50 protein-coding genes and 1 pseudogene (1 of these 51 running past the window's edge) are annotated in these 57,671 nt (G+C 49.6%); 25 read left to right on the top strand and 26 right to left on the bottom strand.

What is annotated here, in order from left to right; genetic code table 11:
- From HMPREF2700_RS01180 to HMPREF2700_RS01165, 4 genes are all read right to left on the bottom strand, one after another.
- Positions 1-187 carry the start of a MotA/TolQ/ExbB proton channel family protein gene (locus HMPREF2700_RS01180; RefSeq protein WP_070589372.1) on the bottom strand. Its footprint begins 473 nt before the window's first position, so only the first 187 of its 660 coding nucleotides appear in the window; its start codon is at positions 185-187; the stop codon falls past the left edge of the window.
- Positions 188-289: 102 nt separating this feature from the next.
- Positions 290-1,219, bottom strand: a complete 930-nt coding sequence (locus HMPREF2700_RS01175) for an energy transducer TonB (RefSeq protein ID WP_070588025.1) — start codon at positions 1,217-1,219, stop codon at positions 290-292.
- 353 nt (positions 1,220-1,572) lie between these two features.
- The gene (locus HMPREF2700_RS01170; RefSeq protein ID WP_070589369.1) at positions 1,573-2,469 is read right to left on the bottom strand and encodes a tyrosine recombinase XerC; all 897 of its coding nucleotides are present in this window, start codon (positions 2,467-2,469) and stop codon (positions 1,573-1,575) included.
- Between the two features lies 1 nt (position 2,470).
- Complete coding sequence (locus tag HMPREF2700_RS01165; RefSeq protein WP_070589367.1) at positions 2,471-2,899, bottom strand: acyl-CoA thioesterase; 429 nt, start codon at positions 2,897-2,899, stop codon at positions 2,471-2,473.
- 150 nt (positions 2,900-3,049) lie between these two features.
- Between HMPREF2700_RS01165 and fba the strand changes: the two genes are divergently transcribed.
- Positions 3,050-4,114, top strand: coding sequence for a class II fructose-bisphosphate aldolase (fba, locus tag HMPREF2700_RS01160; RefSeq protein WP_070589365.1), 1,065 nt, complete (start codon positions 3,050-3,052; stop codon positions 4,112-4,114).
- A gap of 128 nt (positions 4,115-4,242) precedes the next feature.
- The gene (locus HMPREF2700_RS01155; protein WP_070589363.1) at positions 4,243-5,172 is read left to right on the top strand and encodes a glycosyltransferase family 2 protein; all 930 of its coding nucleotides are present in this window, start codon (positions 4,243-4,245) and stop codon (positions 5,170-5,172) included.
- Between the two features lie 66 nt (positions 5,173-5,238).
- Here HMPREF2700_RS01155 and HMPREF2700_RS01150 read toward each other — a convergent pair whose 3' ends face one another.
- Positions 5,239-6,915 (bottom strand): formate--tetrahydrofolate ligase, encoded by a 1,677-nt coding sequence (locus tag HMPREF2700_RS01150; RefSeq protein ID WP_070589361.1) that lies wholly within the window; start codon positions 6,913-6,915, stop codon positions 5,239-5,241.
- A gap of 179 nt (positions 6,916-7,094) precedes the next feature.
- On the opposite strand from HMPREF2700_RS01150, the gene HMPREF2700_RS01145 reads away from it, so the two are divergent.
- From HMPREF2700_RS01145 to HMPREF2700_RS11275, 3 genes and pseudogenes are all read left to right on the top strand, one after another.
- Positions 7,095-7,526 (top strand): EamA family transporter, encoded by a 432-nt coding sequence (locus tag HMPREF2700_RS01145; RefSeq protein ID WP_003680126.1) that lies wholly within the window; start codon positions 7,095-7,097, stop codon positions 7,524-7,526.
- Between the two features lie 155 nt (positions 7,527-7,681).
- The gene (locus HMPREF2700_RS01140) at positions 7,682-8,587 is read left to right on the top strand and encodes a hypothetical protein (protein ID WP_070589359.1); all 906 of its coding nucleotides are present in this window, start codon (positions 7,682-7,684) and stop codon (positions 8,585-8,587) included.
- A 20-nt stretch (positions 8,588-8,607) separates the two neighbouring features.
- Positions 8,608-8,724 (top strand): annotated as a pseudogene (locus HMPREF2700_RS11275) (EamA family transporter); the annotation flags it as partial.
- A 70-nt stretch (positions 8,725-8,794) separates the two neighbouring features.
- Here the strand turns inward: HMPREF2700_RS11275 and HMPREF2700_RS01135 are convergent.
- Positions 8,795-9,937 (bottom strand): extracellular solute-binding protein, encoded by a 1,143-nt coding sequence (locus tag HMPREF2700_RS01135; protein ID WP_070589357.1) that lies wholly within the window; start codon positions 9,935-9,937, stop codon positions 8,795-8,797.
- A 308-nt stretch (positions 9,938-10,245) separates the two neighbouring features.
- Here HMPREF2700_RS01135 and rpsT point away from each other — a divergent pair, with 308 nt between their 5' ends.
- The 6 genes from rpsT (at position 10,246) to lpxH (ending at position 17,033) form a co-directional block, all read left to right on the top strand.
- Positions 10,246-10,509, top strand: coding sequence for a 30S ribosomal protein S20 (gene rpsT / locus HMPREF2700_RS01130; protein ID WP_002212556.1), 264 nt, complete (start codon positions 10,246-10,248; stop codon positions 10,507-10,509).
- 168 nt (positions 10,510-10,677) lie between these two features.
- The gene (locus HMPREF2700_RS01125) at positions 10,678-11,820 is read left to right on the top strand and encodes a phospholipase A (RefSeq protein ID WP_070589355.1); all 1,143 of its coding nucleotides are present in this window, start codon (positions 10,678-10,680) and stop codon (positions 11,818-11,820) included.
- 151 nt (positions 11,821-11,971) lie between these two features.
- Positions 11,972-12,673: a DUF502 domain-containing protein gene (locus tag HMPREF2700_RS01120; protein WP_070589426.1), complete on the top strand. Its 702-nt coding sequence runs from the start codon at positions 11,972-11,974 to the stop codon at positions 12,671-12,673.
- Between the two features lie 64 nt (positions 12,674-12,737).
- Positions 12,738-14,546, top strand: a complete 1,809-nt coding sequence (aspS, locus tag HMPREF2700_RS01115; RefSeq protein ID WP_070589353.1) for an aspartate--tRNA ligase — start codon at positions 12,738-12,740, stop codon at positions 14,544-14,546.
- 238 nt (positions 14,547-14,784) lie between these two features.
- Entirely contained in the window at positions 14,785-16,170 is a 1,386-nt protein-coding gene (locus tag HMPREF2700_RS01110) for a PIG-L deacetylase family protein (protein ID WP_070589351.1), read from the top strand.
- A gap of 152 nt (positions 16,171-16,322) precedes the next feature.
- On the top strand, positions 16,323-17,033 hold the full coding sequence (gene lpxH / locus HMPREF2700_RS01105; RefSeq protein WP_210389844.1) for a UDP-2,3-diacylglucosamine diphosphatase: 711 nt from the start codon (positions 16,323-16,325) through the stop codon (positions 17,031-17,033).
- Positions 17,034-17,104: 71 nt separating this feature from the next.
- Here lpxH and serB read toward each other — a convergent pair whose 3' ends face one another.
- Positions 17,105-17,935, bottom strand: a complete 831-nt coding sequence (gene serB / locus HMPREF2700_RS01100; protein ID WP_070589424.1) for a phosphoserine phosphatase SerB — start codon at positions 17,933-17,935, stop codon at positions 17,105-17,107.
- Between the two features lie 551 nt (positions 17,936-18,486).
- On the opposite strand from serB, the gene HMPREF2700_RS01095 reads away from it, so the two are divergent.
- From HMPREF2700_RS01095 to argC, 4 genes are all read left to right on the top strand, one after another.
- Positions 18,487-20,694 (top strand): TonB-dependent siderophore receptor, encoded by a 2,208-nt coding sequence (locus HMPREF2700_RS01095; RefSeq protein WP_070589347.1) that lies wholly within the window; start codon positions 18,487-18,489, stop codon positions 20,692-20,694.
- A gap of 193 nt (positions 20,695-20,887) precedes the next feature.
- Entirely contained in the window at positions 20,888-23,107 is a 2,220-nt protein-coding gene (locus tag HMPREF2700_RS01090; RefSeq protein WP_070589345.1) for a TonB-dependent siderophore receptor, read from the top strand.
- 237 nt (positions 23,108-23,344) lie between these two features.
- Positions 23,345-25,054 (top strand): ABC transporter ATP-binding protein/permease, encoded by a 1,710-nt coding sequence (locus tag HMPREF2700_RS01085; protein WP_070589343.1) that lies wholly within the window; start codon positions 23,345-23,347, stop codon positions 25,052-25,054.
- Positions 25,055-25,494: 440 nt separating this feature from the next.
- A complete protein-coding gene (argC, locus tag HMPREF2700_RS01080) occupies positions 25,495-26,541 on the top strand; it encodes an N-acetyl-gamma-glutamyl-phosphate reductase (RefSeq protein ID WP_070589341.1) in 1,047 nt (348 codons plus the stop codon).
- Positions 26,542-26,617: 76 nt separating this feature from the next.
- Here the strand turns inward: argC and HMPREF2700_RS01075 are convergent, their stop codons facing one another.
- A complete protein-coding gene (locus HMPREF2700_RS01075) occupies positions 26,618-26,893 on the bottom strand; it encodes a hypothetical protein (protein WP_070589339.1) in 276 nt (91 codons plus the stop codon).
- A gap of 261 nt (positions 26,894-27,154) precedes the next feature.
- Here HMPREF2700_RS01075 and HMPREF2700_RS01070 point away from each other — a divergent pair, with 261 nt between their 5' ends.
- The 3 genes from HMPREF2700_RS01070 (at position 27,155) to HMPREF2700_RS01060 (ending at position 29,323) form a co-directional block, all read left to right on the top strand.
- Positions 27,155-27,841, top strand: a complete 687-nt coding sequence (locus HMPREF2700_RS01070; protein WP_070589337.1) for a S24 family peptidase — start codon at positions 27,155-27,157, stop codon at positions 27,839-27,841.
- A 132-nt stretch (positions 27,842-27,973) separates the two neighbouring features.
- A complete protein-coding gene (erpA, locus tag HMPREF2700_RS01065; RefSeq protein WP_003680162.1) occupies positions 27,974-28,312 on the top strand; it encodes an iron-sulfur cluster insertion protein ErpA in 339 nt (112 codons plus the stop codon).
- A gap of 336 nt (positions 28,313-28,648) precedes the next feature.
- Positions 28,649-29,323, top strand: coding sequence for a hypothetical protein (locus HMPREF2700_RS01060; protein WP_070589335.1), 675 nt, complete (start codon positions 28,649-28,651; stop codon positions 29,321-29,323).
- 79 nt (positions 29,324-29,402) lie between these two features.
- Here HMPREF2700_RS01060 and HMPREF2700_RS01055 read toward each other — a convergent pair whose 3' ends face one another.
- Entirely contained in the window at positions 29,403-31,592 is a 2,190-nt protein-coding gene (locus HMPREF2700_RS01055) for a primosomal protein N' (RefSeq protein ID WP_070589333.1), read from the bottom strand.
- 135 nt (positions 31,593-31,727) lie between these two features.
- On the opposite strand from HMPREF2700_RS01055, the gene HMPREF2700_RS01050 reads away from it, so the two are divergent.
- Positions 31,728-32,519 (top strand): DsbC family protein, encoded by a 792-nt coding sequence (locus HMPREF2700_RS01050; RefSeq protein WP_070589422.1) that lies wholly within the window; start codon positions 31,728-31,730, stop codon positions 32,517-32,519.
- Positions 32,520-32,655: 136 nt separating this feature from the next.
- On the opposite strand, the gene HMPREF2700_RS01045 is transcribed toward HMPREF2700_RS01050, so the two are convergent.
- From HMPREF2700_RS01045 to HMPREF2700_RS01015, 7 genes are all read right to left on the bottom strand, one after another.
- Positions 32,656-33,339, bottom strand: coding sequence for a 2,3-diphosphoglycerate-dependent phosphoglycerate mutase (locus tag HMPREF2700_RS01045; RefSeq protein ID WP_003679823.1), 684 nt, complete (start codon positions 33,337-33,339; stop codon positions 32,656-32,658).
- A gap of 102 nt (positions 33,340-33,441) precedes the next feature.
- Positions 33,442-34,194, bottom strand: coding sequence for a class I SAM-dependent methyltransferase (locus HMPREF2700_RS01040; protein ID WP_070589331.1), 753 nt, complete (start codon positions 34,192-34,194; stop codon positions 33,442-33,444).
- Between the two features lie 48 nt (positions 34,195-34,242).
- Positions 34,243-35,871, bottom strand: a complete 1,629-nt coding sequence (locus HMPREF2700_RS01035) for a sigma-54-dependent transcriptional regulator (RefSeq protein ID WP_070589329.1) — start codon at positions 35,869-35,871, stop codon at positions 34,243-34,245.
- Positions 35,864-37,450 (bottom strand): two-component system sensor histidine kinase NtrB, encoded by a 1,587-nt coding sequence (locus tag HMPREF2700_RS01030; RefSeq protein ID WP_070589327.1) that lies wholly within the window; start codon positions 37,448-37,450, stop codon positions 35,864-35,866. Before HMPREF2700_RS01030 ends, HMPREF2700_RS01035 begins: the two co-directional genes overlap by 8 nt.
- 70 nt (positions 37,451-37,520) lie before the next feature.
- Positions 37,521-39,824, bottom strand: a complete 2,304-nt coding sequence (gene parC, locus HMPREF2700_RS01025; protein ID WP_070589325.1) for a DNA topoisomerase IV subunit A — start codon at positions 39,822-39,824, stop codon at positions 37,521-37,523.
- Positions 39,825-40,032: 208 nt separating this feature from the next.
- Positions 40,033-41,355 (bottom strand): MFS transporter, encoded by a 1,323-nt coding sequence (locus HMPREF2700_RS01020; protein ID WP_070589323.1) that lies wholly within the window; start codon positions 41,353-41,355, stop codon positions 40,033-40,035.
- A 200-nt stretch (positions 41,356-41,555) separates the two neighbouring features.
- Complete coding sequence (locus tag HMPREF2700_RS01015) at positions 41,556-42,599, bottom strand: LacI family DNA-binding transcriptional regulator (protein ID WP_070589321.1); 1,044 nt, start codon at positions 42,597-42,599, stop codon at positions 41,556-41,558.
- Positions 42,600-42,850: 251 nt separating this feature from the next.
- Between HMPREF2700_RS01015 and pgi the strand changes: the two genes are divergently transcribed.
- Complete coding sequence (gene pgi, locus HMPREF2700_RS01010; RefSeq protein ID WP_070589318.1) at positions 42,851-44,491, top strand: glucose-6-phosphate isomerase; 1,641 nt, start codon at positions 42,851-42,853, stop codon at positions 44,489-44,491.
- Between the two features lie 171 nt (positions 44,492-44,662).
- Here the strand turns inward: pgi and ftnA (HMPREF2700_RS01005) are convergent, their stop codons facing one another.
- Positions 44,663-45,160, bottom strand: a complete 498-nt coding sequence (gene ftnA / locus HMPREF2700_RS01005) for a non-heme ferritin (RefSeq protein WP_003686798.1) — start codon at positions 45,158-45,160, stop codon at positions 44,663-44,665.
- A 16-nt stretch (positions 45,161-45,176) separates the two neighbouring features.
- Positions 45,177-45,662 (bottom strand): non-heme ferritin, encoded by a 486-nt coding sequence (gene ftnA, locus HMPREF2700_RS01000; RefSeq protein ID WP_003686837.1) that lies wholly within the window; start codon positions 45,660-45,662, stop codon positions 45,177-45,179.
- A gap of 911 nt (positions 45,663-46,573) precedes the next feature.
- Here ftnA (HMPREF2700_RS01000) and HMPREF2700_RS11970 point away from each other — a divergent pair.
- Both HMPREF2700_RS11970 and HMPREF2700_RS00985 read left to right on the top strand, forming a co-directional pair.
- Positions 46,574-46,747, top strand: a complete 174-nt coding sequence (locus HMPREF2700_RS11970; RefSeq protein WP_224783520.1) for a hypothetical protein — start codon at positions 46,574-46,576, stop codon at positions 46,745-46,747.
- Between the two features lie 258 nt (positions 46,748-47,005).
- Positions 47,006-48,283 carry an AmpG family muropeptide MFS transporter gene (locus HMPREF2700_RS00985; RefSeq protein WP_283129659.1) on the top strand — a complete coding sequence of 426 codons (1,278 nt, stop codon included), beginning with the start codon at positions 47,006-47,008 and terminating at the stop codon, positions 48,281-48,283.
- A gap of 69 nt (positions 48,284-48,352) precedes the next feature.
- Here the strand turns inward: HMPREF2700_RS00985 and raiA are convergent, their stop codons facing one another.
- The 8 genes from raiA to HMPREF2700_RS00945 all read right to left on the bottom strand — a co-directional run bounded on the left by raiA (position 48,353) and on the right by HMPREF2700_RS00945 (position 54,358).
- Positions 48,353-48,667: a ribosome hibernation-promoting factor, HPF/YfiA family gene (gene raiA / locus HMPREF2700_RS00980; protein WP_003686778.1), complete on the bottom strand. Its 315-nt coding sequence runs from the start codon at positions 48,665-48,667 to the stop codon at positions 48,353-48,355.
- 49 nt (positions 48,668-48,716) lie between these two features.
- Positions 48,717-50,072, bottom strand: a complete 1,356-nt coding sequence (gene rpoN / locus HMPREF2700_RS00975) for an RNA polymerase factor sigma-54 (protein WP_070589317.1) — start codon at positions 50,070-50,072, stop codon at positions 48,717-48,719.
- A 145-nt stretch (positions 50,073-50,217) separates the two neighbouring features.
- On the bottom strand, positions 50,218-50,859 hold the full coding sequence (locus tag HMPREF2700_RS00970) for an energy transducer TonB (protein WP_070589315.1): 642 nt from the start codon (positions 50,857-50,859) through the stop codon (positions 50,218-50,220).
- Between the two features lie 27 nt (positions 50,860-50,886).
- Positions 50,887-51,621, bottom strand: a complete 735-nt coding sequence (gene lptB / locus HMPREF2700_RS00965) for an LPS export ABC transporter ATP-binding protein (RefSeq protein ID WP_003679854.1) — start codon at positions 51,619-51,621, stop codon at positions 50,887-50,889.
- Positions 51,622-51,691: 70 nt separating this feature from the next.
- Positions 51,692-52,222 (bottom strand): lipopolysaccharide transport periplasmic protein LptA, encoded by a 531-nt coding sequence (gene lptA / locus HMPREF2700_RS00960; RefSeq protein ID WP_070589313.1) that lies wholly within the window; start codon positions 52,220-52,222, stop codon positions 51,692-51,694.
- The gene (lptC, locus tag HMPREF2700_RS00955) at positions 52,203-52,784 is read right to left on the bottom strand and encodes an LPS export ABC transporter periplasmic protein LptC (RefSeq protein WP_070589311.1); all 582 of its coding nucleotides are present in this window, start codon (positions 52,782-52,784) and stop codon (positions 52,203-52,205) included. Before lptC ends, lptA begins: the two co-directional genes overlap by 20 nt.
- Positions 52,781-53,317, bottom strand: coding sequence for a KdsC family phosphatase (locus tag HMPREF2700_RS00950; RefSeq protein ID WP_070589309.1), 537 nt, complete (start codon positions 53,315-53,317; stop codon positions 52,781-52,783). The genes lptC and HMPREF2700_RS00950 overlap by 4 nt, the downstream gene beginning before the upstream one ends.
- 66 nt (positions 53,318-53,383) lie before the next feature.
- Positions 53,384-54,358: a KpsF/GutQ family sugar-phosphate isomerase gene (locus tag HMPREF2700_RS00945; protein WP_070589307.1), complete on the bottom strand. Its 975-nt coding sequence runs from the start codon at positions 54,356-54,358 to the stop codon at positions 53,384-53,386.
- A gap of 134 nt (positions 54,359-54,492) precedes the next feature.
- Between HMPREF2700_RS00945 and tal the strand changes: the two genes are divergently transcribed.
- From tal to HMPREF2700_RS00930, 3 genes are all read left to right on the top strand, one after another.
- Positions 54,493-55,548: a transaldolase gene (gene tal, locus HMPREF2700_RS00940; protein ID WP_070589305.1), complete on the top strand. Its 1,056-nt coding sequence runs from the start codon at positions 54,493-54,495 to the stop codon at positions 55,546-55,548.
- A gap of 152 nt (positions 55,549-55,700) precedes the next feature.
- Positions 55,701-56,588 carry a tRNA glutamyl-Q(34) synthetase GluQRS gene (gluQRS, locus tag HMPREF2700_RS00935; RefSeq protein WP_070589303.1) on the top strand — a complete coding sequence of 296 codons (888 nt, stop codon included), beginning with the start codon at positions 55,701-55,703 and terminating at the stop codon, positions 56,586-56,588.
- A gap of 239 nt (positions 56,589-56,827) precedes the next feature.
- A complete protein-coding gene (locus tag HMPREF2700_RS00930; RefSeq protein WP_036493381.1) occupies positions 56,828-57,562 on the top strand; it encodes a LytR/AlgR family response regulator transcription factor in 735 nt (244 codons plus the stop codon).
- Positions 57,563-57,671: the final 109 nt, after the last annotated feature.

Below are 57,671 nucleotides of genomic sequence, written 5' to 3'. Positions count from 1 at the left end.
CGGCATCAGCCAGCGTAAACGCATTCAGCATCAACTCTTTTACCTGAGCATTGCCTTTTTTCGCTTTGCGGTATTTGATGCAGCGAATCACAATGACGCTCCAAGTCACCACACTCATCAACAACATCAGGACAAATACACCAATCAGTACCACATCACCTGATTTGAAAACTAAACTTAAATCCATAATTTTTCCAAGTTAAAAATAAAATTAAAATTTCTATCGGGTCATTTAAAATTATTTCCCAACAGCATATATTTTCTAATCAATCAGCTTAGGCCTAGATACTTATTCGAGCGTGAATTTGACAGGTACTTTAAATTCAGTCCAAACGCTTGCATGACAGCTGCCATCTTTAACGGCTTTACGCGCTGCATTATCCAGACGACTATAACCACTTGATTTATTCACACTAATTGAATCCACCTTACCGCCGGGACCAACCAAGACTTTCAAAACAACCAAGCCCTCTTCACCATTTTCAGTAGATAGTGAAGGATACGGAGGTCTTGGAATATGGCAGGTTCCTTTTGCCGGATTGCCTTTACTGCTACCGGCACCTGTACCGCTGCCACCACCTCCACCACCGGTGCCGGAACCATGTTCGCCTTTCGCACCGCCGCTGCCGGATCCGCTGCCTTCGCCACGGCCGCTGCCTGTACCTTTCGTACCGCCGCCGTTGCCTTTTCCTTCTCCGCCCAAGGCTTTGCCTTCGCCGTTGCCTTTACCGTTTTCCGCAGTATTCGGCCCGGTTTTGCTGCCTGAGTATTCAGATGCTTTGGGAGATGGTTTAGGTTCTGCCTTCGGCTCTGGTTTTGGTTCAGGTTTTGGCTCGGGCTTAGGCTCAGGTTTGGGTTCCGGTTTAGGCTCGGGCTTAGGTTTCTCGATAGGTTTCGGTTTTTCCTTTTGCTGTACGATATCCGCTTTTTCTTTTTTCGTTACCACAGGTTTGATAACAGGTTTGGGCGGCTCGACAGGCTTAGGTTTGGGCTTCGGCTTGGGTTTTGGTTGTTCGGGGGTAGGCTCGGGGGCGGCAGGTGCGCCTTCGCCTTCAGGGCTACCGTCGCCACCGCCGAAATCGCCCAAATCGACAAATTCAATATTCGCCATTTCGACAGGAGGCGGTTTGTGCGCGTGCCATAAAAGTGCAACCAAACCGACGTGAATCAACGCAACGGAAGTCACGACGGCTGGAGTTAAAATTCGTTTTTTATCCATAATTCCGTTATGTTAATAGCAACAATTCCCGTTTGCAAGTCGTTTTACAGTCAAAATTAAGCATTAATGCTTATATAGAAAGTTTATAGACCTGCTGTTTTAAAGGCTGCATATCATAATATGATATTAGCTCTCATTACTAATATTATCAAACAAGCGGTCATCTGAAAAGATAAACGGTATTGCAAAAGCCATCGTCTCTTACAATCTTTATGCCATCCGCACATCAGACCAATATTGAAACTTCATCAGACCGATAAAAATTCAAATGGTTTCAAATCATCTGTATTTTTTATCCATAAAACATCAGGCCGTCTGAAAACATTCTTTCAGACGGCCTGATTCAAACAAAATCATTTTTTCCGTTTCGCCCTTGGGTGCGCTTCATCATAAACACGCGCCAAATGGTCGAAATCCAGCTTTGTATAAACTTGCGTAGCGGAAAGGTTGCTGTGACCCAACAATTCCTGTACGGCGCGGATATCGCCCGATGCCTGCAAAAGATGGGTTGCATAGCTGTGGCGCATCATGTGCGGCGAGATATGGCTGGCACTGCCCACGCGCACTGCCCACGCCTGCAGGCGTTTTTGGATTTGACGTTGCCCCAGCCTGCCGCCGTTCTTATTGGTAAACAAGGCCTGCTCGCCCTCTTTGGCAATACGCACCGTCAGATAATCACGCAATGCCGCAATGCTCTTGCCCACCAAAGGCACTTGCCGCTGCTTGCCCCCTTTACCCTTCACGCTGACCCAGCCTTCGTCCAAAACGATACCGTCCAGATTCAAACCTTGTATCTCGCTCAGGCGCAAACCGCTGCCATACATCAATTCAAACATGGCCTTATCGCGCACGTCCAACTCATCATCAACAGGCGCATGGTCAAGGATATGGTTTAAAGGTTCTTGCGGCAGTGCTTTGGGCAGGCGCTCGGGCAGGCGCGGCGCTTTCATATTAAATGTCGGGTCGCTTTCCATGACTTCTATCTGCACCAGCCAACTGCAATACTGCCGCCACACCGACAATTTCCGCGCCAAGCTGCTTTCGCTCAAGCCCTTTTGCGAGAGCTTTTTCAATACCGCCACAAAATCTCGGCGCGCCGGCAGGCCGTTTTCAAGATTATCGGGCAACAGGCGCATCAATTCACTCAAATCGCGCCGATAAGCGGAAACGGTATGCTCCGACTTGCCTTGTTGCAGCAAGGTTTTCAGATAGCGTTCAAGATGAAGCGCAAAATTGCTTGATTCCGCCATTTCAGACGGCCTCCAATACCGTTTTCAATGCCGAAGGCAAACGGCAGACACACTGCTTGCCATAATCGAAACACACCATGCCTGTCTGCACTTTCGCCAACACAAGGCCGTCTGAAATCCTGCGGATACAGTACAGCAAAGAAAAGCCCACTCCGGCCACGCCCGCCGCCCCCATTTCTACCGACAGCTCATCGCCATGATGACCTTGCGCCAAATACTGTACCGCCGCATCCGCCATAATCAGGCCTGCCCCTCCGGCATCCATTTCGCTCCAACCCAGCGTCACCAACCAACGCATCCGCACTTCATGGCACAAACGCAACACCGCATCGTTCGCCAGATGGCCGCCATAGTTCACATCGCCCACCTGCACCGTCAAGGCCGTCTGAAACAAAGGCTTATCACACTCGGCCACCGAAATCCTATCCATCTTGCACACCCGTTTTCAATACTCTGCCATTATAAACCGAGACCCTGTTCGTTAATATATAAAAACAATGTAACAGCTTGTAGTTTTTCATTTCAAAAAACATTATAATTTATCGGATAAATTTACCCTTCACTACTTCAGGAGCTCCTCATGGCACTCGTATCCATGCGCCAATTATTGGACCATGCTGCCGAAAACAGCTACGGTCTGCCCGCATTCAACGTTAACAACCTCGAACAGATGCGCGCCATCATGGAGGCGGCCGACCAAGTCAACGCCCCCGTTATCGTTCAAGCATCCGCAGGCGCACGCAAATACGCAGGTGCCCCATTCCTGCGCCATCTGATTTTGGCCGCAGTCGAAGAATTCCCGCACATCCCTGTCGTAATGCACCAAGACCACGGCGCATCTCCTGATGTGTGCCAACGCTCAATCCAACTGGGTTTCTCCTCCGTGATGATGGACGGCTCGCTGATGGAAGACGGCAAAACCCCTTCTTCTTACGAATACAACGTCAACGCCACCCGTACCGTGGTTAACTTCTCCCACGCTTGCGGCGTGTCCGTTGAAGGCGAAATCGGCGTATTGGGCAACCTCGAAACCGGCGAAGCCGGCGAAGAAGACGGTGTCGGCGCAGTGGGCAAACTTTCCCACGACCAAATGCTGACCAGCGTTGAAGATGCCGTACGTTTCGTTAAAGATACCGGCGTTGACGCATTGGCTATTGCCGTCGGCACTAGCCACGGCGCATACAAATTCACCCGTCCGCCCACAGGCGATGTATTGCGTATCGACCGCATCAAAGAAATCCACCAAGCCCTGCCGAACACCCACATCGTGATGCACGGCTCCAGCTCCGTTCCGCAAGAATGGCTGAAAATCATCAACGAACACGGCGGCAAAATCGGTGAAACCTACGGCGTACCGGTTGAAGAAATCGTCGAAGGCATCAAACACGGTGTCCGCAAAGTCAACATCGATACCGACTTGCGCCTCGCCTCTACCGGTGCCATCCGCCGCTTCATGGCAGAAAACCCATCCGAATTCGACCCGCGCAAATACTTGAGCAAAACCGTCGAAGCCATGAAACAAATCTGTCTTGACCGCTACCTCGCATTCGGTTGCGAAGGCCAAGCCGACAAAATCAAACCGATTTCTTTGGAAAAAATGGCAACCAAATACGCCAAAGGCGAATTGAACCAAATCGTTAAATAATCTGTATATCGGATTCACACTAAGGCCGTCTGAAAACTTGGCAATAAGGTTTCAGACGGCCTTAGCTTTTGGGAAATTTATAGTAAAATCTTCCACCGACCACACATCAAAACACATCGAAAGCAAACATGAAACTCGCCGTTATTTTGCCGGCCTATTGTGCCGAAGCTTATTTGCCCGAATGCTTGGATTCGGTATTGAATCAAACATTCCGCGACTTTTTCGTCATCGCCATCAACGATGCTTCAACAGACAAAACCGGCGAAATCCTCGAGGCTTACGCAGCCAAAGATTCACGTTTGCAGGTTTTCCATCTTCCGGAAAACAGGGGCGAGCCGTTTGCCTGCCAATTTGCCATGGATATGCTCAAAGACGTAGAGGTCGAATATGTGGCACGAATGGATGCGGACGATATTTGCGCCTTGGATCGTTTTGAAAAACAGATTCAGTTTTTAGACAGCCATCCCGAAATTGATATTGTCGGCAGCCAAGCTACCATCTTTTTCGACGACCAAACCGGAAGAGAACCTGTTTTAAGCGACCTCCCCCTGCTTGACAAAGACATTAAAGCCTTTCTCTCCTTTGCCGCTCAAAACATGTTCAACCCCACCACCATGTGGCGGCACGACAGCATTAAAAACCTTGAGATAAACTACACCGCGACAGAAACCGCGCCCGATTTCCATATGTGGGTGCAATGCGCCCTACATGGCAAAACCTTTGCCAACCTGCCCGAGCCTTTGTTGTCTTACAGGATACACACAGCTCAAGAAAGCAAAAAAAGAGACAAAATCAACAGATCCGTCCAATACACCATGGAATTGTGGTTCAGCCACCTTTTCCCTGAGTTGAACCCAGTAGAAGTCACCCTCTTAAGCCGAATCTTGCATGAAAAGCAACTGCGTTTAACCACCGAAGAGCTGAAAACCATTTTTGCCGCTTATGACAGAATCAGCAAAGACCGCAGCATTTCATTGTTTGGCGAAGACCGCAATACGTTGTTCGGCATGATAGACGAGTTCTTCAATTTCTTAAAAAGTCGGTTGAAATTCACTTAAATCATAAAAGGCCGTCTGAAACCTCGGTTTCAGACGGCCTTTATCTATTTCAAAATTCAATCTAAATCAGAACAAGCCGTGAATCACGCCTTCTGCGTCCACATCGATTTTCTCGGCAGCCGGAACTTTCGGCAGACCCGGCATTTTCATCATATTGCCGCACAGCGCAACGATGAAGCCTGCACCGGAAGAAACGGTAATGCCGCGCACGGTAATGCGGAAGCCTTCGGGGCAGCCCAAGAGTTTGGCGTTGTCGCTCAAAGAATATTGGGTTTTCGCCATGCAAACCGGCATTTTGTCCAAGCCCAGTTTTTCCAGTGAAGCGATTTCGGCAGACGCTTCCGCGCTGAAATCGACATCTTCCGCGCCGTACACTTTTTGGGCAATCGCACGGATTTTGTCTTTAATGCTCAACTCAACATCGTAGGCGAAGCCGAAGTTATTCGGTTGGTTTTCGATGGCGTTAACGACTTTGTGCGCCAAGTCTGCGCCACCCGCGCCGCCTTTGCCCCATACTTCAGTCAAAGAAACTTCAACGCCGTGTTCCGCGCAGGCTTTTTCAATCATGGCCAATTCGGCATCAGAGTCGGACACAAAGCGGTTGATGGCAACCACCACAGGCAGGCCGAATACGTTTTTCAGGTTGGAAATGTGTTTCAGCAGATTAGGTAGGCCTTTTGCCAAAGCGTCGAGGTTTTCTTCGCCAAGGTTGGCACGTTCCACGCCGCCGTTGTATTTCAAAGCGCGGACAGTAGCCACAACAACAGCCGCATCAGGTTTCAAATCCGCCAGACGGCATTTGATGTCACAGAATTTTTCCGCACCCAAATCCGCGCCGAAGCCGGCTTCGGTTACGGCATAATCGGCAAGGTGTTTCGCCAAACGGGTGGCCGTTACAGAGTTACAGCCGTGGGCGATGTTGGCGAACGGGCCGCCGTGTACAAATGCCGGAGTGCCTTCGATGGTTTGTACCAAATTAGGCTTAATCGCATCTTTAAGCAATGCCGCCATCGCGCCATTCGCTTTCAAATCTTTGGCATAAACAGGGCTGCCGTCTTTAGCGTAGGCGACAAGGATGTTACCCAAACGCTCTTTCAAATCGCTGATGTCTTTGGCAAGACAGAATACCGCCATCACTTCGGAGGCAACGGTAATGTCGAAACCGTCAGGACGCATCACGCCGTCAACAGGTTTGCCCATGCCGTCGATGATGTTGCGCAACTGACGGTCGTTCATATCGACCACACGACGCCACAGGACGCGTTTCGGATCGATGTTCAACTCGTTGCCTTGATAGATATGGTTGTCGAGCATGGCGGCAAGCAGGTTATTCGCCGCACCGATGGCGTGAAAGTCGCCGGTGAAGTGCAGGTTGATGTCTTCCATCGGCAGAACTTGGGCATAGCCGCCGCCCGCCGCGCCACCTTTAACACCAAACACCGGACCCAAAGAAGGCTCGCGCAGGGCGATAACCGAATCTTTACCGATATGGCGCAATGCATCCGCCAAACCGATGGTTACAGTGGTTTTACCCTCACCCGCAGGAGTCGGATTAATGGCGGTCACCAAAATCAGACGGCCTTGTTTTTGAGGCAGCTTGAATGCCTCGGCAGGATTGATTTTGGCTTTGTAATGACCATAGGGCTCGATGTTGTCAACGTTCAAACCCAGCTTGGCGGCAATTTCACCAATCGGGCGCATGGTGGAAGACTGGGCAATTTCAGCATCGGTTTTGAAGCTCATGATTTTCCTTTATTGAGAGAGGGAAAGGCCGTCTGAAACAATACAATTAAAGACAGCTGGAAGAAAAAAAATATTAGTTCTATTATAGCGTTTTCCAAAGATAAACCGCAGTGAAAATTTCGATATTTCATCAACAAGCGGATTCATATTGTCAACAATTTGAAACAAAGGAATAAAACATGAGCAGCAACGCATGGCTGTTTTGGGCATTGGCATCGGCAGGCTTCGCCTCATTGACCGCCATTTTCGCCAAAATGGGTTTACAGGGCATAGATTCAGATTTCGCCACCTTTATCCGCACCTTGGTCATCCTCGCCGCTTTGGTACTGTTTTTAACTTACACCGGCAAATGGCAGGGCGTGAACGGCTTTACCGGCCGTAACTGGACATTCCTCATCCTATCCGGCCTCGCTACCGGCGCTTCTTGGCTCGCCTACTTCAAAGCCCTGCAACTGGGCAACGCCTCGCAAGTCGCACCCGTCGACAAATTCAGCCTGGTCTTGGTCGCCCTGATGGCCGTCGTTTTCTTAGATGAACGCCCAAGCACGCAGGAATGGATAGGCTTAGGCTTGGTAACTGCAGGCGTATTGACTTTGGCTTTGAAACGATAATTAGTTCCAAACAAGAATACTCTTCCAAACAAAGATAGCATCCTAAATCATACTTCACAGATTTCTTCTAACAGCATATTTCTCACAAATTTGTATTTAAGGAATGCAAAAAGCATTCACGCCATAATGTTTCCAATGATTTATGGGAGCAAATTATGGCATTCATCACAAAGTACAATTTCAAGCGCATCCACGCCGATCCTAAAACGGTAGGCAAAGGCTTGATGATGGAAAATTGCGAGGAATTGCTGTATCCAAACCAAGTTATCGATTGGTTTAGCGATTTGGAGGCAACCCGTTTATTCCTGTGCAAAATCTTATTACTGGAACCGGGCCACGCTTTATTTACCCAAATGATTCATCAAAAGTGGCTGAAAATCTACACTCCGGCAGATAACTTTCGCCGTGCCACCAAGCCCAAAGCCCCAAGCTATCATACCAATAAAGCTTGTGAAGGCTTACACCAACCTTTCCGTGATTTCGAGCTGCCTGTTGGCTTTGTAGAAATATATGGTGAAGCTGGTGTTACCCGTTTCCGTAAATGGCTGAACTCTGTAGATAAAGACGGGCAAAAACCGTTCGATGTTTTTGAGCACAATCCCGAGCGCTTCAAAATAAAATGCGAAGCCTTGTGGCCTCAGGTTTCTTGGCATTCTGTACTATTAGAACGTAAAGAAAATAGTGGTGTACACGTATTTCATTATTCTACCGTGGAAGAGATTCATGACTACATCAATTATTTGATGGCGCAATATACCCGGTGGCTGAATAATGTATTGACCGATACGGAGTGTAAAGCCGTAGAAACGTTCAAACGTCGCAGCACACAAAAAGGCTTGTCATTTCCAGGCATGGACAATCAAGCCTTGAGTAAATTAATGGCGACATTCCAGAGGGAATTCAAAAATCGGATGACCAATGCCCTTTTAGCGTATTACTACAAAGTAGCAGAGAAAAACCATAGTGATGACGTGGATAAGGAGGTGTTGGAGCATTTAGGCTTCAAACCCTGCGGTCATGAGGATTGTTCTCTTCACAAATTGTCCCTGGCTGACTTCTAATGCCATGATATCTTATCCATATGATTTTAGTTGCCCTGATGGCCGTCGTTTTCTTAGACGAACGGCTAAGCACGCAGGAGTGGGTAGGCTTAGGCTTGGTAACCGCAGGCGTATTGACTTTGGCTTTGAAACGATAAAGATTGGGACATCAAAAAAGGCCGTCTGAAAAATTTCAGACGGCCTTCGCTTCAAGCAATTAGCTCAAAATTAATTTGAACCGACTTTGATTTTTTGCCACAAGTTGACAGACAGTTTTTTCGCATCTGCGCTCATTTGAGGCATGACGAAACCGTCTTTCATATCTTGCTCGTTCGGGAAAATAGAACGTGTGTTCACCAGCTCGGCAGGCATTTTTTCGCGTGCAGGTTTACTTGCAGGTGCGAAGGTTACGGCGATACCGTTTTTCGCAGCCACTTCGGGATCCAGCGTGTAGTTGATGTACTTGTGGGCATTGACGACGTTTTTCGCATCGGCCGGAATCAGCCAAGATTCGATCCAGAAGCCCATGCCTTTCGGAGTCAACACTTCGATGCCGACATTGTTTTTCACTTCTTCAGAACGCGCTTTGGCCAAGTTCAAATCGCCGCCGTTACCTGCCGCCAAGCAAATGTCGCCGCGCGCCAATTCATCAATAATAGATGGACTGAAACGTTTTACATCAGGACGGATGGCTTTCAAGACTTCTGCCGCCGCTTTCAAATCTTCAGGATTCGAGCCTTTAGGATCTTTACCCAAGTAGTTCAACAAGATTGGGAACATTTCGCTAGGGGTATCCCACAAAGCGATGCCGCAAGATTTTAGCTTGTTGGTGTATTCAGGTTTGAACAGCAAATCCCAGCCGTTTTCAGGCAGCTTGCCGCCCAAAAGCTCTTTACCCTTCGCCGTAATCGCCAAAGTGTTCACGCCGGAGAAGTAAGGCACGGCGTATTGATTGCCCGGGTCGGCGGTTTCCAACATCTTCAGCAATTCAGGGTCGATGTTTTTGTAGTTCGGAATCAGATCCTTATTGATTTTTTGGTATGCACCTGCCTCAATTTGACGCGGCAGGAAGGCAATACCGGGTACAACCAAGTCATAGCCGGATTTACCGGTCAGCATTTTGGCTTCCAGCGTTTCGTTGTTTTCATACAAATCGTAAGTCAGCTTCAAATTGTTGGCTTTTTTGAAGTCTTCGACTGTACTTTCGTCAACGTAGTTTGACCAGTTGTAGATATTCAAAGTATCGGTAGCGGCTGCCTCGGCATTGGCAGCAGGCGCACTGCCTGCTTGAGGTTGCTCGGCTTTTTTCTCGCCACCGCCGCACGCGGCCAAAGACAATGCGGCCAATACGGCTAATACAGATTTTTTCATACGGGCAGATTCCTGATGAAAGAGTGGTTAATGTCAATAAATAAGAAACCCTGCACCCCATAAACACCCCGGCGCAGAGTTAGGCTATTGTAATGGAAACGTAAGCAAACGAAAAGCAATATCCATCTGATTTTTATTGAAATAAGGCAAAGCAACACCATCTTTTTACCAAAAGCGTTGCACCGGCTGTCGTTTTTGGGCAAAATACGGCTGATTTGCGCGCGTTTATAGAGAAAAAGCTTGCATACAAGGAAATCTGTCTTTAAAATTGCGCGTTTACAGAATTTATTTTTCAGGAGATATTCAATATGGCAAACAGCGCACAAGCCCGCAAACGTGCCCGCCAGTCGGTTAAACAACGCGCCCACAACGCCAGCCTGCGTACTGCATTCCGTACCGCAGTGAAAAAAGTGTTGAAAGCAGTTGAAGCCGGCGACAAAGCTGCTGCTCAAGCAGTTTACCAAGAATCCGTTAAAGTCATCGACCGCATCGCTGACAAAGGCGTATTCCACAAAAACAAAGCAGCCCGTCATAAAAGCCGTCTGTCTGCTAAAGTAAAAGCTTTGGCTTAATACTGACGCAGATGCCGGAAATCCTGACAACCAAAGCAGGATAATCGAGCTGATACGATGCCCCTGAGGTCTTGCCTTTCAGGGGCATTGCCGTATTCACAGCCCAAACCGACTAAATTAAACCATTTACCCTCTCATCAGACCGTCTGAAAAACAACGGAAACTCTCATGAACAAGATGTTGAAACATTCCCTAAGTATCGGATTCATTGCCGCCGCCCCACTGGCCGCCGCCGAAACCGCCGCCCTACACTGCACCACCATTCAAGACAACGCCACCCGTTTGGCGTGTTTCGACAACATCTACTCGGCGCAACTTCCCCCTCAATCCCCACTGCCGCGAGCGCAAACCGAAACCGCCAAAACACCGGTTGACCTCGAACAAAGCGTCCGCAAGAGCATTGAGAAAAAAGAAGCGGCCATCGTATTCGACAACCCTACCCATCCGAATATTTCAGACGATGTATTAAGCGAAACTGCCGACAGCTACACCCCCTTAAGCCTGATGTACGATTTGGATAAAAACGACACACGCGGCCTGTTGAGCGTACGCGAGCATAATCCTATGTACCTCATGCCCGTTTGGTACAACAGCAGCCCCAACTACCACCCGGAATCCCCCAGTCGCGGCGTAACCACACAGGAAAAATTCAGCGAGCAGAAACGCCTCGAAACCAAAATGCAGGTTTCCTTCAAAAGCAAAATTGCCGAAGATTTATTCAAAACCCGTGCCGACGTATGGTTTGGCTACACCCAAAAATCCGACTGGCAAATCTTCAACCAAGGCCGCAAATCCGCTCCGTTCCGCAATACCGACTACGAGCCTGAAATCTTCATTACCCAACCCGTTAAAGCAGACCTGCCTTTCGGCGGCAAACTGCGTATGGTTGGCGCAGGTTTTGTTCACCAGTCTAATGGTCAAAGCCGCCCCGAATCACGCTCATGGAATCGGGTTTACGCCATGGCCGGCATGGAATGGGGCAAGCTGACCGTCATTCCTAGAGTTTGGATGCGCGCCTTCGACCAAAAAGGAGATGACGACGACAATCCGGACATCAACAAATACATGGGCTACGGCGACTTGAAAGTCCAATACCGCTTCAATGACAAACAAAATATTTATTCCGTCCTGCGTTATAACCCGAAAAGCGGACGCGGTGCCGTTGAAGCTGCTTATACCTTCCCAATTAAAGGCAAACTCAAAGGCGTTGTACGCGGTTTCCACGGCTACGGCGAAAGCCTGATTGACTACAACCACAAACAAAACGGCATCGGCTTCGGCCTGATGTTCAACGACTGGGACGGAATCTAATTCCCCCATATTGTTTCAGACGGCCTGTGCAATCAAGGCGGCCGTCTGAAACAATAAAACAAAACAAGCCATTCGTTTAAAATACTCGTTTCCTAGCGCCCAAACGCGTATAATGCAAAGTTTGGGCAAAACTTGCCGGAATGAAACAAAGATGACAGAAGCCGCAGCCGAAAGCGGAAAAATCGCCAAGGCTTTAAAGAAATACCTGATTACAGGCGTACTGGTTTGGTTGCCGATTGCCGTAACCATCTGGGCGATGACCTACATCATATCCGCCGCCGACAGACTGATCAGCCTATTGCCGGAAAGCTGGCAGCCCCAGCATTTCTGGGGATTTAATGTACCCGGTTTGGGCATTGTTGCCGCCACCGTCGTCTTGTTCGTTACCGGCGTATTTGCCGCCAACGTTTTAGGCAGACGGATTCTCGGCGCGTGGGACAGCCTTTTGGGACGCATTCCCGTCGTCAAATCCATCTACTCCAGCGTTAAAAAAGTTTCCGAATCCCTGCTCTCCGACAGCAGTCGCTCGTTCAAAACCCCCGTACTGGTTCCCTTTCCGCAACCGGGCATTTGGACGATAGCCTTTGTTTCCGGCCATATCCCCGACAAACTCAAAGGCAGCCTGCCGCAAGATGACGACTATATTTCCGTTTACGTCCCAACCACGCCCAACCCGACCGGCGGCTATTACATCATGGTTAAAAAAAGCGACGTTCGCGAGCTGGACATGAGTGTGGATCAGGCATTGAAATATGTAATTTCGCTGGGCATGGTAATGCCGGACGACTTACCGGTTAAAGCCCTACCCGCTCAAAAGCCGTCTAAAGACGGTGATACCGAACATAACAATTAAGGTCTTCTTTTTTCAGACGGCCTTTCCTTCTTTTTCAAATTGAACAATATAAAAAGGTGATTTTATGCGTACCAACTATTGCGGCCTTATCAGCGAGCAATACTTAGACCAAACCGTTACCGTCAAAGGCTGGGTACACCGCCGACGCGATCACGGCGGTGTGATTTTTATCGACCTGCGCGACCGCGAAGGCATCGTTCAAGTCGTTATCGACCCTGATACTCCGGAAGCATTTGCCGCTGCCGACTCTTCCCGCAACGAATACGTCTTGAGTATTACCGGCCGCGTACGCAACCGTCCTGAAGGTACCACCAACGACAAAATGATTTCCGGCAAAATCGAAATCCTTGCCAAAGAAATTGAAGTTTTGAACGCTGCCGCTACGCCTCCGTTCCAAATCGACGATGAAAACATCAGCGAAAACGTTCGCCTGACCAACCGCGTTATCGACTTGCGCCGTCCAGCCATGCAACGCAACCTGCGCCTGCGTTACCAAGTAGCCATGGGCGTTCGCCGCTACTTGGACGCACAAGGCTTCATCGACATTGAAACACCGATGCTGACCCGCTCCACTCCGGAAGGCGCGCGCGACTACCTCGTACCAAGCCGCGTTCATCCGGGCGAATTCTTCGCTCTGCCGCAATCTCCGCAATTGTTCAAACAATTGCTAATGGTGGCCGGTTTCGACCGTTACTACCAAATCACCAAATGTTTCCGTGACGAAGACTTGCGTGCCGACCGCCAGCCTGAATTCACCCAAATCGACTTGGAAACCTCGTTCTTAAACGAGGATGAAATCATGGACATCACCGAAGGCATGGCCAAACAAGTCTTCAAAGATGCCTTGAATGTAGATTTGGGCGACTTCCCACGCATGCCTTACTCTGAAGCCATGTTCTACTACGGCTCTGACAAACCGGACATGCGCATCAACTTGAAATTTACCGAGTTGACCGACCTGATGAAAACGGAAGAATTTAAAGTTTTCCGTGGCGCAGCCGACATGAAAGGTGGCCGCGTGGTCGCTCTGCGCGTACCGAACGGCGCAAAATTCAGCCGCAAAGAAATCGACGAATACACTAAATTTGTCGGCATCTACGGCGCGAAAGGTCTGGCATACATCAAAGTAAACGATGTGAGCAACCTCTCCAACGGCGAAGACAGCGGCCTGCAATCTCCAATCGTGAAATTCCTGTCCGAAAACGCCCTGAAAGAAATCATCGAGCGTACCGGCGCGCAAAACGGCGACATCATCTTCTTCGGTGCGGACAAAACCAAAGTTGTGAACGAAGCCATCGGTGCATTGCGCATTAAAGTCGGCTTGGAACACGGCAAAGACAACGGCTACTTCGTAGACGAATGGAAACCTTTGTGGGTTGTCGATTTCCCAATGTTTGAATACGACGAAGAAGCCGACCGCTACGTTGCCGTACACCATCCGTTTACCGCGCCAAAAGAAGGTCATGAAGACCTGATGGTTTCCGACCCTGCAAACTGCCTGGCCCGTGCCTACGATATGGTATTGAACGGCTGGGAAATCGGCGGTGGCTCTATCCGTATCCACCGCGCAGACGTACAAGAGAAAGTGTTTGCCGCACTGAAAATCAGCCCTGAAGAGCAACAAGAGAAATTCGGCTTCCTCTTAGACAACCTGAAATTCGGTGCGCCTCCTCACGGCGGCCTTGCATTCGGCCTCGACCGTCTGGTTACCCTGATGACCGGTGCCGAATCTATCCGCGACGTGATTGCCTTCCCTAAAACACAACGTGCACAATGTCTGCTGACCAATGCACCTAATGTGGTCGACGACAAACAACTTCGCGAGTTGAGCCTGCGTCTGCGTCAGAAAGCAGTTGAAACAAAAGAAGCATAATTTACCGGCTTAACCTTTAAAATATCAAGGCCGTCTGAAATTTTTGAAATTTCTTTCAAATTTTTCAGACGGCCTTTCTGCTTTTTAGTCGTTTATATATAATCAACCCACAAACTGTTTTATTTTAAATGTTCACTTTAATGACGTTAGAGTATTAAAAACAGCCGTTTGTAAGAAAAACAAACAAATAGGCTTCGCAAGCAATATCATAGCTGTTATACGATAAAGGAACCTGACTATGTTTCTAATACTAACGGGGCTGATACTGACTTTTTTTGTTACGTTGTTTATTATTACCTCGATTATTCATAAAAAACAGTTTGCCTACAACACACACCAAGACTATAACTATCCCTCCCTTCCCTCTACCGCGCATGCTACCCTCAAGGGTGGCAGCCTGACTTTACCCGCTGCTATCAGCGGGCAAGATACCGTTATTGCCAAACTCCGTATCAAATCCACTTGGGCTGGATTGCTGACATTGCCTTTTGTTGAAACCATTTCATCTAAGGGCAAATGGAAGCAATATTTCGAATACGGCGCAAAAGGCGTACGCTATATCAATCTGAGCGACACCTTCTCCGACAGCGACAAAACCATCCGTCTGGAAGGCAAATACCTAACCTTGCCCGATCAAGAAATCGAACTCTCTGTTTATCCGCGTGAAAATCTCGATGGCAAAAAAATCCTTGTCCTCGCGCCTCATGCTGACGATGCTGAACTCAGCGCATACGGTTTGTACGAAAAACACGCCGCCAATTCAATGATCTGCACCTTAACCGCCAGCGAAGGCGGCAGCTTCCACTATGGCAACCTTTACAGCATGTGCGACTGCGACACTCAGGCACAATATCTGCAAAAAGGTCGGATGCGCGTTTGGAACAGCCTGACCGTTCCCCTTTTGGCCGGCGTGCCGTCTGAAAACATCCTGCAACTGGGCTACTTCGACAGCACTTTGACCGCCATGCGCCAAAATCCGGAAACAGAGATTAAATCGACCAAAATCGATACGGCCGATGTCGATATTTTCCGCCGTGCCAATACCTCCCCATTGGCGAAACACCTCAAGCCCGGCTCGACTTGGACCAGCTTGGTGGACAACCTTGGCTATCTGATAGAAACGTTCCAGCCGGATATTATCGTGACGCCGTCCCCCAATATTGATGCGCATCCCGACCACCAACATACTGCGCTGGCCGCCATCGAAGCCCTGCGCAAAATCAATTACCGCCGCGGCAATCTGTTTTTGCACACCATACATTATCTGAGCGACGACTTTCCTATCGGCAAAGTAGGTTCTTCCCTCAGCCTGCCGCCACCCTCCGAGCAACCGTTCTACTTCCAAAGCATCTATTCCCATCCTTTAGATAAAGAAGAGCAAAACCGCAAACTCCTCGCCCTTGATGCCATGAACGACATCCGCCCCAATTCAGACGGCTATATGCGTTGGAGCACCATGATATTCAAAGGCTTAAACAAACTGCGACACCATGTCCTCCATCTCGACAAAGACTTGGTCAACCGCTTTGTCCGCAGCAACGAATTCTTCTATACCGTCCCCATTAGCGATTTGTACCAAGAAGAGACGCTGAAACAAATCACTTATCAGGGCAAAGCCCAATAAGCCACAAAGGCCGTCTGAAAAGATGTTTCAGACGGCCTTTATTACACCAAATCGAAACAATAAAATCACTGCATTACAACGAAAAATACCAAGCCAAAATCCAAACGCGACAACCCAAGTTATAATAAAACCCTTCCCACACGTCCCACATCATCATGCCGATTTACTTCATCGCCGATTTGCACCTGAGCGAATCCCATCCTCAGCTGACCGCACTCTTCCAAAAATTTATCCAAGAAAAAGCCGTTCACGCCCAAGCCGTATACATTCTTGGCGACCTTTTCGATTTTTGGATCGGCGATGACGAAAACAGCCCTTTGGTGCAAACCATCAAACAAACCATCCGCAGCCTGACCGTGCGTGGCATTGCCTGCTATTTTATTCATGGCAACCGCGACTTCCTCATCGGCAAAACCTTCGCCCGCGATACCGGCATGACCTTACTGCCCGAATACGCCGTTATCGACCTGTTCGGCACACCCACCCTGCTCTGCCACGGCGACACCCTCTGCACCGACGACCATTCTTATCAAAAATTCCGCCGTACCGTCCATCAAAAATGGCTGCAACGCCTGTTCCTACTCCTGCCGCTCACACTCCGACTGAACATCGCCACCAAAATCCGCAAGCAAAGCAAACAGGACAAACAACACAAAACCGCCGACATCATGGACGTCAATCCAGCCTTTACCCACGAAACCGTCCAACGCTTCCACACGCCCCTGCTCATCCACGGCCATACCCACCGCGAAAACATCCATCGCAACGCCGATTACACCCGCATTGTACTCGGCGACTGGCGCGACAATTACGCCTCCATTCTCGAAGTCGATGCCGAAGGCTACCGTTTTATCGCCTTATAAAACATCAGGCCGTCTGAAAACCGGTTTCCCGATTGTTCAGACGGCCTGACTGACAAACATCCTCAAACGGTTTACGCAAACCAACCGCGTATCCTCTCCAAACCACCAAAGCGCACACACGCATCCGCATTCGCTTCGGTTTTCGGTTTTGCCCGATAAGCAATGCCGAACCCCGCCTCCCGTATCATCGGAATATCGTTCGCACCATCACCCATCGCCACCACCTGCCACGGAGCCAAACCCAGTCGCTCACGGTATTCACGCAATAAATCCGTCTTAGCCTGCGCATCGATAATCCGTCCTTTCAGACGGCCTGTCAGCTTGCCGTTTTCCACATCCAACACATTCGCAAAATGGAAATCCAAGCCCAAACGCCGTTGCAGGCGTTCCGTAAAGAACGTAAACCCGCCCGACACCAGCATAAACTTCACATCATTCCGTTTGCACTCTTCCAACAAAAATTCCGCGCCCGGCGACAGCTGCAACACATTCTCGTACACCTCTTCCAACACGCGCTCATCCAAACCGGCCAGCAAAGCCACACGCTTACGCAAAGACTGCTCAAAGTCCAGCTCGCCGCGCATCGACTGCTCCGTAATCGCTGCCACCTCATCTTTCAGCCCGACACCGGCCGCAATCTCATCCACACACTCAATCGTAATCAGCGTCGAATCCATATCGCTGACAATCAGTCCCAAATCAGCAAAAGCCACATCCGGCAACACCGCACCATCTATCTGCTGCGCAATCAACGCCGCACGCATCTCGTCCGTCAATTCAAAATCATCATCAACCGGCACACGCAACACCGACTTCCCTGATGGCGCAGACACCAAACCGCCAAACGCCGACCAGTCGCAAGCACCCAAATCCCCATGCTGCAACACCAAAATTTTCTTCATCTCATTCTCCTCATACCCCAAAACCTTTACAAACCACATTCAGCTTAAAACAACAAAACCGTATTTTTACAAAGGCCTTAAAAAACCAAAACAGCATTATAGCCGAACAACCCCGGCAATTTTCAGACGGCCTGTAAACAATTCAGCTCGAGCTGCCAATACCAATCCCTGCATCAACAAACCAAGCAATTACTCAAAAATTTGATTTAGGACAAGCTGTTTAAAAAACTTTGCAAGCAACAGATAACTTGTTGTTGCTTTTTCTTACAGTTGCGATATAGTTCTTTATGGCTAGTTTGGTACTACCCCTTATATCTAGCTTTCATTGCATTACCACCTCCATTCGTTGCCAACGGCTCCCTTTCCGATGGCAACCTTTTTTTGATCCGATGGTTTGACAATATCAAAATTGAATCAAATAAAATGATTCAGAGATTTATATTTAATTTTTAAAACAAAACGGCTTATAAAAAATAACGGCTCAATTTAAACAGATATTGCCGCCAATATTTAAAAACAAACAGACCTTTCTTTATCAAGGACCTCATAAAATGCATCATTCTAAGAAACTATTCAAACTAAGCACACTTGCCCTCTGCCTTGCTGCATTACCCCAAGCCGCACAAGCTGCGGAAGAAATACAACAGGCTGAAGTGGAACAAGTTACCGTAGTGGGTAAAAACAAAAGCCTGCGTACTGAAAGTCAAAACAGCTACACAGTATCCGCCCTGCGCTCAACCACAGGGCTGGTGCTCTCTCCGCGAGAAATTCCCCAATCTGTCAGCGTCATTACTAAAAAACAAATTGAAGACCAAGGCATTACCGACTTAGAAGGTGCATTGCAAAACGCTACGGGCATCAATGTTTTCAAAAGCGGCGGACGCACGCATTTCATGTCGCGCGGCTATTTTATCGAACAGTTTGAAGAAGACGGCATTGCCACGCAACTCGGTTCACCCGGAGGATTCGGCTTAGGCGGCCCGGCCGGTGACCCAACCAGTGCAACCGATATGGCAATGTACGACCACATTGAAGTGGTGCGCGGTGCAGCAGGTTTGACACAGGCAAACAACGAACCCGGCGGCACGGTAAACGCCGTCCGCAAAAAGCCGACTGCAAAACGCCAGCTTTCCGCCGATTTGATGGCAAACTCATGGGGCAAAGTAAACAGCGTCTTTGATGCATCCGGCACCTTAAGCCAAGAACACGGCCTGCGCGGACGCTTTGTCGGCTCGGTTGGCAGCAACAAAACCTTCAAAGACCAATCCGGCGGCCGCGACATCCTTCTGTATGGCGTGATGGACAAAGACATCGGCGACAACAGCAAACTTACCTGGGGCGCAAGCTATCTCAACCAAACCGAAACACCCGATCCGGACGGCCTGCCTATGCGTGCAGACGGCAAAGAGTGGAAACGCAGCCGCTATCTGGGTGCGGATTGGAACGAAGCCCGCCTGAAAAAATACAATCTTTTTACCGAGTTTGAACATTATTTCAACGACAACTGGAAACTGAGCAGCAAGTTGGACTGGCGTAAAAACACCAGTTCAAAAGAATATTACACGCTGGGCGGCACAGGTAACGGCATCGGTACAGACGGCCTGGGAACCACATACAGCTTCGACCGTTACGATGCAGGCAACCGCCAGTTCACTTTCCAAAACAACCTGACAGGCCGCATCTTTGCTTTCGGCCAAAATCACGATCTCTTCTTCATGCACAGCTATTCCAAAGAGAACGTAAACTCAAGCAACCGCTGGTTTGATGACAGCAGTACCTATGACGCAGATGCCTTTAACGGCAGCGAGAAAGCCAAACCCGATTGGGATTCTGCCACAGCCAAAGCCCGTGGCGGTGACGGCCGTTATACTACCCATGCCTTTGGTTTGGGCGCGCGCATCAATCCTACCGACAAACTGCACATCATCGCAGGCGGACGCTATACCAGCTGGAAACGCGACTTCTATTGGGATCGCGACCTCAAAGACGGGGTAGCAGGTTCATCAGACTCGCTCAAACGCAACCGCTTCATCCCCTATGCCGGCATCACTTACGACATCACGCCTAAGCAAAGCGTTTACGCCGCCTACACGTCCATCTTCAAACAAACGATGAACCGCGACTACAACGACAACCTGCTGCCTCCGATTATGGGACGCAACTACGAACTCGGCTGGAAAGGCGAATGGAACGAAGGCCGTCTGAATACTTCCGTCGCCCTTTACCGCACCGATAAAGACAACAACAACCAACGCGTCAATGCCAAACCGCACGCCTACTGGGAACCGCTCAACCAAAGCAGCCGCGGCTTGGACGCCGAAATCTCCGGCAGCCTGACCGACCGTTGGCAGGTTTACGCAGGCTACACCTTCAACCGCAGCACCAACCGCAGCAGCGTTACCGGCAATGTTGAATCGCGCCGAAAAGGCTACAACTTCAGCAGCCATACGCCGAAGCATATGTTCCGCCTCTACACCAGCTATGTCCTGCCGGTGGATGACGGCAAATGGACGGTCGGTCTTGGCTTGAAGAGCAGCAGCAAAACCGCCAATTCCTACGGCTCCATCAAGCAAGGCGGCTACACCATTTGGAATACCAACGTCCAATACCGCCCGAGCAAAAACCTGCAATTGGGGCTGGCAGTCAACAACCTGACCGACAAACGCTACTACGAAAACCAATACAGCCGTGCCGCCAACAGCGGCAACTTCTACGGCGAACCGCGCAATGCCGTGTTCAGCCTGAAATGGAAAATGTAGTCCGTCTGCGGTAGCAAAATTAAAAAAAACAATAACTAAATCATATTCGGCAATCTACCTGACCTGCTCCTGACAGACAGGGAACAATTGCCGTTGTTGTAAAAGTAAGGGGTCGTCTGAAAACTGCCGTTTGAGTTTTCAGACGACCCTCTTTCCCATAAAAACCTCTTAACCCCCACCTGAAGGAGCTGTAATGAACCATCCGATTCGTTATGCCTACCTGCTTGCCGCCGTCCCGCTGCAACTTTCCGCCCGAACCACCGAACAGACGGAACATGTTAACCTGCCCACCGTTAACGTAACCGGACAAAGCCGTACTGCTTCGCGTGACAGTTATACCGTGCCGGTCATGTCCACCGCCACCGGCCTGCCGATCTCCCCAAAAGACACGCCGCAATCCGTCAGCGTCATTACGCGCAAACAAATGGACGATTCGGGCGCGACCACGCTGGAAGAAGCGTTGAAAACCACCACAGGGCTGAATATTTACAAACAGGGTTTCCAAACCCGCTTTCAATCCAGAGGCTTCGACATCGCTCAGATCAGCGAAGACGGTGTCAATTCGACTGTCTGTACCATGTGCGGCAATAATCCGCACGATGCCAAACAACTGACCGATACCGCACTTTACGACCGCATCGAAGTCGTACGCGGAGCAACAGGTCTGCGTAAAGCGCAAAGCGAGCCGGGCGGCAGCATCAATGCCATCCGCAAACGCCCGACCGCTGCGCCGCTGCTTGAATTTGATGCAACTGCCGACCGCTTCGGCACGCTGCGCACTTCCGCCGATGTATCGGGATTCCTCAGCCGCGACAATGGCTTGCGCGGGCGCGCGGTTGCCGTACTTGAAAAAAATAAAAGCTGGCGTAAAAACAGCGACGGCAATAAAGGGATTATTTACGGCGTTATCGACAAGCAAGTCGGGGAAAACGATATGCTGACGTTGAGTGCGATATACCACCGTGAAAAAGATGTACCTTCCCTGTTCGGACTGCCCGCCAATCCCGACGGCAGCGACCTACGATTGCCGCGCGACAGCTATTTGGGTGCGAACTGGAATCGTGCGGATTACAAAAAAGCCAATATGTTCGCCGAATGGAAGCACTATTTCGGCGATCGTTGGAATCTGACCACTTCCGTTGATTACCGCCGCAACAAATCCGTTACCGAATATGGTTACGTCCCGCAGCGGCAAAATATTTCGCCCGCAGGCACATTGAGTGACGGTTATACTGGCAGAAGCGATCGCAACAACAGTCAATGGACTGTGCAAAGCGATTTAGAAGGAAAATTTGATTGGTTCGGCCGCGAACATGAGTTTTACGCGGGCTATGAATACACCAAAGAAAAATTCGATAATATGTGGAGAGGCACACCCTTGAAAGATGGCAACTATCCTGTTTTTTCTTGGACGGGTGATGAAATTGCCAAACCTAATTGGAACACGGCCCGCAATCTCGAAATTCGTAAAACCGTTCCCGACACCCACACAGCGACCATAGCCACCCGCCTGAACATTGCCGACAAATGGCACATCCTGCTCGGCACAAGTTACAGCCGCTGGCGGCAATCACAATATCTGTCATGGATGAAAACTCCCGACAGCCACTATAAAAAAGGCCGTTTCATCCCCTACGCAGGCATTACCTACGACATCACCCCGCAACAAAACCTATATGCAAGTTACACCAGCATTTTCAAATACTCGGGCGATTATTACGACATCAATGACAAGCTCTTGCCGCCTGTAATGGGCAACAGCTACGAAATCGGCTGGAAAGGCGCGTGGAACAACAATAAATTGAACACCACCCTCGCCTTGTTTCAAACCGAAAAACACAACCAACCCACAGATACATGGTTGGGTAAAGACCTTACAACGGGCAATATCCGTCCTTGGGTACGCGGCGACCGCGCCATCTACACTCCTGTACGCATGGAAAGCCGCGGTATTGATGCCGAAATTGCCGGCAACATCACCGACGACTGGCAGATTTTTGCGGGCTACACCTTCAACAAAAGGCGTTATACCTCTACCGCAGCCGCCCAAACCGCAGAGCGCAACGGTCGCGGGGTCGATTTCAGCCAGCACACGCCCCGACATATCTTCCGCCTCAATACCATGTACCGCCTGCCCGGTGCGGCGCGCAAATGGACGGTGGGCGGAGGTGTGAACGTCCAAAGCAAATCCAGCCCGATTATAGTGAACGGAGAGAAACAATATTTGGGCGGTTACGCCGTTTGGCATGCAGCCGTACAATACGAACCCTCCAAACACACCAAGCTCAGCCTGAAAGTCGACAACCTGACCGACAAACGGTATTACGAAAGCTATGCCCACCGCGCTACCTACCAAGGACATTTCTACGGACAGCCGCGCAATGTAACCTTGAACTTCAAGTGGAAGATGTAGCCATTGTATGAAGTGAGGTCGTCTGAAAACACAATCCGGCTTTCAGACGACCTCTTACCCCTGCCGTCATGCCCGCCCATATCGACATGACGGCATCGGTATTTTCATTTGAACATCTGCAAACAGTCGTCTAAAACCTATCAGGAAACAAAAGTTTCGAATAGCGTGTCTGATACCGTTACCCCGCAAATGTAGATTTTCAGACGACCTCCCGTTATTTGTACCAACACACCATCCATGAACATCCTCAAAAAATTCTTTTACCTTGCCCGCCCTTTTTGGTCAGGGGCACACGGCCGCCTCCAATGGCTGATGCTCGCCGTTTTGATAGGGTTTACCCTATTCTCCATCACCATCAGCGTTTGGATTGCCGCATGGGACAAACGCTTCTACGACGCGCTGGCTGCGTTTGACGGCGCATCTATGCCTTCGCTCATTGTCGAATACCTCGGCTATATGGCGATGGTTATCGGCTGTATCGTTTGTGCCGACTGGCTGCAAAAACGCCTTATCTTCCGTTGGCGCACCCATCTGACCGAGCAATTTCAAAAAAACTGGCTCGAAGGCCACAAACATTACCGCCTGCGCCTGACCGGAGAACCAGACAACCCCGACCAACGTATCGCCGAAGACATCTACCTCCTTGCCGACAAAAGCATCAGCCTCTTTCGCTCCTTCATCAATAATATTGCCAAATTCAGCGCGTTCGTCGCCGTATTGTGGACGCTCTCCGGCGTACAGACTTTCAACATCGGCGGATACAGCATTACCGTTTACGGCTATCTCGTTTGGGTTGCACTAATTTATTCTATCTTCAGCACCATCATCGCCCATCTTGTCGGCCGCAAACTGAAAAACCTCAACATCGACCGTCAACACCGAGAAGCCGACTACCGTGCAGCTCTTTTACGCGTACGCGACCATGCCGAACAAATCGCCTTCTACAACGGCGGCGAAGCCGAAACAGGCCGTCTGAAACAACGCTACCTCCGCATCCGCGACAACTGGCGGCGGCTGACCAACTGCGAATTCCGCCAAGAAACTTTCTGGGCGACCTACGTGCGCATCAGCATCTTCATCCCCATCCTTGCCACCCTGCCCATGTACCTCGCCAAAACCATGACCTTCGGCGACATGATGCAGACCCGCACATCGTTTGCCCGCGTCCAAGACAGCTTCGGCTGGTTTACTGACGCATACCGCCGCCTGATTGAATGGGCGGCAGTCGTCGAACGCCTCTCCGGTTTTCAGACTGCCTTGGAACAAGTAGAACAAAAAAGCCCCTCCCTTCAGTCACACCAAACAGATTTATCTCATCATAGCGGCAAGGTCGTCTTGCAAAACCTTACCGTCCACACCCAAACCGGCAGCCCCCTGCTTACTGATATTCACCTCCAAGCCCATTCTCCGGAATGGGTATTACTTGAAGGCAGAAGCGGCATCGGTAAATCCACCCTGCTGCGCGCCCTCGCAGGCTTGTGGCCGTATTACCAAGGCAGTTTCGCCCTCGAAGGTAGCCGCCTGTTCTTCCCGCAACGCCCTTACCTGCCTGCGGACACATTGCGTCAAACTGTCAGCTATCCCTATACGACCTGCCAAGACGACCATTTGATTCAAACCGTTTTGGAACAAGTCGGCTTAAGCAGCCCCACGGGTCGGTTGCACACGTTGATGAACGATTTGGACACTTCACACGAATGGCACGGCATCCTTTCCGGCGGAGAGCAGCAACGCCTCAGCCTTGCACGCGCACTGCTGCACAAACCGCAGATCCTGTTCCTAGATGAAGCCACCAACCAGCTCGATGATGAATCCGCCCTGATGTTGATGCAGACCCTCAAGCAACATTTGCCCGATACTTTGGTCATCGGCATTAGCCACCAACCCAAGATTCAAGCCCTGTTTGATAGCTCTCTGAATTTGAATGAAAAATTATTTAAATGTTAAAATGTGCAAAACGCTTGCTTTCAATCCTAACAAGGGATATAGTACTAAGTAACTAGTTCTTATTGATGAGAACTACTCCTTGGATACTTGCCTCCGGTTCTCCAACCCGGGGGCGTTTTTTTGCGTTTTTATTTTGTGTTTGTATGAATAGGATAAAGACGAAATATAAAAGGTTTTCAAAACACGAGGCCTATAATCTTTATAAAAGATTGACTATAAATAAAAAACACCAATCTCAAAGCCATAGTCAAATAAAACCGCAAACCACGCTTTCCCAAACTTTCAGGCCGTCTGAATTCCTCTCTCCAATATCGTTAATCCCATATTTCAGACGGCCTGTTTAACCCTCTATTGCAAAGCTTGGCACAAGCACCGCTGACCGACGGCAATTAATTACTATATAATCAAACGCATTGTTACCTCTACAAAGGAGCCACACCATGACCACAAAAATTAAAATTGGTATCGTCGGTGCAACCGGTTACACAGGTGTTGAATTGTTACGCCTGCTCAGCAGCCATCCCAACGCAGAAGTCACTGCCGTCACCAGCCGAAGCGAAGCCGGTATTGCGGTTGCCGACTACTTTCCCAGCCTGCGCGGTATTTACGACCTTGCATTCCAAACGCCTGAAGATGCCGGGCTTGACCGTTGCGACCTCGTGTTCTTCGCCACGCCCAACGGCGTGGCCATGAAAGAAGCACCGACCCTTGTGGAAAAAGGCGTACGCGTGATTGACCTGTCTGCCGACTTCCGCATCCGAGACATCCTCACATGGGAAAAATGGTACAAAATGGCCCATGCCGCGCCGCAACTCGTTTCTCAAGCAGTGTACGGCTTGTGCGAACTTTACAAAGACGACATCGCCAAAGCCATGCTGGTGGCCAATCCGGGCTGCTACCCTACCTGCGTTTCCCTGCCCTTATTGCCGCTGCTTCAGGCTGGCCGTCTGAAAGCCAACGCGCCTCTAATTGCCGACTGTAAATCCGGTGTTTCCGGTGCAGGCCGCAAAACCAGCACCCACACCCTATTGTGCGAAGCAGGCGACAACTTCAAAGCCTACGGTGTCGGCGGCCACCGCCATTTACCTGAAATTCGACAAACCCTGTCCGGACTGCAAGACCATGTTTCAGACGGCCTGATTTTCGTACCACACCTTGTTCCGATGATACGCGGTATGCACGCCACCCTTTATCTGCACCTGCAAGAACATACCGATCCTGAAGCCTTGCTGCTCGAATACTACCGCGACAGTCCTTTTGTTGATGTCCTGCCTTCAGGTTCGACACCTGAAACCCGCAGCGTACGCGGCGCCAACCTTTGCCGTATCAGTGTTCAAAAAGCGCCCGATCAAGACGATGTGTGGATTGTTCTTTCCGTCATCGACAACTTGGTTAAAGGCGCAGCCGGTCAAGCCGTGCAGAATATGAACATCATGTTCGGCCTGCCCGAAACCACCGGTCTGACTAATGCACCATTGATGCCTTAAGCCATTCTTATTAAAAACACAAGGCCGTCTGAAACTTTGATCGTTCAGACGGCCTTTATCAATTCATTCACAAACATTACTCATACACCACGCCGGCAAGCATTTCTTCTTCATTCAAGTTGCCGTACTGTTGCTCCCAATCGTGGGTAGCCTCCACCATATCGCATTCTTTGGCAAAAGCCAGCAGCCTGCCATCCATCTGATCCAGACTCAAGCTGCCCAAGCGTTCGCATTCCGAAGCCGTCAGATTACCGTCCGCCTCATGCGCCTCCGAAGATCCGAAAGGCAGAGCAAAAAAACCCAATACCAACGCCAGCAGCACCCCAAAAGTATTTTTACGCGAACGAGTCATTTCACACCTCTCATCATAATCATATAGCAGGTTTAAATCAGAAAAACTAAACCAAATAAAATTAAACTAAGAAAAATCGAACAGAAAATTAGAAATATCGATTTATCTAAGACAAAACGAATAATACTAAGAAAAAATAGAATATGCAATACTTTTTCTTAGATGAAGTAATTTTTTTCTTACAATTTTATAAAAACTAAGGTAAAATACACTCAAATCGTCCAAACCATATAAAAAACATACCTCCATAAAGGCATAAACATGGATACCTTTAAAGACCGCCTGGCTTTCTTATGGAAAGATGAAGCCCGCCAAGCCAAAATTGCCGCCGACATCGATATGACCATCGCCGGATTCAGCCGTATCTGGAACGAAGGCGGCCTGCCGAAATCGGAAACGCTAAAAAAAATCAAACAACTTAAAGGCTGCAGCATAGACTGGCTTTTGACAGGCAAAGGTTCCCCCTTCCCTGATTCCGAAGTCCCCAAAGCCACAGCAACCGACACACTGGGCAATCCAGTCGATATAGACGAATTTGTCTTCGTACCGCGTTACGACATCCAGGCCGCGGCCGGACACGGCCAGCTCGTCGGCGACGAACAGCCGATGTTCGCCATGGCATTCCGACGTTATTGGATTGAAAATTATGTAACGCGCGACATCAAAAACCTTTCCGTTATCTCAGTCAAAGGCGACTCGATGGAAGGCGTACTGAATGATGGCGACACCATCCTCATCAACCACGGCCAAACCACGCCGCGCGACGGCCTCTATGTTTTGCGCCTCAACGAAAACCTTTTGGTCAAACGCCTGCAACTGATACCCGGCGGCATCGTCAATGTCATTTCTGCCAACGAGGCCTACCCTACTTTTGAAATCGACTTGAAAAACCCGACCGACGACGTTGCCATCATCGGCCGTGTCGAATGGTTTGGCAGAAGCATCTAAATCTGACATACTGGTGCTTGAAATTTCTGCCATGCCCTCCATGTAAGCTGGCAGACCCTGTCTGCACAAACTTGCCTTGACTAACGGTTTGCGCGACAATAGTAAAAATATTCATATAAAAGGAATCACATCATGTCAGACGAAAGCCCTATTATCTTTACTGACAGCTGCTGCACCAAAGTTGCCGACCTGATCGCCGAAGAGAACAATCCCGACCTGAAATTGCGCGTATTCGTCAACGGTGGCGGTTGCTCCGGCTTCCAATACGGTTTTACCTTTGACGAAATCAAAAACGACGACGATTTTGAAATCCAGAAAAACGGCCTGACGTTCTTGGTTGACCCGATGAGCTACCAATATCTGGTTGGTGCGGAAATCGACTACACCGAAAGCCTACAAGGTTCTCAATTCGTCATCCGTAATCCGAATGCAGAGACAACTTGCGGTTGCGGCTCATCCTTCTCCGTATAAACAATCTGTTTTTGCCATAAAAAACAGGCCGTCTGTATCTTCAGACGGCCTTTTGTGTGAATTTATTTTAAACAACATCAGATTTACCTTATAATAATAATATCGGGCGTGAATATTTACTCTACAATAGACATAACATTGGACATGCATATTACCATATAAATAAAAATTTATTGTCCAGCCGATTAACGACACAAAGGCAAACCGTACTTGGTCTGCCTGAGACTGCAGCCTCTGTTTTGGCTCGTATCATAATCCAAGACAGCTCAAACACAATAACAAAACCTTAGGCTAAACCCATTTGGTTGACGCAGTCGAAATACTCATGGGATATCAATGAGCAAACAAGAAAAATTTTTCGACGTATACGTTTCCTATCCGCCGAACACGGATAGGGAGCGCATCCATGCCTGCCTGTATGACAACCTGCCCGAAAACGAAGTCGAGAGCCTGATTCAAGCCTTGGCTGAGCGTCCGCAAGCCATTGTGGCCGAGAAATGCACCCAAGACGAGCGCGAAAATGCGCAGCATTACTTCAGCTATTTGGGTTTGGACGTGATCGTACGTCAAGCTATGGAATTGGAAGCGGTTGAAGAAGAACCCGTATTGGCAGTCAACACTCCCGACCCTATCCAATGCCCCGTCTGCATGACGATTATTGATGAATTAGACGCACAGGAGTGTAAAACCTGTCGCTTTGATTTGACAGAAAAAAATGAGTTGGCCATCCAGCGCAAGCGCATTGAATGGCAGGAAAAAATCTCTTTCGAGCATAAAAAACAAACCGAAATTGCCCACAAGCTCAAATATGAACGTGAGCAGGAAGAGAAAAAGCTGCGCAAGAAAATCCGTGCCGAATTGGAATCCCAATTACGCGAAGAGTTAGGCCAAAATCCTGAGCTGGCCGCACTTGCAGCGAGGAAGAAAACACAGTTTCTGCTTACAATGGCTATCGTGTTCGCCGTTTTGAGCCTGCTTGCACTCGGCTATATCGCTGCAAAATTCTTCTAAACTGATTCAAAAACTTAAGGCCGTCTGAAAACAGATTTTCAGACGGCCTTTTATTTTCTTATTGATTGAATCATTTCAATCAAGCCTCTTGCACATCAACATCCACCGACCATCTGATTTTACCGTCGCGGTTTTGCTGCAACACCTGTACCCACAAACTCACGGCGCGGTGCAAATCTTGTCGGGATGTCGATTCGAGGAAGATTTGCGCACGCTCGCGTTCGGCGAGGCGCACCATCAGCATAGGGGCGGCGCCTAACTGGGAGACGCTTTCGGGCAAAAGTGGGGCGAGTGTTTCTTTGGCGGCGTTGAGAAATTCCATCGCATCGGCCACGCGCGGCGCGTCGGCGCGGACGGCAGTCTGAAAACCGAAGGGCGGCATGGAAAACATTTGCCGCTCGTTCAATTCGTTTTCGGCAAACACGGCGTAATTTTGCGCTTTGACGGCGGCGAAGACAGGATGTTCGGGCAATTGGGTCTGTATCAACACCTTGCCAGGTTTGTCGGCGCGCCCCGCCCTGCCGGACACCTGCATCAGCTCGGCGAACAGCCTTTCCGGCGCGCGAAAGTCCGCGCTGTACAGGCTGCCGTCGGCATTCAACACAATAACAAGGTTGAGCCGCGCAAAATCATGACCTTTGGCGAGCATCTGCGTGCCGACTAAAATGTCGATTTCATTGTCGGCGATGCGGCGGTACAAATCCGCCCAGTCGTTTTTGTGCGCCGTGCTGTCCCTGTCGACGCGGACGACGGCGGCCTTGGGCAGGAAGGCGCGCAGGGTTTCTTCGACGCGCTGCGTGCCGTGTCCGACGGCGGTCAGGTCTTGGTTGCCGCAGTCGGGGCATTTGTACGGGATGGGTTCGCGGTGGTCGCAGTGGTGGCAGCGCAGTTGGCGGGCGCGTTGGTGCAACACCATTTTGGCGGAGCAGTTCGGGCAGCCGAAGGTATGGCCGCAGTCGCCGCAAAACAGCGCGGGTGCGAAACCGCGCCGGTTAAGGTAAACCAGCGACATGCCGCCTGCTTCAAAGTTCTGCTTCAAAAGCTGCAAGGCTTGCGGCGAGAAGCCGTTGTCGAGTTTCAGACGGCCTACGTTGAGGATATCCACTTGCGGCAGTTGCGCGGCGGCATGGGCGCGCTCGGTCAGTTGCAAGAGGCGGTACGCGCCGCTTTGCGCCTTGTGCCAACTCTCCAAGCTGGGCGTGGCGCTGCCCAATATGATGGGACAGCCGCTCTGCTTCGCCCGCCACACCGCCAAATCGCGGGCATGGTAGCGCAATTCGTTGTCTTGTTTGAACGAGCCGTCGTGTTCCTCATCGACCACAATCAGCCCGACATCAGGCAAAGGCGTGAACACCGCCAGCCGCGTGCCGATCACCAGCTTCGCCTGCCCCAACATCGCGCGCAAATAATCCTGCGTGCGCCTGCCTGCCGCCATCTGGCTGTGCAACACGGCGGTCGGCACGTTGGCAAAACGGTTTTCCACCCGCTTCAAAAGCTGCGGCGTGAGGTTGATTTCGGGCAACAGAAACAACACCTGCCGCCCCTGCGCCAACACTTTCGCCATCGCATCGAAATACACCTCGGTCTTGCCACTGCCGGTAATGCCGTACAGCAAAAACGGCTGAAATTTACCAAAGGCCGTCTGAATTTCATCGGAAGCCTTCTGCTGGTCAGCATTTAATACAAATTCAGAGTGCGAAGCCTGCCCGTGGTACGACCTCAATACAGGCTTTGCCGCTTCCGTTGTTTCAATCCAACCCTGCTCCGCCCAATCTTCGATTAATTTCGCCGCCTGCGCATTCACCTGCTTCAACGCCGCCATCGTCATTCCGCCCGACAGCAGCGCGTCCCACAAAGCCGCTTTTTTGTTGAACCGAGCCGGCGGCGGCGTTTGCGCCCTACCCGCTTCGTTCAAAGCGTAAAACAACGGCGGCTGCGGCATTTCCACTGCGCGCGTTTCCTTCAAACCCTGCGGCAGCGCGGCAAACACCGCCTGCCCGGTCGGATAGTGGTAATAACGCGACGTAAACGCCAACAAATCACGCCAGCTTTGAGGCAACGGCTTTTCTTCCACAAAGGCTGCCTGAACGCTCAAAATCCGCGCCGTATCCATATCGGGCGCAATATCCGTTTCCCACACAATCCCGACAACGGTTTTATTGCGGAAAGGCACAAGCACCCGCATTCCCGGAGGAAGCGGCTCGGAATGGGAATAAGTCAAAAGGCCGTCTGAAAGCGGCACGTTTACGGCAATACGGTGGTAGAACATACAAACAATCAAATTATTTTTTCGTATTTTAACAGCCGAAAGCTATTTTCAGACGATAATTTGAGCCTTAGCACAATGCAGACATGACGGAGGTTTGATACAATGCCTTACTTTCAACACACGCAAGTCTTTCGCATGAAAACCAAGTTAATCAAAATCTTAACACCGTTTGCCGTCCTTCCTTTGTTGGCATGCGGTCAACCTGCCGTATCCAACGCCAACGCGGCGCCTGCCCCTGCTACCAAAGCGGAAGCGCCTGCCGACAAATCTGTTGCCGCTTCTTTGAAAGCGCGTCTGGAAAAAGTCTATGCCGCCCAAGATTTGAAAGTTTTGAGCGTCAGTGAAACACCGATTAAAGGCATTTATGAAGTTGTCGTCAGCGGCAAACAAATCATCTATACCGACGCCAAAGGCGACTATATGCTTGTTGGCGACCTCATCAACGTCAACACGCGCCAAAGCATGACTGAAGAACGCGCCGCCGATTTGAACAAAATCGACTTCGCTTCCCTGCCTTTGGACAAAGCCATCAAAGAAGTACGCGGCAACGGCAAACTGAAAGTCGCTGTTTTCTCTGATCCGGACTGCCCGTACTGCAAACGCTTGGAGCATGAATTTGAAAAAATGACCGACATCACGATTTACACCTTCATGATGCCGATTCCAAGCCTGCACCCTGATGCCGCGCGCAAAGCCGAGCTGTTGTGGTGTCAGCCTAATCCAACCCAGGCATGGATTGACTGGATGCGCAAAGGCAAACTCCCAAGCGGCAAAGCAAACTGCGAAAACCCCGTTGCTGAAACCACTTCGTTGGGCGAACAATTCGGTTTCAACGGCACGCCGACCGTGGTCTTCCCTAACGGTCGCAGCCAAAGCGGTTACAGCCCTATGCCTCACCTCAAAGAAATCATCGAGAAAAACCAGTAATACCGGGTTTAATCTCCATAAAGGACGCTTTACGCGTCCTTTTTTCATGTCGCCTGCCATCAACTGCCTTCAGACGGCCTCGATACTGACAAGTACAAAAAAGGACGTGTCCAACACGTCCTTTTTTCCCTTTACCTTACAGGTAGAATTTTTCAATCACTTTCAGGTTTTCATCCAATTTGTACACCAGCGGCTGACCGGTTGGGATTTCCAAGCCCATGATGTCTTCGTCGGAAATGCCTTCGATGTGTTTGGCCAACGCGCGCAGGGAGTTGCCGTGTGCCGCAACTAAAACACGTTTGCCACTCAGAATGGCCGGAGCGATTTGGTCTTCCCAGAAAGGCAGTACGCGCTCGAGGGTAACTTTGAGGTTTTCGCCATCAGGTACGACATCGCTAGGCAGGTTGGCATAGCGGCGGTCGTTGTGGGCGGAATGCGGGTCTTTAGGATCGAGCAGCGGAGGCAAGGTGTCGTAGCTGCGGCGCCAGATGTGGACTTGCTCGTCGCCGTATTTTTCTGCGGTTTGTTTTTTATCCATACCTTGCAGCTGGCCGTAGTGGCGTTCGTTCAAACGCCATGATTTGATTTGTGGAACAAACAGTTGGTCGGATTCTTCCAAAACGATGTTACAGGTTTTGATGGCACGGGTCAGAACGGAAGTAAAGGCGATGTCGAACTCGTAGCCCTTCTCTTTCAGCTTTTTACCTGCTGCTGCGGCTTCTGCCAAACCTTGCTCGCTCAGCTTGACGTCGCGCCAGCCGGTGAAAAGGTTTTTCGCGTTCCATTCGCTTTGTCCGTGACGGATGAATACTAATTCCATGATAGTTTGCTCCAATGAAGTTTGGGAAAGGGTATTTATATCACACTTTGCCGCCGCGCTGATAACGCCGGCGGTTTCTTTTGATATGTTGCAAGTTTGCCTCTAGTCTTCAGACGGCCTTGTCGGAAGGTAAACGTCAAAACGCGTACTTTTGCCTGTGTATTGATAAGCAGGTTTGCACCCGTCGAGAAACTCTCCTAAGCGCGGGCGTTTGACGACAATGCGCTTTTTGGCGGTATTCAACGCTGCGTCCAGAAGCTCGGCTTCGTCTTGTGCCGCGCCGACCAAGTCGTGAAAGTAAGCCATTTCTTTTTTCACGGCGGCGGTTTTGTGGCGTTCCGGATACATCGGGTCTAGGTACACTACATCGGGTCTGCCTTTTTGCGCGGCCAATTCCTGCATTAAATCAACGGCATTGCCGAAGTGCAAAGTAATGCGTTGGGCAATCTCCCGTGTTTCTTCACTTTGCCCTGCCCTGTTGAGGCCGTCTGAAAGTAGACAGGCAACGGCGGGATTTTGTTCAAAAGTGTGTACATTCAAACCCAACGAGGCAAGCACAAAACTGTCGCGCCCCAGTCCGCCGGTAGCGTCCCAGACAGTCGGTTGAGTAGTGTGGTTAACGGCTTTGGCAATCAACTCGCCTCCGCCTTTAGTACGCCGATAATGGGCGACACCGCCATCAAAATCAACGCGGACACGGCCTTTTTCACCGGCGCGGCACAAACTGATGCCGCTTTCGTCAGCGATAAGGAAACTGCCTTCTTCAGGCTGCCGGTCGATAACGGTCAGCCCGAAAGGCGCGGCAAGGCTGCGAAGTTTGGCAGATGCGGTTTCGTCAAAATAAATCTTGTACATAAGGCTTATGTTTCAGACGGCCTTGAAAACTCAGGCCGTCTGAACGTTTTAATTGATGTCCAAGCGTTCCATGCGATAGCGCATAGAGCGGAAGCTGATGCCCAAAAGTTTGGCGGCTTGGGTACGGTTGTAACGGGTTTGCTGCAAAGCCTGCTCGATGATGCTGCGCTCCACTTGATCGAGGTAATCCTGTATCTGCATGGTACGCGGATCAAACGGTGGAATGGGGCTGTGATTGAGCGTAGTTTCGCGCGTGTCAGGTTCGGCAATATCATCAAAAGAGAAGCCGCTGCGTTCAGCCTTAACCTGTGGGGCATTTTGAATCTGCAAGTCGTCCACTTGTATCACTTGGCCGACCGTCAGTGCGACGGCGCGTTCGAGGATGTTTTCCAACTCGCGGAAGTTGCCGGGATAGCTGTAATGCAACAGGGCTTCTTGGGCTTTCGGGCTGAGTTTGTAGGTTTGATTGCCGTGACGGTGTTTGTACAGCAGATACAGAATCAGCGCGCCCAAGTCTTCGCGCATTTCGCGCAAAGGCGGCATGTGCAGGGTGACAACGTTGAGGCGGTAATACAAGTCCTGACGGAATGCGCCGCTTTCAACCAAAGCTTCGAGGTTTTTGTGGGTTGCACAAATAATGCGCACATCCACAGGGGTTTCCCGCGCATCGCCGATACGGCGCACGGCTTTTTCTTGAATGGCGCGCAGGAGTTTGACCTGCATGGCAAGCGACAAATCGGCAACTTCGTCAAGGAACAAAGTGCCGCCGTCAGCATGTTGGAAAAAACCTAAACGGTCTTGATCCGCGCCGGTAAAGCTACCTTTTTTGTAACCGAAAAATTCGCTTTCCATCAGGTTTTCAGGGATGGCACCGCAGTTGACGGCAATAAACGGTTTGTCTGCGCGGTCGGACAGCTCGTGAATCGTGCGCGCCGCCTGCTCTTTACCCGTACCGGACTCGCCGGAGATATAAACGGGAACAAGGCTGCGGGCCAATCTGCGAATCAAGTGGCGTACTTCAACCATTTGCGGCGAAGTACCCAACAGGCGCGGCATATCGTCCTCGCCTTCCAATATAGGTGCATCTTGTTGCAGAGAAGGATTGATGCTGCCGGCCGAAAAACGCTCTTTTAAGGAATTGAGCCCTTCCGGAACAGTCAAAGGCCGGTTAAATTCACTCTGTACGCTCTTAGGAGGCGTAACGACAGGCTTGGCCGGCTGAGGTTCGGGTTTATACAGGGCGGCAGAAACAGGCGCAGGCTGCGATTTGACTTTTTCAGACGGCGTGGGTTCGGCAGTATTGTCTGAAACCGATACTGCCGATTTAACCAATGAACGCAACTGAGACAGCGTAATCGGTTTTTGCAGATAATCAAACGCCCCTGCTTTCAAGGCTTCAACGGCTTGGTCGGCATTGCCGAAAGCCGTAATCACGGCAACGGGCGTGTCGAGCATCAGTTCATCAATGTATTGGACAACCTCGAGGCCGGAGCCGTCGGGCATACGCATATCGGTCAATACCAGCGAATAATCGTTGTTGTCCAGCTTGTCTTTGGCTTCTTCAACACCAGCCGCAGTATCGACGCGCAGACCCATTTTCATCAGGGTCATTTCCATCAGGTCGCGGATATCTGCCTCGTCATCGACAACCAAAACCGGCTCTTGCAATTTATTCATCCTGCGCTTGCTCCTTCGGTAAAATCAGTTCAAACCCGTTCATTTCAGGGTGATAATGCAGCTGCCCCATATTGGCGTGTGCCAACTCGCGTGCGACGTAAAGCCCCAAGCCGGTACCTTGTTTTTCGGTGGTGTAAAACGGCTCGAACAAATGATTTCGTACATCGGGCGGCACGCCTTTGCCGTTGTCCGCCACGACGATGGAAATATGCATCCTGCCGCTTGAACGGATAAGGACGGTAATGGCGTTTTCGTCCTGACGGCTGTGTCGCCAAGCATTGTTGCACAAGTTCCACATCACTTGCTGCAAATGCATGGGGTCAACCAATACGGTCAGATTGTTGCCGTCCATATTCATGCGCAGACAACCGATGGCATCAGGATTGTTCAAGGTAAATTCCTGCTTGAACTCTAACCAGAATTTCATCAGATTAATCGGCTGGCGGCTGATGTTGTCTCGTTTGTTAAGCAGGGATACGTCTTCCAACATCTTATCGATACGTTGGATATTGCTGTCGATGATGTTGTAGAGCTTGGCCTTGAGCGGATCTGCCTCATCGCCTTCCTGCAACAAATCGCTGGCATGACGGATGGCGGACATCGGGTTGCGGATTTCGTGGGCAAGGTTGGCAGTCAACTGTCCAAGCGAAGTCAGCTTGGTAGACATGGCCTCTGCAGCCACTTCACGCAATGAGCGGACGTACAGCATCAGCAACTCGGTCTGCTCCTGAATCAGCGGAACGGCACGGACGTGCATGGCGTGTTGGAAAATATGGATATCGGTTTCAAAAGGTTTGTCGGGTTGGCGCTGCCAACGTGCCACCAGCTCGCCAAACACGATTTCCTGCTGATCGATAATCAGGCTGGGAAAATAGATTTTTGCCTGTTTGTTAAACAGCCACACGCGTTGGGTTGCATCAATCACCACAACCGCTTCCTGCACGCGGTTCAAAACCAAATGGTTCAAGCCGCTGATACGGCGGTAGGCCAGTTGATGGCGGCTGGCGGACTCTGTGGCCTGCTCCAAATAACGGGCGGCAAACGATGTCAGCATCGCCACCAGATAGCCTGCGCCGATCAGCATCAAAGAATTCATCATTGATTTCGCGTCCCAATTAAACGAATCGAAACGCATACTGCCGTCTAAAAACAGGTTCAAAATAAACAACATTGCCGTATAACCTGCGTACAGCATGGGATAATGTCCATAACTGAGCAGACACGACGTGGCGACAAACGGCAAAACCAAAATCCCGAAACCGGAAGCTGTACCGCCGGAGATATACACCAAAACCATCATCATGGTGATGTCGACCACGGCGCTGGCATTGGGCAAATCCAAAGACTGCCACTGCCAGCCCGGGCGGAACACGGAGAGCATGATCAGGAAGAAATACAGCGTTACCCAGATATAAAACTCAATGTCCGGCAACGAAACGCCAATTAGGTTGCCGCCCGTGTAGCTGCCGAAAGCGTGCAAAACCAAAAGCGGTAAGACGATGGCTATTCGGGCAATGTTGATTACACCGGGAATCCGCTCCCTCAGATTACCCAGTTCTTGAAGATTGGCTCTGTTCATAAGTGAACCTTTTTTTATTATCATGCAATGTCGTATAAATTTAATTTATTTAGATATATTCGTTCTTGTTTCAGGACAAACTTTCCAGACGGCCTGATATTTCCAATACCTTGCCTTTTTTACCGCGTTTGCCGTCAATATCGGCAATACGCAGTTTTTCCTGATGTTCTGCACCGCGTCGGCCGACCGATACAACGGTAAATTCAGGAGAAGTCGTTACCACGATGTGTTCCAAAGATGCACCATCGGCCAACGACATCAGCTGCAAACCGCGGCCTTTAGGCATGACTTTGAGTTCGCCAATGGAAAACGCCAAGAGACGGTGGTCGCTGCTGGCCAGTACGACTTTGCAGTCAGGATTGATGAGCGAAGAGGCATAGACGGCAACCGGCGGCAGGACGGTTTCGCCGCTGTCCACGGTCATCACCACTTTGCCCGCTTTCACGCGTCCGACCATATCGCCCAGTTTGGCGATGAAGCCGTAGCCGCCGCTGCCTGAGAGCAGGTAATGTCGTTCGGGCTGTCCGGTGAGCATGGCAACGGGTTTCGCGCCGTTTTGCAGCTCGATTAACGATGAAACCGGCACGCCGTCGCCGCGTCCGCCAGGGATTTCGGCGGCATCAAGCGTGTAGGTTCTGCCCAATGAATCGAGGATGACGACAGGTAAAACGGTGCGACCTTCAAGGGTTTGTTTGAGGCGGTCGCCTTCTTTGAACGCGGTTTGGCTCAAATCGAGATTGTGTCCGGCACGGCTGCGTATCCAGCCTTTTTCCGACAAAATCAGTGTGATGGGTTCATCGGCGGTGGTTTGTGTCAGCACTGCGCGTCCTGCTTCCTCTACCAGCGTGCGGCGCGCGTCGCCAAACTGCTTCATGTCCGCCTGCATCTCTTTGATAATCAGCTTGCGTTTTTCGTTTTCGTCGCCCAAAAGGATATTCAGACGACCTTGTTCCTCGCGCAATTCGTTCAATTCTTTTTCGAGTTTGAAACCTTCCAAACGCGCCAACTGGCGCAGGCGGATTTCCAAAATGTCTTCGGCTTGGATTTCGGTCAGCCCGAACGCCGCCATCAAATCGGCTTTCGGGTCGTCTGATTCGCGGATGACTTTAATCACTTCGTCGATGTGCAGAAAGACTTTCAGACGACCTTCAAGGATGTGCAGCCGTTTTTCCACTTGGTTCAAACGGAATTTCAGACGGCGTGTTACGGTAACGACGCGGAAATCCAGCCATTCCTGCAAAATCGTTTTCAGGTTTTTCTGCGCGGGGCGGTTGTCCAGCCCCATCATCACCAAGTTCATGGACACATTGCCTTCCAGCGAAGTCTGCGCCATCAGCGTGTTGATGAAGGTATCCGTATCGATGCGGCTGGATTTCGGCTCGAATACCAGTCGCACGGGATGCTCGCCGTCGGACTCGTCGCGCACGCGGTCGATTAAATCCAGCATCAGCTTTTTGGTGTTGAGCTGGTCTTGGTTCAGCTGCTTTTTGCCCGCTTTCGGTTTCGGGTTGGTCTGTTCTTCGATTTCGGCAAGGATTTTGGCTGAATTGGCGTTCGGCGGCAGCTCGGTCACAATCACGCGCCATTGTCCGCGCGCCAGCTTCTCGATTTCGTAACGTGCACGCACGCGCACGCTGCCCTTGCCGGTTTCGTAAATCCGACGCAATTCGTCCGTCGGCGTGATGATTTGACCGCCGCCGGCAAAATCGGGCGCGGGGATGTACTGCATCAGGTCGGCGGTTTCCAGCGTCGGCTTCTTCAACAGCGCAATCGCCGCCTGCGTGACCTCGTTCAAATTGTGCGACGGAATTTCGGTCGCCATGCCCACCGCGATGCCCGACGCACCGTTGAGCAACACCATAGGCAGGCGGGCGGGCAGGTGCAGCGGTTCGTCAAACGCGCCGTCGTAGTTCGGCACAAAATCCACCGTCCCCTGATTGATTTCGGACAACAGCAATTCCGCAATAGGCGTCAGCCGCGCCTCGGTGTAACGCATCGCCGCCGCTCCGTCGCCATCACGCGAACCGAAGTTGCCGATGCCGTCGATTAAGGGATAGCGCAAGGTAAAATCCTGCGCCATGCGAACCATCGCTTCATAGGCGGAACTGTCGCCGTGCGGATGGTATTTACCCAAAATTTCGCCAACCACGCGCGCCGATTTCACCGGCTTCGCTCCCGCCGTCAAACCCATATCGCGCATGGCAAACAAAATGCGCCGCTGCACGGGCTTCTGGCCGTCTGAAACTTCAGGCAGCGCGCGGCCTTTGACCACACTCATGGCGTATTCGAGATAGGCGCGTTCGGCGTACTGACCTAACAGCAGGTAGTCTTCACCGACAGGAGATGGACTTGGAGCGGAAATGTGTTCTGTCATCAGGATGGTAAAACGAAATAAATTAAAGAAGGATATTGTAAAGCAAAATCGGTAGTCATAGCCAATTTGAGTGATGAACGGTAGCGCAGCAACAATAAGGCTTACCGAATCAGGTCAGCAAATGGAATCCGTTTCGACAAAAAAGGCCGTCTGAAACCATTTCATGTTTCAGACGGCCTTTTCATTTTGGTTTTAAATCAAAACTTCGTTATTCTGCAGTAGCCGGTTTGGCCGCAGTTCTAATGGTTAAGGTCAACGCGGCGGCGATGGCGAGGAAAACACCGGCAAAAGTCATTGCGTTGGCAGGGTCTGCGCCAAGCAACTTCTCATAAACCTTACTAAAAGTAAGAGTTTGAATAAACATCGGAATAACGATCATCATATTGACGATGCCCATATATACACCGTAACGCTCTTTCGGAATGGAATTTACCACAATCATAAACGGTACACCCATCATACTTGCCCAACCGACACCAAAACCAATCATTGGGACAAACATTAAGTATTTATTACCGATGTGCGGAATGCTAAGCAAGGCCAGCGCGGCAAGGGTTACGGCAAAGGCGTGAACATATTTGGCGGCGTATTTGCGCGCCATCCACATCAGGCCGAAGGCGGAGATAAAGGTTACAACATTATAGAAACCGTTTACCAAACCGGTCCATGCAACAGCCTCCTGATAAGCAACCTTATCGGCAGAAGTGGAATCCCAAACAGATTTAACAAGACTGTGTGAAATATATTGCCAATAAATAAAAAGTGCATACCATTGGAAAAGATAAACTGAAGCAAGCTGCCACAAAGGTTTGGGCATTTCTTTAATAGCACTATAGATGTCTTTAATGGCATGAACAGGACCTCTTGGCTGAGCTTTAATTGCTGCCATTTCTTGAGGTGACGGTTCACGTTCAGGAGTAGTTAATACAGTTACTAGGACAGAACCAATAGAGCAAACCGCACCAATATAGAATGAGCCAAACACCCAATACGGAATACCCACTTCAGAAGTTTGGTTCAACCAACCAACTTGTTTAAGGAGATAAAGAGAAATGTTAGCAAGGGTAATACCCAAACCGGTAAACACAGACTGCATCAAGAAACCGGTGGATTGCTGATTCTCAGGAACCGTATCGGCAATAAAGGCACGGAAAGGTTCCATTGCGGTGTTGTTACTAATATCCAAGAGCCACAGCAGCAATACAGCCATCCACAAGGCGGTAACGTGCGGATACAAGAATAAGCATAAACTGCAACCGATCGCACCAATTAAGAAATACGGGCGGCGACGCCCCAATCCCGGTACCCATGTTCGGTCACTCATTGCACCAATAATAGGTTGTACGATTAAACCAGTCACCGGGCCGGCCATATTAAGGTAAGGCAATATACTGGGATCTGGGTTAAGAAAGTTGAAAATCGGATTAATCGCAGTTTGCTGCAACCCGAAGCTATATTGAATACCGAAGAAACCGAAGTTCATCAGCATAATCTGGCGAAGTGTCATCGCCACTTGTGGGGAGATTTTCATAGGAAGGCTACTCCTGGGTAATAAACTATGGAAACAACAAACTCCAATTTCAGCGGTATGACGCTTTTATTGTATTTGGGCTGCCCTTTTTACTGAGGCAACTCCGTTTTCAGACGGCCTTTATTTTGACCGTTTACATGAATCTTATTTTGATGTGTGTTTGTGTTGTTTAAAGCTTATTATTTTCAGGCCGTCTGAAACTATTTATTAATCACAGACTGACGCCAGATGGTTTCCCCAACGACCTTGACTGGCTGAACCGCACCGGTCGGGTGTTCAATGTGTTGAAACAGCAAATCCGCCGCCATCGCACCCATGCGTAAATAAGGCAACTCTGTACTGGTCAACGGCGGAAACAGCGTCTCCGCAATCGCACTGTGATTATCGTAACCGGCAACGGAGACTTGCTCGGGAACCCGCACGCCGCGCGTCCTCAAAATCCCGTACACGCGCACTGCCATTTCATCATTGCCGCAACAAATTACTGTCGGCGGAAGCGGCAAAGACAGCAGCTTCAAAATAGCCGAAATCAAAGACCCGCTGTCGTTGCTGAAGTCAGGATAGCCAGTTTGCACCAAATCAGGATCGAAGACAATATCCGCATCAGCCAAAGCACGGCGGTATCCGGCCAATCTCAATCTCGTCGCTTCCACGCCCGGCTGCAAAGTCACATAAGCAATCCGTTTGTGTCCGCTTTGGATAATCCGGCGCACCAAGCCATACTGCCCTGCTTCGTCGTCCGGCAAAACCGCAGGCGTACCCGTCGAATCAAAGCAGTTGACCAACACCATCGGGCAACGGTTGGGCACTTCCGGCAGTAATACTTCCTGATGGAAACCTGCCACATATAAAATCCCCTCGGCACGATGCTCCATAAAGGTACGAATCAGTGGCTCCATCTGACCGGGCTGACCCGGCTTATTGTCGATGTCGGCAATCATCAAAATCTTGCCTTGTGCGCGAATCTGCTGCTGAATGCCCTTAATCAAGAACATATCCGGCATACCGTGTCCGCCCGTACTCTCGCCTGTCCGCGAAATGGCGCCGGTAATCAGACCGACCAATCCGGAACGGTGTGACCGCATAATCCGCGCCGCAGAAGACGGGATATAGCCCAAAGCAGCAATCGCTGTTTCTACTTTGGAACGGGTTTTATCACTGACCGGCGCATCGCCGTTAATCACCCGGCTGACCGTCTTGGGAGATACCCCGGCATAAGCAGCGACATCATAAATTGTAGCCATCTTACGGACCCGCCCCGACAAGATTTCAATAATGTTACATAGAATAACACAGCAGACATCGGTGTCATACCCCCTTTTTTACAGAAACTTGATGATAATCAACCGTTTCTATTGCATTTCGCATACATTTCTTAAACAAAACCGACCCTACCATCTCCCAAAAGTTGTCCAAATTTGTTAAACTACAAACAACTACAAAAAGCAGAAAATAGATACCCTGCTTGTTTACCGTTACATACTAAGGAAACGAAATGTCCGCATACTCAGACGCATGGCAGGCCTTGGAAGCCCATCATGCCGATACTCAACACGTTACCCTGCGCGAACGCTTCGCCGCAGATGCCGAACGTTTCAACAATATGCACGAAATTCTGCACGGTTTGTTATTTGATTACAGCAAAAACCGCCTAGATGAAAACACCCTTGATTTATTGTGCAAACTGGCCGAAGCAGCCGATTTGCCACAATATATGCAGGCCATGAGCAGCGGTGAAAAAATCAACACCAGCGAACACCGCGCCGTCCTCCACACTGCCCTGCGCCTGCCGGCCAATGCCCAACCCATTTACGTTGACGGCGAAAACATCGTGCCCAATGTTCATCACGAACTCAACCGCGCACTCGAGTTCGCACGCCAACTTTTAGACGGCACGCACGCAGGCATTACCGGCAAACCGATTACCGACTTGGTTCACATCGGTATCGGCGGTTCCGATTTGGGCCCGCGCATGGCCACACAGGCGCTGCAGCCTTATTGGCAAAACATCCGCGTCCACTTTGTCAGCAATTCCGATGATGCCGACTTGACCCAAACCCTTCTCGGCCTCAACCCCGAAACCACCGTATTCAGCATTGCCAGCAAATCGTTCCGCACACCGGAAACCCTGCTCAATGCCTATGCGGCGCGTACTTGGTATCGCGATGCAGGTTTGCCCGATTCCGGCATCTACCGCCACTTCTGCGCCATTTCTGCCGATGTGGCCGCCGCCCAAAACTTCGGCATCTCCCCCGACAAAGTCTTCGCCATGTCCGACTGGGTCGGCGGCCGCTATTCTGTCTGGTCGCCCATCGGCCTGCCATTGATGGTTGCCGTCGGAGAAAAAGCATTCCGCAAAATGCTGGCTGGCGCACACGCGATGGATACCCACTTCTTCGAAACGCCATTCCGCCACAACATTCCCGTCCTGATGGCGCTCATCAACGTTTGGTACAACAACTTCCAACATTCAGACGGCCAAACCGTTGTCCCATACAGCCACAACATGCGCCTCTTCACACCATGGCTCAACCAGCTCGATATGGAAAGCCTCGGCAAACAGCGTACTTCAGACGGCCAACCCGTTTCCTGCACCACTGGCGGCATTGTCTTCGGCGATGAAGGCGTCAACTGCCAACATGCCTACTTCCAGCTTCTGCACCAAGGCACGCGTCTGATTCCCGTCGACTTCATCGTCCCCATGACCACAGTCTACGGCAACCACCGCCAACACCGCTTTACCGTTGCCAATGCCTTCGCCCAAGCCGAAGCGCTGATGAAAGGCAAAACCTTAGACGAAGTGCAAATCGAATTGGCCGCCCTACCCCAAGACGAACGCGACCGCCTTGCACCGCAAAAAGAATTCCCCGGCAACCGTCCGAGCAACAGCCTGCTCATCGACAGCCTGACACCTTTCAACCTCGGCATGCTGATGGCTGCTTACGAACATCGTACTTTCGTTCAAGGCGTGATTTGGCGTATCAACCCCTTCGACCAATGGGGCGTGGAATACGGTAAAGAGCTGGCCAAAACCATCGAACCCGAACTCGAACGCGGCACGCCTGCACACGACAGCTCCACCAACGGTCTGATCGCCTTCTACCGCAACTGCAACGCAAGATCGAAGGCCGTCTGAAAATAAAATGCCCGTAAGACAAGCATATCTGCCTGTCTTACGGGCATTTCAAAACCTAATCGGCGGTAAGAATGAACCGTTAAAGCACCGCACTTTTAGACAAAAGTAGCTAGATTTTGATATAAAAAAAGGCTAAATCGATAATGACTTAGCCTTTTTCATCAGACTTGATTAGTTGTTTGTTGTTAATGCGCCTAAATCTTTATCAACTAAGAACAAACCTTTACCATCTTCACCAAGAAGATTTAATTTATCCAAAATTCCACTGAATAATTTTTCTTCTTCATGTTGTTCAGCCACATACCATTGTAAGAAGTTAAAGGCAGAGTAGTCTTTCTCTTCAAAAGTTCTACCAACTAATTCATTGATTTTAGAGGTAATTAACTTTTCATGTTCATAAGTTAATTCAAGTACTTGTTTCAATGATGAAAATTGATGAGGTGGTTCATCAATTTGTGTGATGATAGCCAATGCGCCGGTCTCATTTAAATAAGTGAAGAGTTTACGCATATGCTGCATTTCCTCAGCCGCATGCTCTGATAAAAATTTTGCAGCTCCTTCGAAACCTTGTTGTTCGCACCAGGCGCTCATTTGTAAATATAAGTTAGAAGAATAAAACTCTAAATTCATTTGATCATTTAATAGTTTAATCACGCTATTTGATAACATTTTATTTCTCCTATTCTTATAAAGTTTTTAATTCACGATCAATGTAGTAGAGTGCTGTACCACTTTCACCAAGAAGTTTGAATTTATCAACAATACTGTTAAATAATTTTTCTTCTTCATGCTGTTCAGCTACATACCATTGTAAGAAGTTAAAAGTAGAGTAATCCTTTTCTGCAAAAGTACTCTCAACTAACTCATTAATTTTAGATGTCACTAGTTTTTCGTGTTCAAGTGTTGTTTCAAAAACTTCTTTTAATGAAGCGTAATCGTGTTTAGGGGCGTCAATTTTACCTAACAAAGGCATTCCACTGGTTTCGCTCACATAAGTAAACAACTTTTGCATATGTTCCAATTCTTCATCGGCATGACGAAGTAAAAATGCTGCAGCGCCTTCATAACCATGTTTATGGCACCATGCACTCATTTGCAAATAGACATTTGATGAATACAACTCGAGATTAATTTGTTCGTTTAATTTTGCTGTAATTGACTTACTTAGCATAACTAACTCCTTTTCTTAATGCGGTTAATAGATGTATCACAATACAAAATTTGTATTTGCGGATGAATTTTACTAATTTTATTGAGAATAGTCAATTTTATTTTATCAATTTTTATTGTAACCCATTAATTTAAAAGGATTTTATAAATAAATCATTCTCATTTGGTTCCATTTAATGAAATGAGTTATCAATATCGCCTTTGCCTAAATTCTCTAGAGAAATGATGAGGTGTTGGAAGGAGAATCGTAGATTTCCAAAGTTTTTTGCTCTCACTTATCAACTCCAAAATACTGGATAAATAGAAAACATGAAAATTCAATGTTTTTTATAGAATTACGCATCAAAGCGATATAGTTTCAAAGTAGGTTATCCTTAATATTTGAATGTGACAATTACCATTTATTATTTAACATAATATACATATTGTTGAAAAATCTACTGGTTAACTTCAATCAGGGAAAGCATGAAGAAGTTAGGAAGTTGGTTGGAAAGTTGATTAGGGTAGATTTTATTCAAATGAAAGACTAGGCTATGAAATCAAAATTTGTGTATAAGTTACTGGTAATTTCAAAGTACCTGTACATTTTAATTTGTATATCAATACCAATCGTTTTTATTTATGAAAGCTACCAAGGAGATAATGTTGATTTTATGATTTATATTCATGCTTTTATTATTTTTTCCATATTGGGTGTATTGACTCAATATTCTACATCTAATTTTTTTGAAAAGGAAAAATAACATGATTGAACTATCCATTGAGGATCTGGAACTAATTTATGGAGGAGGCTTAGGAGAGAGAATCCTTCAAGGAGGAGCAAATGGTGCATAAATAGGAGGATCAATTGGTGCAGGTATTGGTCTGGGTGTCGGTATAGCTTTTGGCAGTATTCCTGCCGGACCAGCTATTATGGTCGGTGGCACAATTGGTGCTGCTGTTGGTGCTGCAACTGGTATGGGTGTTGCAGCATATGAGTATTACCAAGAAACTCAGCCTAAAGGGACAGTAACGGTCGGTCCGATTTCTGCTTTTGCTGTGGACAAATCAGGAAACGGCTACACTGACGGCACAAATTACCACTGATATTTCTCATCGTTCAAACGATCTCTAGGGGTCGTCTGAAACTTTCTTAACTTCAATTTTATGAATACACCCAAGCAACCCTTCTTCCGTCCTGAAGTCTCCGTTGCCCGCCAAACCAGTTGTTCCAACAAAAGGCCGTCTGAAACTTAATTTGTCAAAGTTTCAGACGGCCTTTATTCAATAAAGATAGCAGAAGCTCATTCGCCATATCCCCCATCTTTGCTACAATATCCTTTTTCCTTTTTTATTGATTCCACTATGACCACCGCACCCCAAACCAGCACTTGGCGCAAGATTTTCTCGCGCAGTATGCTGATTTGTATCTTTACAGGCTTCACTTCGGGGCTGCCGCTTTATTTTCTGATCAACCTTATTCCTGCATGGTTGCGCAGCGAACATGTCGATTTGAAAACCATCGGCCTGATGGCACTTATCGGGCTGCCTTTCACTTGGAAATTTATCTGGTCTCCCGTCATTGATTTGGTCAGATTACCTTTTTTAGGACGGCGACGCGGTTGGATGCTGGTTACGCAAATTGGTTTGCTGCTGACCTTGCTCATTTACGCCTTCCTAAATCCTGCTCAGTATTTATATGTAATTATGGGCTTATCGTTGGTGGTCGCCTTTTTCTCTGCCAGCCAAGATATTGTATTGGATGCATTTCGCCGCGAAATTTTGTCAGATGAAGAATTAGGCTTGGGCAACTCCATCCACGTCAATGCCTACCGTATCGCCGCTTTGGTACCTGGTTCGCTCAGCTTGATTTTGGCCGACTTGATGCCTTGGCACAACGTATTCATCATTACTGCACTATTTATGCTGCCAGGTCTGCTGATGACCCTGTTTTTAGCTAAAGAGCCTGATATTCCAACATCTATGTCGCGTACATTTGCCCAAACAGTCTCTGACCCTTTCAGCGAGTTCTTCTCCCGCAAAGGAATCAAACAGGCCATCTTGGTATTGCTGTTTATCTTTCTCTATAAACTGGGCGACAGCATGGCAACGTCTCTGGCAACGCCGTTTTATCTGGACATGGGCTTCAGCAAAACCGACATCGGCCTCATTGCCAAAAATGCCGGCCTGTGGCCTGCTGTCATTGCCGGTATTGTAGGCGGTATTTGGATGATAAAGCTCGGCATCAACAGGGCATTATGGGTTTTCGGTGTAGCCCAATGGGTAACGATTCTAGGCTTTGCTTGGCTGGCAAATTTTGGCAAGTTTGAAACCATCACCCTGGCAGAGCAAATGATGCTTGCGGCCGTGATTGGTGCAGAAGCAGCGGGTGTAGGTCTGGGTACGGCGGCGTTTGTTGCCTATATGGCTCGTGAAACCAATCCTGCATTTACGGCCACACAATTAGCCCTCTTTACCAGCCTGTCAGCCGTTCCACGTACATTTATCAATGCTTCGGCAGGTTATCTGATTGAAGCGATGGGTTACTTTAATTTCTACTGGCTGTGTTTCGCTTTGGGCATACCGGGCATGTTGCTGCTGTTTAAAGTGGCACCATGGAATGGCGAAAAAGTGAGTAACTAGATTGCCAGTCACATCTAGTAAAACAAAAGGCCGTCTGAATGTTCAGACGGCCTTTATCATACAAAAATTTTATTCTGCTTCAGGTTTGACAGTACTGCGGACATCACCGCTTTTTTCTTTATGTTTCAAAACAGCGCGGTCGAGTTTGTCCATCAAAACATCAATCGCGGCATACATATCCTGTTCAATCGCTTCAACGTGCAAATCTTTACCTGCCAGATGCGCATCGGCTTCGGCTTTTTGATTGACTTTTTCCACCGAGAGCGTAATGGTCACAGAGATGATGTTGTCGGCGTGGCGATTGATTCGTGCCAACTTATCGGAAACATAGTTTTTGATGGCTTCGGTAACATCAAAATTCAGACCGGTGATTTTCAGATTCATGATACAGCTCCTTCGGTTGATTAGTCCGTCAAAACGGATCGGAATATATCTACTCGGTAAATTTTCGTTTGTGTGCCGGTGGGATGTCTAATGATTCTCTATATTTAGCGACTGTACGTCTGGCAATTTCAATGCCGCGTTGTTTTAATAATTTGACGAGGGTCTCGTCCGAATAGGGTTTGCTGCTGTCTTCGCTTTCAATCAGCTGGCTTAATACGGCTTTGATTGCACCTTGGCTGAACCCTTCGCCGTCATCGTCGGCATTAACTGCCTGTGTGAAGAAATAGCGTAACGCAAACAGACCGCGCGGGCAAGACAAATATTTCTGATTGGCAGCGCGCGAGATGGTACTTTCCGCCAAACCCAATTCGGCGGCGGCATCTTTCATCAGCATGGGCGACAGGCCGATTTCTCCGAAAATGAAAAAATCTTCCTGATTTTTGACGATATACTCGGCAAGGCGGAGAACCGTACTTTTACGCAGCTCCAAAGAATCAATGCGCTGCTTGGCTTCGTTGATTTTTTCCTTCCACTCCGGTACGCCCTCTTCCGCTGATTTCATCAGGTCGCAATATTCCTGATTGAGCTGCAGCTTCGGCCAAGCTGCCTCATTGCTGATGACTTCCCAGCCGCCCTTGCCCTCTTTGACCCAAACGTCAGGCTGAATATAAGGCGTGGGCGTGGCAGAGGCAAAGCCGTAGGCCGGATAGGGATTGAGCTTGGCAATCATATCAAGCGCGGCTTCTATGGTTTCGCTGTCGGTATCGGGATAGAGTTTGCGGAAACGCAAAACGTTTTGTTTGCGGTTCTTGCCTAAATCTTGAAGCGAACTTTGCACCAAATGCGCGGCCATTTGTCGGGCGGGAGAAGCCGGCAAACGCATCAGCTGCAACATGAGCGACTCGGTCAAATCGGCCGCCGCCACACCAGGCGGATCAAAGGTTTGCAATACATCTAACGCATTTTGCAGGGCCTCTTCTTCCAGCATCCATTCTAACGGCGTGTGGTCGATGATTTCTTCGAGGCTGTCGGTAAGGTAGCCTTGTTCGTCCAAAAAATCAATCAAGACGTGAACATAAGCCGCTTCCATTTGCGAGAGCGGATGCTCGCACACTTGGGCATGCAGATAGTGTTTGAAATCCTCTTCTTCGGCGATGTTGCTCCAAATATCTTCAGCATCGTCGCCGCTCAACTGCTGACCTGCGCGCGGCATGGTAACGGCACGATTGAGCCCGCTATCGGCAAACTCATCGGTTTCCGGACGCTCAAGCAGAGGATTGTCTAACAACCAGTCTTCCACTTCGCGCTCAAGCTCAAGACCCGACATCTGCAAGATGCGCAAAGACTGCTGCAGCCGCTGGTTGAGCTGCTGGGTCTGTTTGAGTTTAAGGACGAGTGAAGACATAATGTTTGATAGTTAATTTGTTTTATGGATTTCAGACGGCCTGTATCTGACGGGCCGTCTGAAAGTATCGGATATATTGTTTATATATTGGATGATTATTTCAATATATTATTCTTTTATCAACCGATAAATGAATTATTCAACATCAGTGATCTGCTAAAGAAAATAAGATAGGCACACTAACCAATGTAGCAACAGGCTTCCCATGATATGTGCTGGGCTGAAATTTTGTCTTCAAAACTGCTTTTCTTCCTGCTGTATCTAGACGTGGGGACCCGCTACTCTTTTTTACCCATACAAATGCTTTGCCATCTACATTGACAAAGACTTTTAATACCACAGTCCCTTCCTCCCCATTCTCTGCAGAAAGCGATGGATAAGGTGGGGGAGCAACTTGGATAGGTTTCGTCTTTATCTCTTCTTTGAATTCATTTGGCACAGTATAAAAGAATCTGAATTTTTTAAGGCTTTCCAGTGTTTTACAATCTTCTTGTTGGCTTGTTTGATTATAAGTACACTCTTTATAAGGCTCGACTTGTTTTGGCAAACCTTCTTCTTGAGCAAGTTTCAACAACTCCAACGCATCCACTTCCCAATGGAGACTTTTTACCAATTTACCTTCTTTATCCACGGTAGCTGTCGCCGTTACGATACCGGTTATCGGATTACCATTTTTGTCTATCACGCCTTGGTGCACACCCATATTCTGCCATGACTGTTCAGGCATAGCATGCACGGTGGTAGCTGCCAAAACGGCAAAGGCAAACAAAAAAATTCGTTTCAACACAGATGCACCTTTTCAGACGGCCTAAACTTAATATTTGAAATTTTCACCCAAGTAAACCGAACGGACTTGTTCATTGTTGACCAAGTCGTCCGGTTTGCCCGAAGCCAATACCGTACCGTCGCTGATGATGTAGGCACGGTCGCAGATGCTGAGGGTTTCGCGCACGTTGTGGTCGGTAATCAATACGCCGATACCGCGTGATTTGAGAAACTCAATGATTTTCTGAATATCGATGACGGCAATCGGGTCAACGCCGGCAAAAGGTTCGTCCAGCAAAATGAAACGCGGCTGCATGGCAAGCACGCGCGCGATTTCGACACGGCGGCGTTCGCCACCGGACAAGGATGGCGCAGGATTGTTGCGCAGGCGTTCGATGTTCAAATCGGCCAACAGTTTTTCAAGTTCGGCATCGATGCGGCTTTTGTCCTTCATGCTGATTTCCAAAATGGCGCGGATATTTTGTTCCACGGTCATTTTGCGGAAAATCGAGGCTTCCTGCGGCAGATAGCCGACGCCGAGGCGGGCGCGTTCGTGAATGGGCAGGTGACGCAATTCTTGTCCATCCAGCATCACGCTGCCTGCATCGGCGGCAATCAGGCCGACAATCATGTAAAAGCTGGTGGTCTTACCCGCGCCGTTGGGACCGAGCAGGCCGATGACTTCGCCGCTTTCGATTTCCAGGGAAAAGCTTTTGACGACTTGGCGTTTTTTGAAACTTTTTTGCAGGTTTTGAACCACAAGACGGCTGTTGTTTGCGCTCATATTCTGTTGACTTTCGATATTGACCTCAGGCCGTCTGAACCTTTTTCAGACGGCCTTTTTGTGTGTTTTTTTATTTGTTTTTCTGCGTGCTGGACGGCTGGATGACAACGCTGACGCGGCCGGATTTGGCGGCGGATTTCACACCGGATTTGGCGCTGCCGTTGATGGTGTAAACCTCGGTTTTGGTGTTGTAAGTGATGACCGCACCTTCAGCCACATCGCCGCCGCGCTGTACTTTGGCATTGCCGATCAGAGTAACCAGACTGGCTGCGGAAGAATACGTGACGGTATTGGCTTGGCCGTTGACCACGCCTTTGCCGCCGTCCAACTCTTGGCTGAATTTGACGGGCGAGCCGGTTGCTTTCATCAACTGCTCGCTTTTGTCGTTGCGCGAAACGGTTACGCTGCCGGCGCGGATATTGAGCGTGCCTTGTTTGATGATGACGTTGCCGGAAAAAGTGGTGCTTTGGTTGTTTTGGTCAAGCGAGCCTTGGTCGGCTTCGATTTGAATCGGCTGCTTACTGTCGCTTTGCAGGGCAAAGGCCGGGCTGGCGGCAAAAACGGCAACAAGGGCTAAGGTTTTACAAATTTTTTGTATCATAAATTGTGGCTTTCACTTTGGAAGGGAAATTCAGCAAACCGGTTTTGTGGTCATAAGTCATGCCGTTTGCCTGACCGCCGGACTGTCCGTATTGGAAAGTAACGGGGCTGTCGGTATGGGCGTATTGCGCTTCGGTATCGACATTCAAACGCTCGGTTTTGACGATGCCGGCCAAACGCTTGGCATCTGCCGCTTTGTTTAAGACAACATTTTGTTCAAAAACGACTTTTTTGCTTTGAATATTGTACGCGGCCTTGTCGCTGCCGACTTCGTACAACAGGTTGCCGTCGCGGTAAAACGAAAGATGCGGTTTGTTCAAATGCACGTCCGCGCTATTCGGATATTGGACGGCATCGACCGCGCTCAGATTTTCTTTCAGACGGCCTTCTTGGTCAAAACGTTTGCCGTTGATGCCTTTCATCGAATATTGCGGCTCATTCGGATTGAGGACGACTTCTTCGACCTGCACTTCGCTGATGCGGCCGAGCCACGCCGCCAATGCGCCGAGTGAAACGGCCAACACCAGCGGAAAGGCGATTCCGTAACGCCATCTGATTTTCATCGTACATACTCTTTCAAAGCAGGTTCAAGCGTACCTTGCACCTGCATAATCAAATCGCACACTTCACGCACCGCGCCTGCGCCGCCGGAACGTCGGGTTACATAATGGGCGTATTGCAAAGTAAACCAATGCGCTTCAGGGACAGCGACCGCCAATCCGCAGCGTACCATCACGGGCAAATCGACAACATCGTCGCCGACAAAGGCGCACTCATGCTCCTCCACACCTGCCTGTTCGCGTAATTGAGCGTAGGCGGCACGTTTGTCGTGAATGCCTTTGAAGTAATAGTTGATGCCGAGCTGCTTCACGCGGATACCGACGGAAGGCGCATCGCGGCCGGTAATAATCGCCGTTTGCACGCCGCTGGCCTGAAGCATTTTCAAACCGTGTCCGTCCAAAGTGTGGAACGATTTGATTTCTTCGCCGTTGTCGCGAATAAAAATGCGGCCGTCGGTCAAAACGCCGTCCACATCCAGTATCAGCAGTTTGATACCTAAAGCGCGTTGTTGCAGGTCGGAAGAGAGGTTTTGCATAAGGTTTCCTTATTTCAGACGGCCTATTCTAGCATAAGGCCGTCTGAAAACGTTTTTGCCGTCGTTTCAGACAATTCGTGCCATCAATAAATCGTGCATGTTCAGCGCGCCAATCAGTACGCCGTTTTCTTCAACCACCAGCAAACCGTTCACATGACCACTTTGCATGGCTTTCAAAGCTTCAGTGGCGAGACGGTCGGCGGAGATGGTTTTCGGCGAAACGTGCATAATATCGTCCACTTTCAAACCGGCAAAGCTGTCGCGTTCTTGAAACAGACGGCGCAAGTCGCCATCGGTAAATACGCCTTTCAGACGGCCTTCTACATCGGTTACCGCCAACATGCCCAAGCCTTTTTCACTCATGCGGACAATGGCTTCTTTCAACGGCGTGCCCAACAAAACGGCTGGCAGGGCTTCGTCTTTGTGCATAATATCCGCCACGCGCAGCAGCAGGCGTTTGCCCAAGCTGCCGGCCGGATGGCTCAACGCGAAATCGTCGGGCGTAAACGCGCGTGCCTGCAGCAATACTACCGCCAGCGCATCGCCCAACGCCATTACGGCGGTCGTGCTGGAAGTCGGTGCAAGGCCGAGCGGACAAGCTTCTTTGGAAACAGCCGCGGTAATATGGATATCGGCATGACGAGCCATGGTCGAAGTCGGATGGGCAGTGATACAAATAAGCGTGATGTTTTTGCGTTTCAACGCCGGAATAATCGCTGCAATTTCATCGCTTTCGCCGGAGTTGGAAATGGCAACCACGACATCGTGGTCCACAATCATGCCTAAATCGCCGTGCGCCGCTTCGGCAGGATGAACGAAAAACGCAGGCGTGCCCGTCGAAGCCATGGTTGCCGCCATTTTACGGCCGATGTGTCCGGACTTGCCCATGCCGGTAATGACAACCCTGCCCTTGCAGTGCAACAACGCTTCCGCCGCACGGACAAAATCATGGTCCAAAGCCGCCGCGATTTCACGCAAACCTTCGGCTTCCGTATCCAATACATCGCGCGCCCAGTCGAGATAAAGTGTGTTTTCCGCCATCAAAGCCACCTTTCGTGCTTGAATTTAGGTTTGTTTTGCCCAAATTAATCGGCTGTAAACTGTTCAAATTCATCGAATTGGCGTAGCATTACCGCCACTTCACAAACAAACCTATTATGTAAAAGGAATCAGAGATGACTATTTTATCGGACGTTAAAGCATTAGGACAACAAATCTGGTTGGACAATCTCTCCCGTTCGCTGGTACAAAGCGGCGAATTGGCAGAAATGCTGAAACAAGGTGTATGCGGCGTCACTTCCAATCCTGCCATTTTCCAAAAAGCCTTTGCCGGAGACGCGCTGTACGCCGATGAAGTAGCCGCGCTCAAACAGCAAGACCTGACGCCAAAACAACGCTACGAAACCATGGCGGTTGCCGATGTGCAAGCCGCTTGCGACGTGTGCCTTGCCGAACACGAATCCACCGGCGGCAAAACAGGCTTCGTCAGCCTCGAAGTTTCGCCTGAATTGTCCAAAAACGCACAAGGCACGGTTGAAGAAGCGCGCCGCCTGCACGCCGCCATCGGTCGTAAAAATGTCATGATTAAAGTACCGGCAACCGACGAAGGCATCGAAGCACTTGAAACCCTTGTTTCAGACGGCATCAGCGTCAACCTGACCCTGCTCTTCTCCCGCGCCCAAACCCTCAAAGCCTATGCGGCCTACGCGCGCGGCATTGCCAAACGTTTGGAGGCAGGACATGACGTTTCCCATATCCAAGTTGTCGCCAGCTTCTTTATTTCCCGTGTCGATGCCGCATTGGACGCCACTCTGCCCGACCACCTCAAAGGCAAAGTTGCCATTGCGCTGGCCAAAGCCGCCTATCAAGATTGGGCGCAATACTTCGGCAGCAGCGAATTTGCCGCACTTGCCAAAAAAGGTGCCAACCGCGTCCAACTTCTGTGGGCATCTACCGGCGTAAAAAACCCTGCCTATCCTGACACTTTGTACGTTGACAGCCTGATTGGCGCCCATACCGTCAACACCGTTCCCGATGCCACACTTAAAGCCTTTATCGACCACGGTACCGCCAAAGCCACTTTGACCGAAGGTGTGGACGAAGCCCAAGCACAGCTCGCCGAAACCGCCCAACTCGGCATTGATGTTGAAACTTTGGCAACTCGTTTGCAAGAAGACGGTTTGAAACAATTTGAAGACGCTTTCGCCAAACTACTGGCTCCCTTGGCTTAAGCGGATTGAACGGACGGCCGAGAAACTTAAATCATTTTGAAAAGTCTCAGGCCGTCTGAAAACCAAATTCGGGCGTGTACGGCACGCCCTTTTCTATCACGATTTGAACACCGCGCAGGCATACTACCCCTGCCCTACAAAACCACCCTGCCATGTATATAGGACGTTTCGCCCCCAGCCCTACCGGCCTGCTTCATATCGGCTCCCTACTGACCGCCGTCGCCTCCTATGCCGACGCGCGCGCTCATCAGGGCAAATGGCTGATCCGCATTGAAGACCTTGATCCCCCGCGCGAAATGCCCGGCGCTGCTGCCGACATTTTGCGCACGCTCGAAGCTTTCGGTTTTGAGTGGGATGGCGAAGTCGCCTATCAAAGCCGCCGTTACGACCTATATCAAGACACCCTCGACCGCCTCAAAGCCGCCGAGCTGGTGTATCCCTGCTATTGCAGCCGCAAAGACTGGCAGGCGGCGGCAACACATGGCGCAGATGGATTTGTATATAACAGCCGTTGCCGCAATCCTCAGCAAAGACCCGATACGCAAAACAAAACTCCGGCATGGCGCATTCAAGTTCCCGATCGCGTAATCGGTTTTTCAGACGGCATTGTTGGACATTACGCACAAAATCTGGCACACGATATCGGCGATTTTGTCCTGCTTCGTGCCGACGGCTATTGGGCATATCAGCTTGCCGTGGTTGCCGATGATGCCGATCAAGGCATAACGCATATTGTCCGCGGTCAGGACTTGCTCGTTTCCACGCCGCGCCAAATCTACCTGCAACAATGCCTCGGCATTCCCACACCGGCCTACGCCCATCTTCCCCTATTGACCAATAAACAAGGACAAAAATGGTCGAAACAAACCCTTGCCCCGGCTTTGGATTTGAATCAAAAAGAACAACTCTTACGCCAAGTCCTAACCTATCTCAACCTACCCGATGCACCTACCGTGAACCATCCTCAAGAATTGCTCGATTGGGCGGTGGTACACTGGCAAATGGACAAAACCCCCAAATCATCCATTATCACGGACTGAATTAGCATGATTACAACAAAATTACTCTAGGTATTACAATATTTCATAAAATTATGTAAGTAATCTTCCGATTCATCCCAAACCATGCCCAAGAAGCGAAGAAATCATGTATATTTCAAAAATTTCCTAAAATTGTCACAAACTGATAATTTCAAGGTTGTAACAACATACGGCTGACGCGTTATTGAGGATGACAAAGCGCGGCAGATCTCCCACGATACAACAAAAAGAATACCGCTATGCCAAGTGCCATTATTGTAGAAGACGAAGTATTAGCAGCAGAACGCTTACGTGTATTATTGGAAGAGTGCAATGTCGTACTGCTCAACGTCTTTCACCATGCCATGCCAGCATTGGAGTGGCTGAGCGTCCACGAAGTCGACATCGTCTTTGCCGACATCGGCATGCCGGAAATCGACGGTCTCGAATTTGTCGAACGCATTAAGCGTACCGCCAAACGCCAGCCGGAAATTGTATTCACCACAGCCTACGAAGAACACGCCCTGCGCGCGTTTGAGCTGGCTGCCGCAGACTATCTGCTCAAACCGATCAAAATGACCCGCCTGCAAACCGCGCTTGACCGCATCATCGAGAAAAACCGCGAAAAAGCAGACAGTTTCACCCATTTCAAAGTCTACAACCGCGAACGCATGGTTGAAATCCCATGGCAACAGGCGCGTTACCTGATGGCGGAACACAAAACCGTCTATCTGTTTACCGGCGACGGCCACAGCTACGAATTACCGAAAACATTGGTTTACTGGGAAGAATTGCTGGGCGACAAAGTCATCCGCATCCACCGCAATGCCCTCGTCTTCCGCCACACCCTCGACAGCCTGATTCGACTGGACGATGACGAAAACGACGAATCCGCATCCACATGGGGTGCTAAAATTCTTGATATTCCGACCCCGCTGCCCGTCAGCCGCCGACAACTGTCCACCCTGAGAAAAATCATTAAGAACAGCATCTAACAATGCGCTCCTTGATTAGCTCTTTTTAAATCAAAGGCCCTTGGATTCGGATTTCAAGTGCAACACTAGTGTATTAGTGGTTGGAACAGATTCAAGAATAAAACACTTG

Source organism: Neisseria sp. HMSC068C04 (assembly GCF_001810105.1).
In the GTDB taxonomy this organism is placed as follows: domain Bacteria; phylum Pseudomonadota; class Gammaproteobacteria; order Burkholderiales; family Neisseriaceae; genus Neisseria; species Neisseria flavescens_B.
The sequence above is the reverse complement of the archived record's forward strand: the minus strand, read 5'-3'. Positions and strand labels throughout refer to the sequence as shown.

Bases quoted from the DNA above. Each gene is read 5' to 3' on its own strand.
- HMPREF2700_RS01175 (WP_070588025.1), bottom strand. From the start codon at position 1,219: ATGGATAAAAAACGAATTTTAACTCCAGCCGTCGTGACTTCCGTTGCG.
- HMPREF2700_RS01170 (WP_070589369.1), bottom strand. From the start codon at position 2,469: ATGGCGGAATCAAGCAATTTTGCGCTTCATCTTGAACGCTATCTGAAA.
- HMPREF2700_RS01165 (WP_070589367.1), bottom strand. From the start codon at position 2,899: ATGGATAGGATTTCGGTGGCCGAGTGTGATAAGCCTTTGTTTCAGACG.
- fba (WP_070589365.1), top strand. From the start codon at position 3,050: ATGGCACTCGTATCCATGCGCCAATTATTGGACCATGCTGCCGAAAAC.
- HMPREF2700_RS01155 (WP_070589363.1), top strand. From the start codon at position 4,243: ATGAAACTCGCCGTTATTTTGCCGGCCTATTGTGCCGAAGCTTATTTG.
- HMPREF2700_RS01150 (WP_070589361.1), bottom strand. From the start codon at position 6,915: ATGAGCTTCAAAACCGATGCTGAAATTGCCCAGTCTTCCACCATGCGC.
- HMPREF2700_RS01145 (WP_003680126.1), top strand. From the start codon at position 7,095: ATGAGCAGCAACGCATGGCTGTTTTGGGCATTGGCATCGGCAGGCTTC.
- HMPREF2700_RS01140 (WP_070589359.1), top strand. From the start codon at position 7,682: ATGGCATTCATCACAAAGTACAATTTCAAGCGCATCCACGCCGATCCT.
- HMPREF2700_RS01135 (WP_070589357.1), bottom strand. From the start codon at position 9,937: ATGAAAAAATCTGTATTAGCCGTATTGGCCGCATTGTCTTTGGCCGCG.
- rpsT (WP_002212556.1), top strand. From the start codon at position 10,246: ATGGCAAACAGCGCACAAGCCCGCAAACGTGCCCGCCAGTCGGTTAAA.
- HMPREF2700_RS01125 (WP_070589355.1), top strand. From the start codon at position 10,678: ATGAACAAGATGTTGAAACATTCCCTAAGTATCGGATTCATTGCCGCC.
- HMPREF2700_RS01120 (WP_070589426.1), top strand. From the start codon at position 11,972: ATGACAGAAGCCGCAGCCGAAAGCGGAAAAATCGCCAAGGCTTTAAAG.
- aspS (WP_070589353.1), top strand. From the start codon at position 12,738: ATGCGTACCAACTATTGCGGCCTTATCAGCGAGCAATACTTAGACCAA.
- HMPREF2700_RS01110 (WP_070589351.1), top strand. From the start codon at position 14,785: ATGTTTCTAATACTAACGGGGCTGATACTGACTTTTTTTGTTACGTTG.
- serB (WP_070589424.1), bottom strand. From the start codon at position 17,935: ATGAAGAAAATTTTGGTGTTGCAGCATGGGGATTTGGGTGCTTGCGAC.
- HMPREF2700_RS01095 (WP_070589347.1), top strand. From the start codon at position 18,487: ATGCATCATTCTAAGAAACTATTCAAACTAAGCACACTTGCCCTCTGC.
- HMPREF2700_RS01090 (WP_070589345.1), top strand. From the start codon at position 20,888: ATGAACCATCCGATTCGTTATGCCTACCTGCTTGCCGCCGTCCCGCTG.
- HMPREF2700_RS01085 (WP_070589343.1), top strand. From the start codon at position 23,345: ATGAACATCCTCAAAAAATTCTTTTACCTTGCCCGCCCTTTTTGGTCA.
- argC (WP_070589341.1), top strand. From the start codon at position 25,495: ATGACCACAAAAATTAAAATTGGTATCGTCGGTGCAACCGGTTACACA.
- HMPREF2700_RS01075 (WP_070589339.1), bottom strand. From the start codon at position 26,893: ATGACTCGTTCGCGTAAAAATACTTTTGGGGTGCTGCTGGCGTTGGTA.
- HMPREF2700_RS01070 (WP_070589337.1), top strand. From the start codon at position 27,155: ATGGATACCTTTAAAGACCGCCTGGCTTTCTTATGGAAAGATGAAGCC.
- erpA (WP_003680162.1), top strand. From the start codon at position 27,974: ATGTCAGACGAAAGCCCTATTATCTTTACTGACAGCTGCTGCACCAAA.
- HMPREF2700_RS01060 (WP_070589335.1), top strand. From the start codon at position 28,649: ATGAGCAAACAAGAAAAATTTTTCGACGTATACGTTTCCTATCCGCCG.
- HMPREF2700_RS01055 (WP_070589333.1), bottom strand. From the start codon at position 31,592: ATGTTCTACCACCGTATTGCCGTAAACGTGCCGCTTTCAGACGGCCTT.
- HMPREF2700_RS01050 (WP_070589422.1), top strand. From the start codon at position 31,728: ATGAAAACCAAGTTAATCAAAATCTTAACACCGTTTGCCGTCCTTCCT.
- HMPREF2700_RS01045 (WP_003679823.1), bottom strand. From the start codon at position 33,339: ATGGAATTAGTATTCATCCGTCACGGACAAAGCGAATGGAACGCGAAA.
- HMPREF2700_RS01040 (WP_070589331.1), bottom strand. From the start codon at position 34,194: ATGTACAAGATTTATTTTGACGAAACCGCATCTGCCAAACTTCGCAGC.
- HMPREF2700_RS01035 (WP_070589329.1), bottom strand. From the start codon at position 35,871: ATGAATAAATTGCAAGAGCCGGTTTTGGTTGTCGATGACGAGGCAGAT.
- HMPREF2700_RS01030 (WP_070589327.1), bottom strand. From the start codon at position 37,450: ATGAACAGAGCCAATCTTCAAGAACTGGGTAATCTGAGGGAGCGGATT.
- parC (WP_070589325.1), bottom strand. From the start codon at position 39,824: ATGACAGAACACATTTCCGCTCCAAGTCCATCTCCTGTCGGTGAAGAC.
- HMPREF2700_RS01020 (WP_070589323.1), bottom strand. From the start codon at position 41,355: ATGAAAATCTCCCCACAAGTGGCGATGACACTTCGCCAGATTATGCTG.
- HMPREF2700_RS01015 (WP_070589321.1), bottom strand. From the start codon at position 42,599: ATGGCTACAATTTATGATGTCGCTGCTTATGCCGGGGTATCTCCCAAG.
- pgi (WP_070589318.1), top strand. From the start codon at position 42,851: ATGTCCGCATACTCAGACGCATGGCAGGCCTTGGAAGCCCATCATGCC.
- ftnA (WP_003686798.1), bottom strand. From the start codon at position 45,160: ATGTTATCAAATAGCGTGATTAAACTATTAAATGATCAAATGAATTTA.
- ftnA (WP_003686837.1), bottom strand. From the start codon at position 45,662: ATGCTAAGTAAGTCAATTACAGCAAAATTAAACGAACAAATTAATCTC.
- HMPREF2700_RS11970 (WP_224783520.1), top strand. From the start codon at position 46,574: ATGGTCGGTGGCACAATTGGTGCTGCTGTTGGTGCTGCAACTGGTATG.
- HMPREF2700_RS00985 (WP_283129659.1), top strand. From the start codon at position 47,006: ATGACCACCGCACCCCAAACCAGCACTTGGCGCAAGATTTTCTCGCGC.
- raiA (WP_003686778.1), bottom strand. From the start codon at position 48,667: ATGAATCTGAAAATCACCGGTCTGAATTTTGATGTTACCGAAGCCATC.
- rpoN (WP_070589317.1), bottom strand. From the start codon at position 50,072: ATGTCTTCACTCGTCCTTAAACTCAAACAGACCCAGCAGCTCAACCAG.
- lptB (WP_003679854.1), bottom strand. From the start codon at position 51,621: ATGAGCGCAAACAACAGCCGTCTTGTGGTTCAAAACCTGCAAAAAAGT.
- lptA (WP_070589313.1), bottom strand. From the start codon at position 52,222: ATGATACAAAAAATTTGTAAAACCTTAGCCCTTGTTGCCGTTTTTGCC.
- lptC (WP_070589311.1), bottom strand. From the start codon at position 52,784: ATGAAAATCAGATGGCGTTACGGAATCGCCTTTCCGCTGGTGTTGGCC.
- HMPREF2700_RS00950 (WP_070589309.1), bottom strand. From the start codon at position 53,317: ATGCAAAACCTCTCTTCCGACCTGCAACAACGCGCTTTAGGTATCAAA.
- HMPREF2700_RS00945 (WP_070589307.1), bottom strand. From the start codon at position 54,358: ATGGCGGAAAACACACTTTATCTCGACTGGGCGCGCGATGTATTGGAT.
- tal (WP_070589305.1), top strand. From the start codon at position 54,493: ATGACTATTTTATCGGACGTTAAAGCATTAGGACAACAAATCTGGTTG.
- gluQRS (WP_070589303.1), top strand. From the start codon at position 55,701: ATGTATATAGGACGTTTCGCCCCCAGCCCTACCGGCCTGCTTCATATC.
- HMPREF2700_RS00930 (WP_036493381.1), top strand. From the start codon at position 56,828: ATGCCAAGTGCCATTATTGTAGAAGACGAAGTATTAGCAGCAGAACGC.